The following is a 49,414-nucleotide window of genomic DNA, read 5'->3' as shown; positions in this document are numbered from 1 at the left end:
CCAGTTGGTGGAACAGAGTATGCTTTTAAGCAATTACAACTACCAATGCCAGGAATTAATATGTAGGCCATCTATTTTTGTTTAAACTTTAATATTTTCAAGAATTACGCCTTTTCTCGAGATTAATTTTCAAAGTTGCGTAAACACAGCTTACTTAAAATTTAAGTCTTTTATGCAACCAAAAATAATAATTGAAGATTTATAATTGAAGATTTACGACATATTCAATGTCTGGGTAAATTTCACTCTTCTTTTAAAAGGTTGTCCGTTTGTTACAGGAACCATGTCTTTTGTCCTTGGACTTATTTCTTGATTCTTATTATTTATGTTTTTTTCTTCTTGTAAATTATTAGTTGACTTTGCCACAATAAAAGGAGTTTCTGTCTGGGAATTAGAAAAAATGTCTACGTGCTTAAACTGGCTGTTTAAATCTTTTAAGCTTTGGCTATCACAGCTTAAGTCAGCTAAAAAATGTACCCCGCCTTGATTAGTACCACCAACAAGCAGTATTTTCTCTTCATACTCAATTAAATAAAGATTTTGACCAGGGACTAAAGGTAATATTTGTTTTAATTTTAATCCGGTGTTGTTTGCAAGTCCTGGAATAGTTGAAGTAATCTTTTGGGCTAAGTCATCAAGCAAATTTGTAGGGCTGCCAAATTTATTTCGCGACAAAATCTTCTTAGCTAAAAATAAAAGCCCAAACAACATAACTAAGATTAAAGATGTTCTAGCCACAAGATTTATAAAAGTAACATCTGGTAAAAAATAAGAATCACTCATTTAGTTTAAAAAGAAGTGTATGAACTTAAGAAGTTCCATAAGTCTTATTCTTCATCTTCTTCTAAGTATTTATGCCATATTCTTTGAGGTACAGTTGATAAAATTTCCTCTTCTTTCTCTAAATCATGCTCCTGACGTTTTAACAAATCATCTATCCAGTTTTCTTCTCTATTACTTTTTCTTTGTTTTACTTTATTGTCTTCATGCATAAGCTTCTCCATTTCATGTCAAATAGCATTAAAAGCGATAGCCATTTATTTGGCCATCGCTTTTAACTTTTACTAATTAGCAATTCACTAATTGTCACTACTTGCTGTGTCTTAACTGGTTTATTAACTACAACCTATTCATCATATTTCTACCCAAAATCTTATAAAAGCTAACAACTAAGGGATATTTATAGCTTTGCAAATTATAGTTATCATTTAGTTAAAACATTTGTTTATGGATTAAAATTAAAGAAACTCATTATGGACTTTCCAAAAGAGCTAAAATACTCAAAAAGTCACGAATACTTAAAGATTTTAAGTAGTTCAAATCAAGCCATTGTAGGGATTACATCATATGCAGGTAAAGAACTAGGAGATGTAGTATATGTTGAACTCCCTGAAGTAGGAAAAACTTATAAACAAGGAGACAAATTTGGCGTAGTAGAATCAGTTAAATCTGTTTCAGATTTATATATCCCAATCGAAGGAAAAGTTATTGAAATTAACAAAGAATTAAATGATCATCCAGAGTATGTTAATCAAGATCCTTATGGAAAAGGGTGGATGATAAAAATTGGACTTACTTCAGATTTACATCAAAATAAAAATTTAATTTCTGCTGATGAATATGCAAAGTTTGTTTTAGCAGAAGCACATTAGAAAAACTAATTATCGTCTTATTACACAACCAACAAGTTCACTCAAGCTTGGCTCATATAAATTTGAAAGTGAGATAGGATAAATTCCCCATACAACTACAAGTGCTAAAAGTGAACCTAGGACAACTACTTCTTGTGTTCTTAAGTCAGTTAACTTTGACCATTTTGGATTTTCTGGCCCCATAAAAATTTTTTGTAAAAGCCAAAGCATATAACCAGCAGTTAATATTACTCCAAGTGCAGAAAATAAAACACAAATTTGTCCAAAGTTAAAATGTAATGTTGTTGGAAAGTTAGAAAAATATTTTGAACTAAATGCACCATAAAAAACTAAACTTTCACCAACAAAACCAGAAAGCGCTGGTAAAGCAAGATTTGCTAATGCTGCTAATGTAAATAAATAAAAACATCTTGGCATGTATTTTGTCATTCCACCATAATCTGCAATAAGCCTTGTATGTGTTCTTTCATATAGAGTTCCTACTAGCATAAAAAGAGCAGCACTTATTAACCCATGACTAAACATCTGGAATATTCCACCGCTAAATCCTGCCTGTGTAAGTGATGCTACTCCAAGCAAAACAAAACCCATATGTGAAACAGATGAATAAGCAATTATTCTTTTCATATCATCTTGAGCAAGGCATGCAACTGCTGCACCAACAATATTTACACTAGCAAGTATTGTAATCCATAAACCATATTCAGCTAAAATGTCCGGGAAGAAACCTACACAAATACGATAAATCCCATATCCACCCATTTTTAAAAGTATTCCTGCAAGTAGCATGGACACTGGTGTTGGTGCTTCAACATGTGCATCTGGAAGCCATGTATGAAAAGGAAAAGACGGAAGCTTAATAATAAAGCATAAGAAAAATAAAAGAAAACACATAAGCTGAAAAATATGAGGTAAAGTTTTTCCGTACCTAGATAAAACTTCCATATCAAAAGTGTTTGCCCCACTTGCAAAAAATAAAAGTAGTACAGCAGCAAACATACATACACCAGCAATAAAGGTATAAATTAAAAATTTCATTGCTGCATAATTTTTATTTGGTCCACCCCAAACTGCAATTAAAAAATACATGGGTATAAGCTCTAATTCCCAAAGCAAGAAAAATAAAAATAAATCCTGAGCTACAAAAACTCCAAACACACTTGTACTAAGCAACATTAACATTGAATAGTAAAGTTTTGGCCTGTCTTTTGCAATTGGTTCACTTGCAATAATTGTTACTGGAAGTAATATTGCCATAAGGAGTACCATTGCAATACTTAAACCATCAACCCCAAGCTTAATTCTTATCGTATCTCCAAACCATCTGTAATTTTCAACATATTGAAGTGCTGTTAAATAAGGATCAAATTTTGAAAAAATAACAACTAAAACATTTAATAAAATATCTAATGAAAATATTAAGGACAAAAGTCTACAGAGAGATTCTTTACTTGGCAAAAAAGCAATAATAACTACTGCAATTAAAGGAAGAATAACGATGGTAGTTAATGCATGCTGTAAAAATATTTGAGTTAGTTTTTCCATTTCAATCAACTTACCTCAGCTTAGTTAACATAAACAAAAGTGAAAACAAAACAGAGCCAAAAATTACTAAAGCATATAACTGTCCACGACCTGTTTCCATATAACGTAACCCACTACCAATTAATGAGGTTACACTACAAAAGCCACTTACAAAAACCCCATCAACAATTGTCTTATCAATTACACCCCACAAGACACGATAAGAAGGCATTATAATTTTGCCTAAGATCCAAAAATATACTTCATCTACATACCACTTGTTAAAAGAAGTATTATAAATAAAACTTAAATTCTTTTTAATAAACTCATTAACTAAAACACCTTTTCTATAAACTAGCCATGCAAAAAAACTACCAACTATAAACGCAATAAAAGGTAACAAGTCTTGTATAGTTAAAAACTCTTTTAAAAATATTTGAAGACCCCACTCATGATGGATATGAGAAACTCCATAAGATATAAAAGATGAAAACTTGTCTCCACCTGGAATCAAAGGTGAACCAACTAGACCAATAAGTACAGAAGGAATAGCCAGGCCTATTAATGGAATAGTTATAGATGGAGTAGTTTCATGTGGATGAGCATGACCTTTATACTCACCACTAAAAGTCATGAAATATAGTCTAAACATATAAAATGCAGTTAACACTGCAGTAAGTAAACCAATTGTAAAAAGTATTTTGTCATGTTCCCATGCACTTGCAAGAATCATATCTTTTGACCAAAACCCACTCATAAACGGGAATCCAGAAATTGCAAGTACACCAATCAAACAAGTCAAGGACGTAATTGGCATAAACTTTTTTAAACCACCCATGTACCTCATATCTTGCTCATGATGGCATGCAATTATTACTGAACCTGAACATAAAAAAAGCATTGCTTTAAAAAATGCATGTGTCATGAGGTGGAATAATCCTGCTGAATATGCACCTAATCCTAATGCCATTACCATGTATCCAAGCTGGGAACAGGTAGAATATGCTAATGTTCTTTTTATATCATACTGACTTAAAGCAATGGTTGCTGAAAATATTGCAGTGATTCCACCAACCCATGCAACAGTATCCATTGCAAGTGGTGCTGCTATATAAAGTGGGTAAGCTCTAGCTATTAAATAAACACCAGCAGCAACCATTGTTGCAGCATGGATTAAAGCTGAAATTGGGGTAGGACCTTCCATAGCATCAGGCAACCAAACATGTAAAGGAAATTGTGCAGATTTTGCTATTGGTCCCATTAAAACAAATAACGCAATTGTAGTAACACTAATAACTCCAACTACAGGCAAAATATTTAAATGAACTGCAAAATCAATTGCATTTTTTAATTCACTAAATGATAAGGTTACTTTATCCTGCCAAAAAGTTTGAGTAGAAAAATAAAGCATAATTAATCCAATAAGCAAACCTGCATCACCAATACGATTTACAATAAAAGCTTTTGTACAGGCACTTGCTGCTTTTGGCCTAGCCCACCAGAATCCAATAAGTAAATAACTACACACTCCAACTAACTCCCAAAAAATATAACTTTGAAAAAGATTTGTTGAAAGCACTAAACCTAGCATTGAAAAAGTAAACAAGGAAAGATATGCATAAAACTTACTATAGCCAGGATCATCTTTCATATATCCATGTGTATAAACTTGTACAAAAAAGCTAACTACACAAACAAGTACAAGCATCATTGCACAAAGTGGATCAATTAAATAACCAACAAAAAGTTTAAACTCACCAGCACTAATCCATGGGAAATTTATTTCCAAAGTTCTCTCTGGATTTAAATAAACAAAATATAAAACAAAAAGTGAATGAATTAATCCATATGCTACAGCACCAATTGAAAGAGCTGCACTAACTTTTCTTGAGAAATAAAAAAACAACATTATAAGCAATGAGCTTACAAGTGGAACTGTTGCTATTAGCCATGAATATTTTAAAATTTGATGGGCCACAGAAATTGATTATATCTTTACTAAAAATTCTTTGTACTTTTTTCAACTCTAATTAAATTTATTTTTTATGTCTGATAAAAGGATCTAAGTCTTTTAGTGGACTGATCATGTATCTTATAAATAGCTATTTAAGAAAAAAATAATACATCCTACGTAATTTAATTAACTTCTATTTGTTAAATTATTAAAAAAAAATTATATTTTTTCTCTTTCATAAATTAAGTAATAGTCTTATTTTAGGCACGTTTAAAAATAAATCAAGTACAGTATTGACGATTATAAGGAAACAAAATGGGCATCGAAAGATTAGACAGAGGAAGATTGAATCATAGTCTCCCTCCCAAAGTAAGAAGAGTTTTGGACAAACAGTCTGGTGATGAAATTCAAATACCAGAAGAATGGAGAATAGTACAACCTGATGATGAGACTAATGTAGCTAACCGAAATGTTTTAGAAGCAAGGGAAGCACTAAATAATGAAGACAATATACCACAACCAAGTGCTCAAGCATTAACACAACATATACAACCTCCTGAAAGAGTCAACAGTAACACCAACGATGCAAGAAATGATCGCCCTGCATCACCACCACCAACAGGCCCAAGTGATCCTACACAACCAAACGATCCAACTTTTAGTCTACCCAGTACTGAAGTAGTTGAAGGACCTTCACAGCCTCAAAAAAGATTAAACCCATATTGGGTTTTGGGACCCTTGCTAATTATTTCAGGATTTTTAACATATCTTACACATGTAAAAGAAAGTATTCTAGGTATCTCAACAGAGCTAATGAAAGCACCTGCTACAGTATCTGCACTTATAGTAGGTTCAGCAACCGCAGCTGCAGCTTTTGCAGATACAGGTAGTTCTTCACCTAAATCAAAAATATTCAATTCAAACGAACCCAACAATAATAATGGACACAAAAATGGAAGCCACAATAGAGTTACTGGTTCTGGTGAGTAATTTAAATCAGTTATCTTTTTAATAAAGAAGTTATTGTAGCTGTTGGTATAGCACCTTTTTTAATCCAGTCTTGGATTTTTTCTTTGTCTGCTTTAAGTTCTTTAGTAAATGGATTGTATGTTCCTACTTCTTCAACAGGAGCACCATCTCTCTTATTTCTTTTATCAATTATAACAATCCTGTAAAAGGGAGATTTCTTTTTACCTTTTCTTGAAAGTCTTACTCGTAGCATTTTTGAATATACCTCAATCTAATATTAGAAAAGTTATTATAGCATCATTTCATCTTCCTTAAAAAACAAGCTTATTTCTCTTTTCGCACTACTTTCACTATCTGAACCATGCACTATATTCATTCCTGTATCAATTCCAAAGTCTCCTCTAATAGTACCTGCTTCAGCCTCAAGAGGATTAGTCTTACCCATCATTTTTCTTACTGTATTAATAACATCTTTCCCTTCCCATATCATTGCAACAATTGGGCCAGAAGTTATAAAACTTACAAGATCACTAAAAAATGGTTTGTCTTTATGTTCACCATAATGCTTTTTTGCAAGGTCATCACTAAGATGCATAAATTTCATTGCAACTAATTTAAAACCTTTATCTTCAAGCCTACCTATAACTTTGCCTATTAATCTTCTTTGAACTCCATCAGGCTTTATTGCTAAAAATGTTCTTTGCATAAAATTTACCTTATCATAAGTTAAAATATTATGGTAAATTTGCCTGATATCTTTTTGTTATACTAAAAACTTAACAGAGAAAACGGAGAAAACGGAGAAAAGAGGAGAAAAGAAAAAATGAAATTAAGATCTAAAAGAAATTCTTATGGTTTTACGTTAATTGAACTTTTAGTTGTTGTTGTAATTATAGGTATACTAATTACACTTGCAGTTCCAAACTTAATTGGTGCTCAAGACAGAGCAAAAAATGCAAGCGTAAATGCAAGTGTGCAAGCTCTTAGAGCAAATATTGCAATTGCAACAGTAGATATGGGTGGAGTTGTACCAAAAGATGCAAATGAAATTATTGAACTTGGTATAGCAAAAAGTTTAACAAACCCTTTTACAAATGAACCAGTTAGAGTATTAGATGGTACAGAAGGCGAAAAAGCTGGTGATATTTGTTACTTATCAGATTCAACTTTACAAGAACCATTTATATTAGGAAAAAGTACTGAAGTAAAGACACAAGAAACTTTAGGTGGTTTTGTACTAACTGGGTATGGTGTTGTAATGAGCATGCCAGATGTTATTATTTCACTTGATAATGGAGGAGCACAATAAAAAGACCATAGACTACAATTATTAATTAAATTTATGCCAAGATTAAAATCAGCAATTAAAAGAGTAAAAACTTCTGAAAGAAATAGACTTAGGAACCAAACAAAAATATCAGAGATAAAAACTTTGATTAAAAAAGTTAACCACTTTGTATCAAAAAATGATGAGAGTTCAGCAAAAGCTACTGCAAATAAAGCTTTTGCAGTAATTGACAGAGCTACTTCTAAAGGTATACTTCATCTTAAAAATGCTGCTCACAAAAAGTCAAGAATCTCTAAGTGGTTAAAAATGCTTGAATCGAAAAACGTTAAATCATAATCTTAAAAATAAAAAAATCCACTTTATTGGAATAGGCGGCATTGGAATGAGTGCCCTTGCAAGATATTCCTTTAAAGAAGTTTCAACTTTAATATCTGGTTCTGACAGAGAATACTCAGAGCTAATTTCAACCCTCATAACAGAAGGCATTAAAGATATTTGGAGCCCTCATAGTAAAGAAAACATAAAAAAAATAAATCCAGATATTGTGATTTACTCTACAGCTATAGAAAATATAAACGAAGAACTTAAATGGGCAAAAGAAAACAACAAGCTTATTCTCCACAGAGCAGATTTACTTGAATACTTTACTTCTTCAAAAAAATTAATTTCAATTTCAGGCACACATGGAAAAACTACAACAACTGCAATGGTTGCAGAAGTACTTTTAAAAAACAATTTTTCCCCATCTGTAGTTTTAGGAGGAATACTCCTTGCCAAAAATACAAATATAATTACAGATAGTGGAGAATATTTTGTTATTGAAGCTGATGAAAGTGATAAAAGCCTTCTTAAAGGGAATCCTGAAATTGGAGTCATTACAAATATTGAACCTGATCATTTAGAGAATTTTCCTCATGGTTTTGAAGAAATAAAAAATTCATTTCTTGAATTTGCAAAAAAATCAGTTTTAAATAAAGGATTGGTTTTTTGCTTGTCTGACAAAACCACAAAAGAACTTATTACAAACAATTTTGACTTAGATAATCCAAAATTAATTTCATATGGCTTTTGTTCTGAAAACAATGCACCAAAAATAAGTACAAAATACAATGCCACAACTAAAAGCTGGGATATTTACTTAAAAGAGAATTTCTTAACATCAATGCAGCTTAAATATCCAGGTGAACACTATATTCTAAATGCTCTTGCTACATTTTCAGTTTGTTATTTAATAGGTATAAGTCCTGAAAAAATAAAAGAGTCACTTGAAAATTACAAAGGTGTTAAAAGAAGATTTCAAATCATATCTAATAAAGAAATTACAATTATTGATGATTATGCTCATCACCCCACTGAAATTCACGAGACAATAAAAGCAGCAAAATCATTGAATCCTAAAAGACTTATCATTGTTTTACAACCCCATCAGCCAAGAAGATTAAAAGATTTATGGAATGAGTTCATAAAGATATTAAAAAGTGAAGAGAGCATTACCTTTGTAACAGATATATATATAGCAAGGGGTAAGAACATTAATAACATATCAAGTGAAAAATTAATCCAAGAAATCAATAAACCAAATATTAACTATTTGCCAGGAAATATTAATGAAATCACAGACTCTCTAAAAAAAATTATTAAACCAAATGATTTAATTCTTATAATGGGAGCTGGTAATATTACAGAGATTGGTCAAAAATTACTAGGATTACATAAAAGGGAACAAGTAGCACAAAATAAATACTAAAGATACAAACAAATAAAAGTGAAAACATTAGAAAATATTGAATTATCAAACTTTACTACAATGAAAGTTGGTGGTGTTGTTAAAAGAATTTGTTTCCCAACAACTACCCATGAATTAATTGAATTTATAAATTCACTTTTTAATAATAATGAACCATGGATATTGTTAGGAGCTGGTTCAAATGTTCTTGCTTCTTCTTTAGATATTCCAGCAACTGTGATTTGTACCACTGGACTAAACTTTATAGAAAAGCTTGGTACAGATTTAATACTATGTGGAGCTGGTACACGATTACCAAGATTAGCAGCTTATGCAGCAAAACTAGGGCTTTCTGGCATGGAATTCTTTGAAGGCATACCAGGATCAGTAGGCGGTGCAGTAGTAATGAATGCAGGAGCACATGGTTTTAGCACAAATCAAATACTAGAAACAGTTACAATATTAAATTTAAAAAACTGGAAAATAGAAATTCTTACTCCTAAAGATATAAAGTTTGGTTATAGAACATCTACAATCAATACAAATGAACAAATTGTACTTTGTGCAAAATTTAGAATGACACAAGATACTGAAGCTGCAATCAGATCAAGAATGAAAGAAAATAACATTGCGAGACAAAAATCACAACCAATAAAAGAACCAAGTGCAGGATGTATTTTTAGAAACCCAATTGAATTAAACATGTCTGCAGGAAAAATTCTAGACTCAATTGGTGCAAAGGACTGGAAGGTTGGCTCTGCTCAGGTTTCTTCTATTCATGCAAACTTTATAATTAATTTGGGTGATGCTAGATCACAAGATATTTGCAAGTTGATTAGTAAAATGCAGGAAAAAGTACTTGAAAAATATAATGTATTATTAAAACCAGAAATAAAACCACTTGGAGTTTTTAGTGAACAAGAAGCATCTATTTGGACAATTTCAGATAGTTCTTCTAGTAATTCATTTATTATTACAAATAACATGTAATCATTTTTTAAACATATGTTAATCCTTGATATGTTATTTTATTTTAGTTATGAGGAATAAGGTTTTAGAAAAGTAAAACAAAAAATGAAATCACAAGATAAATTAAATAAATCACTTATAATTGTAGAATCACCAGGTAAAGTAAAAACCTTTAATAAGTTTTTAGGTAAAGATTACTTAGTAAAAGCAAGTATAGGACACATAAGAGATCTTCCAGAAAGAGGATTAGGGGTAGACATTAAAAACAATTTTGAACCTATTTATGAAATACTAGAAATAAAATCTAAAGTAGTTAAAGAATTAAAAGAATTAGCAAAAAAAGCAATTAAGATTTATCTTGCTCCAGATCCTGATCGGGAAGGAGAAGCAATTGCTTGGCATCTTTCTGAAATTTTAGGCAAGCCAGATAAGACTGTAAGAATTGAATGTAATGAAATTACAAAAGATGCAGTAAAAAATGCAATTAAGCACCCCAGAAAAATAAATATGGATTTAGTTGAAGCACAACAAGCAAGAAGGATTTTAGACAGGCTTGTTGGCTATAAGATAAGTCCACTTCTCTGGAGAAAAGTTGGTGCAAAATCAGCAGGAAGAGTACAAAGCGTAGCACTAAGACTTGTAGTAGAAAGAGAAAAAGAAATAAATGCATTTAAAAAAGAAGAATACTGGTCTATTCATGCAGAAATTGAAAAAGACAAAATCTTACTTTCGGCAAATCTTTATAAATGGGATGGAAAAACTATATCAACTCCTAAGAGCAAAGAAATAAAATCATCACTAATCATAAAATCAGAAAAAGATGTAAATGAAATTGTTTATGAGTTAAAAAAAGCAGATTTTGTAGTCAGCAATATTGAAACAAAAATTTATAAAAAAACTCCTCTCCCTCCCTTTATTACCAGTACTTTACAAAGAGCTTGTGCAAATATATTTGATTTTACAGTAAAAAAAACTATGAAAATTTCTCAAGAACTTTATGAAGGTATTGAAATTGGAGATGAAGGACCTGTTGGATTAATTACTTATATGAGAACAGATAGTACTAGGATTTCAAATGAATCAAGGGAAGAAGCAAAAAAATTTATATTAGAAAAATATAACAATAAATACTATCCAGAAGAACCAAGAATGTATAAACAAAAAAAACAAAACATACAAGATGCTCACGAAGCCATAAGACCTACTAGTATTTTTAGAACTCCTGAAACATTAAAAAAATATTTAAATTCTGATCAAATAAAAGCTTACAAAATAATTTGGGAAAGATTTCTTTCAAGTCAAATGGCACAAGCAGAACTTTTAACAACAGTAGTTAAAATTAAAGCAGGAAAGGGATTATTTCATGTAACAGCAACTGAAATAATATTTGATGGATTCTTAAGGGCATTCGAATCAAATTATGGAGATGAAGAGGAAGAAGAAAACAAAAAAGATCTGCTTTTAGATGAAGAGATTACTCAATTACCTGATTTAAAAGCAGGTGATAAACTTATTCCAAAGTCTATTAACCCAAAGCAACATTTTACAGAACCTCCAAGTAGATTTAATGAAGCAAGTTTAGTAAAAAAACTTGAAGAACTTGGCATAGGAAGGCCAAGTACTTTTGCTAATACCATAAGTACAATTTTAGACAGGAAATATGTTCACAAGCTGGATAAAAAAGCACTAGCTCCTACAAAACTAGGACTTATAGTTACTGAGTTACTAATCAATCATTTCCCTAAATATGTTGACTATGACTTTACTGCAGAAATGGAATTAAGCCTGGATAAAATTGAAGAAGCTAAGCAAAAGTGGAATAAAATGATTTCAGATTTTTATGTAGGTTTTAGTGAAACATTAAAAAAAGCACAATCTGAGCTTTTAAAGGTTGAAATTAAATCAGAATACAATTGTCCTAAATGTGGAAAACCAATGCTCTTACGAGGGGGACGTTTTGGACCATTTTTAGGATGTTCAGATTATCCAGAGTGTAAAACAGTAATTAATTTGAATAAAGATGGAGTACCATACAAAGAGGACAGAGAATCCAATGAAAAATGTTCAAAATGCAAAAGTACAATGATCATTAAACATGGTCCTTATGGTGAATACTTACAATGTACAAACGAAGAATGTAAGCACAGAGCAACTTTCCTTAAAACAATAGGGATCAAATGTCTAAGAGAAGGATGTGGAGGAGAGCTAATTGAAAAGAGATCCAGAGCTGGAAAAATATTTTATGGTTGTTCAATGTGGTCAAAGACTAAATGCAATTCTGCTTTTTGGTTCAGGCCAATATCATCATACTGCCCTGAATGTAACTCAATACTTACCTTTAAAGAGACTTCAAGAATTACACAAATAATTTGCTCAAACAAAGAATGCAAATATCAAAAAGACCCGTCACAAGAAGAACTTACAAAATATGGAAGTCAAAGGAAGAAATCTACTGAACAGGTTCAGGTTCAATAATTTCTTCTTTTACTTCTTGAGGCTCAATTGGAAAAGGAGCAATTGGTTCTCTTCTTTTTTTTCTTTTACTTTTAAGCAAGCCTTTAATAATTTCATTTAATCCCTCATTATCCAGTTCTCCAACATGCATTTTATAAACTGAACCATCTGGTCTTATAAAAGCAGTAGTTGGTATACCTTTAACATGAAACCTGCTGGATATTAAAGAACCATTTTGATCTTCTACATCAATATTAAAAAAAGCAACATTGTTAGTAGTTTCTTCATAATTTTTTTTAACTTCAAAAAATACTGGCTTATATTGCCTGCAATGTGGACACCATTCTGCTGTAAATGAAACAACTAAAGGCATCTTGTTTTCAAGTGTGGTTTTAATTTCAGTAAGAAGAGCTGACTCAGGTAAGTCATCAATAACTGTAGTAAGTTTTTTTCCTTTACATCCAGATAAAAATAGTGCAAGGATTACACAAGATAAAATGTACAATTTTTTTTTATAGGATTTCATTTGCTTCATTAGATTTATTACTTAAAAAGTATAGCAAGATATGGAAGTAGTAATATTTTTACATATATGACATCATATGACATGTGCCATACAGACTACTAAAAAAAGGGATTGAAGTTGAATTATTTGCTGGAACTAAGGATGGAAATGTTCTTCCGTTGTCTTCTAAATTAAAAGATAAGTTTAGCTATATCTCACAAGAGCCTGACGAGAGAAATTTTGAATATATTACAAAGCCATGTACAGATTACAATGATTTATTTAAAGAGATCATTACACCAAGAATTAAAGTGAGAAATTATTTAAACAAATTAGATAATTTAATATTAATCCCTGGAAGTGCCATACCACTTCATTTTGATAAATGTTTTTATTCTTCCAATTTAAATGAACCGTATTATAAATTTATTTTTAATACATATAAACACAGAATTATTACTACAAGCCTTCATATAAATATAGGAATTGAAAATTATGATACTCTTTTTAAATTGTTATGTGCTTTAAGATTAGATACTCCTCTTTTTCTTGCTTTAAGTGCATCATCTTGTTTCCATGATGGGAAACTAACTGGTTTTCAATCTTACAGATGGCATAGTTTTCCAAAAACACCAACATTTGTCCCATTTTTTACAAACCACAAAAGTTATATAAGCTGGATAAATAAACAACTTGCTAACAAAGAGATGTATAACATTAGACATCTTTGGACAAGCATAAGACCAAATGGACCTAACAGACCTTATAAGTTAAATAGAATAGAAATAAGAATTTGTGATTTAGTAAGTGATACAAAAAAAATTTTAGCAATAGTTAGTTTCATTGAATCTATAATTCAAAGATATTTAATTAAAGAAACATGGCCTAAGGTTTTAAATAAAACAAAATCAGAGTTAAACAAGCTTGTTGAAATTCTTGATAAGCAAGAAGAGCTAGTTGCTAAAGACGGGCTTAAAGCAAAAATCTGGGATTGGCGCAATGAACGTAGTAATGAAGCTTCTAAAATAATTGAGTCTTTATATAAAGAAAATAAAGATATAGCAAAAAAAATTGATGTTTTAAAACATTATAATTTAATAACTAATATCTTAGAAAAAGGAAATGAATCTACAGAATTTTTAGTAACTTATAAAAATAAAAAATCAATTGATACAACAATGCAATATTTTATCCAACAATTTAAAAATATGGATTTAAGGTACTACAATAAAATTAAATGAAACAAGCTTTAGAAAAAACAACACCAGACTTTGTAAATAATATTGAGAATGAACTTAATATCATAGAAGAAAACTTATCTAAAAAACTTCCAGCTAAAAGTAAAACTCTCTTAGAAATTATCCAGTATATTTTCCAAGCAGGTGGAAAAAGAATAAGACCTGCATTGTGTTTATTGATTGCAAAAGCAACAGGTTATATTACAAATAAACATTTAATCTTAGCAGAGTTAACTGAACTAATTCATACAGCAAGCCTTATTCATGACGACATAATAGACTCTGCGAGATTACGAAGAGGCAGGGAAACAATAAACAACATCTGGAATGATAAACTTTCAGTCATTACTGGAGATTTTTTATTTGCTCAAGCTTCAATAAGACTAGGAGTATTAGAAAATACAGAAATTGTAAAAATTTATGCGAAAGTATTAAGTGATCTTTGCGATGGTGAAATCGAGCAATATTCATATTTATTTAATCCTAATATTTCTTGGGAAAAGTACATAGAAAAATCTACTACTAAAACAGCCAGCTTATTTGCAGCAGCATGTACATCTTCAGCTATTTTAAACAATCAAACATCTAAAATAATTAAAGAGGCTGAAAGCTTTGGAAAGAACTTTGGAATTGCATTTCAAATAGTAGATGATATTTTAGATTTTACTAGTTCAAGTAAAAAAATAGGAAAAGAAGTTGGAACTGATTTAAAGCAAGGGATAATTACAGCTCCTACACTATTTGCATTAAACAGTACAAATGAAAGAGCAAAACAAATTAAGCTCTTAATAGAAAATAGATTTAGCTCTGGTAGTGATTTTGATAAAGCAATTAAACTAATTTTTGAACTTGGTGGATGCGAAAAAGCAAAAGAAGCAGCCATTGAATATATTGACAAAGCAAAAGAAAATCTTTCTTTTGTAACTGATATAAACATAAAAACTCATTTAATAAAGGCAGCTGATTGTATTACAGCTTTGTCAGAATAAATCTTTAATGATTTCAGCATTTCATGAAATGTTATTATTTATACGTGTTGGGTATAATCGATGTCTAATATAGTTTTATGTCTACTATAATCGATACAATCAAATATTGGTCTGAAGATGAGAATTGAGAATTAAAAACTACTCTATTCCTACCACTGGTCTAAGCATTATCTCATCAGCTTTTGGTGCAGTAGGAATGTCTACTAATTTAGGCATTTGAGGTTTTGAGGTTACAAGGTTTCGAGGTTTTGAGGTTACAAGGTTTCGAGGTTTTGAGGTTACAAGGTTTCGAGGTTTTGAGGTTACAAGGTTTCGAGGTTTTGAGGTTACAAGGTTTCGAGGTTTTGAGATTGAAGGGCTGACTGCTGATTGCTGATTGCTGAGAGCTAATTGCTGACTGTCATCTTGTACCCACTGTTCAATATCTTCCATCTTTATTCTGCCTACTTCTTCATCTAATTTGTCAGCCTCAATATCACCATTATTATTTTCAAGAACAAAAGAGTTAACTAGCGATGAACTTGCTTCCTTATTTTTAAATGTTTGAAAAATAAATATCAATATTGCTACAAATAAACATACTCCTAAAAAATAATAAAAATGATATACCTTTATATAATCTTCATTTCTAGTTCTGTTACTGTTTTCAAAAAGTAAGTCAAAATCATCGCCATGTAGGGGCGAGGTAACCTCATATCTTATTTTATTTATGCTATCTCTAGGGTATGTAGGCATGTTTATTTTTTCACAGGGCTGACAGGACTGATAGTTATAATAAATGCTTATGAGCCTTCCTGTCTATGTGCTTAAAAGAATTTTATCAAGTATTCCTTTGCTTCTTGTAATTTCAGTAATAAGTTTTTCAATCATACGATTAAATATAACTATTAGAAATATTAATTTATCATTATTAAGTCTTATTTTGATTTCATTTTTTTTGTTTTATCTCTTAACAAAGATAAAAAACTGGTACTTTCTTGGATTTATTAGTTTAATTAGTTTAATTAGTTTTTCTTATTATTTATCTTCTTTTGAAATACTTCCATTTCCATTTATATTAAGTTTTATACTTCTTAGCTTATTTTTATTCTTGTACTGGGTCCAATCATTTGTAAGCAAATCATTTTACTTGCCTTATATTGTAATGTTTATATCTCTTATCGTGGTGTCGTCTAACTTTGGTTTTAAATATCCAGTAAATATTCCAATAAAATCAGTAGTATTAAAATCTGGAGATCCATTAGCTGAACTTAGATTTAATCCTGCAATAAGTACAGAAGTTCTTAAATTAGAAGAAAAAAGATTAGGATTAAATGAACCTTGGCATATTCAATATTTACTCTGGTTAAAAGGATTATTTCATGGGGATTTAGGAGTTACCCAACAAAATCAATCCGTAAGCAAGGTAATTCAAAAACCAGTAATCAATACTCTTTTACTTAGTTTATGTACTCTTTTTTCAACATGGTTTATTGCAATTCCTCTTGGAATATGGGCTGCACTTAACAGAAATAAATTTATAGATAAATTTTTAGCAATTCTCACTTCATGCAGCATGTCTACCCCAACATTTATTCTTGCTGTTTTAGGATTGCTTTTTGCATTAAATAGTCAAGTCCTTCCTATAGGTGGACTTACAAGTGTTAGTTTTTATGAGATGAACTTATTTGAAAAAATATTTGATCTAATTAAACACTTAATTTTACCTACAACTATACTTACACTGGTTTCTATTAGTGGTCTACAAAGACAAATGAGGGCTAATTTACTTGATGTACTTAGACAAGAATATATTAAAACAGCAATTGCAAAAGGCTTGCCTCAAAATATGGTTATCTATAAACATGCTCTGAGAAATGCTATAAATCCATTAATTACAATTTTTGGTTTTGAATTTGGAGCTTTACTTAGTGGTGCAGCTTTAACTGAAACAATACTTGCATATCCAGGTCTTGGAGCACTTACCCTTGAAGCTGCAAGAAAAATGGATATAAATCTAACTATGGTTACTTTAATGATGGGAGCTACGATGCTTATAGCTGGTAATTTAATTGCAGACTTGCTTTTAAAATTTGCTGATCCAAGAATTAAGTTTGAGAATTAAAAACAAATGATCATATTAGAAAAAATTTTAAAAGATAAAATTGCAAAAATAAGTTTAATTGTAATAACAACTCTATATTTGTTAATAATCTTGTCTGATTTTATTTCTCCTTATAATCCAAATACAAGAAATCCAAAAGGAAGTTATTTGCCTCCTTCAAAAATATATTTTCTTGAAAGTGGGATGATATTTTCTCCTTTTATATATAAAACAACTTCTACATTTAATGAAGAAACTTTTACAAAAAAAATTATTGAAGATAAAAATACAAAATATTTTATTAAGTTTTTTGTAAAAGGAGAAGAATATAAAATTCTTAATTTAATTCCTTGTTCAGTTCACTTGTTTGGAACAAACGGTGAACAAAGAATATATCTTTTTGGAACAGACAGAAATGGGAGAGATATTTTTTCTAGAATTCTTCATGGTGGCAAACCAAGCTTGACAATTGGCTTTGTGGGGCTTTTAATTGTTTTCCCGCTTGGTCTTTTATATGGCGGGGTATCAGGTTATTTTGGTGGTGCGATTGACAACTTTATGATGAGAATTGCAGAAGCAATAATGAGCCTTCCTTATTTTTATTTAATAGTTGTTTTAGCAAGCATCCTGCCAACAAATATTTCTAACTCACAAAGATTTTTATTAATTACAATTATTTTATCTTTTGTAAGCTGGGCAGGGCTTAGTAGAGTAATACGTGGACAGGTTTTGTCAATTAAAGAAGAAGAATACATCCTGGCTGCAAAAGCAATAGGAATAAATGATTTAAAGATTATAATTAAACATATTATTCCACAAACAACAAGTTACATAATAATTGCAGCAACATTATCAATTCCTGGATTTATTATTGGTGAAAGTGCATTAAGTTTTTTAGGTATGGGAATAACTCAGCCAGATCCAAGTTGGGGAAATATTTTAGCTGAAGGAAAAGAACTTTCTAACATGTTACTTCGCCCATGGATATTACTTTTACCAGCAGCTTGTATTTTTGTTTCTGTGCTTTGTTTTAACTTAGTTGGGGATAAACTTAGAGATATTTTAGATCCTAGGAGTTAATTTGGCTTCCTCCCATAATACTTTGCAAGAGGCCAATAAATTGAATAAAACATTCCAAGTAAAATAATTAAATAACACAAAAGTCTTGTTTGGTTAAAAAATAAGAATAAAGAAATTAATAAATATTGCTCGCCGATGTGAAACTGGAGTATTGGAATTGATTTGTAGATTCTTTCGCCTAAAGAGAAAATCTTGTTTAAGACCATAGACCATAGACTATAGACTATAGACCTTTTTCTGGTCTCTGGTCTCTGGTCTCTGGTCTGTAGTCTAGATTCTAGTTTTATATCCTGATTCACATAGTAATCAAACAAATAAACAAAAAACAAGCTAGCCATTGCAAGAGGCCATATTTTCCAGTCTTCATAAACTCTATAATGTCCCCATGCAATTGAAAAATAAATTAAAAAATCTTTTACTCTGTCTGTTACTCTGTCGTACCACGCTCCAAAATTGCTTGATTCATTTCTATATCTAGCTAATTGACCATCTAAACAATCTAAAATAAAAACTAATTGAATTAACACAGCACCAATAATTAAAAAGACTGGGATTCCTGTTGCAATAAAAGCACATGTAATTAAACATAAAAACAAAGAAGAAGTAGTAACACAGTTAGGAGTAATCCACTTTATATCACTTATAAAAATAAGAAGAATATTTGCAAGTTGTCCGCTAAAAATTGATGCCCACCAGCCGTCTTTTTGCTTTATTGCAGATTTTATTTTTTGTTTATCTATCTTTTTAACTTTTCACTTTCATATTCATTCATAAAGAAAGTTTCATTTATACCAGGATATTTCCCATGTTGAACATCATAAACAAAATTTTTAACTGCGTTTTCAATTTCTTTTCCAACTTCAGCATATCGTCTTACAAAGCTTGGTTTAAAATCTGTATACTTACCAATTAAATCATCTGTTACTAAAATTTGACCATCACATCTTGAACCAGCTCCAATGCCTATTGTAGGAATACTTAAAGCTTCTGTAATTATTTCTGTAGTTTCAGATGACATTAATTCCAACACAATTGCAAAACAACCAATATCTTGTAAATCTTTAGCTTGCTTTAAAAGATCTTTTGCAGAGTCAGCATTTTTCCCTTGAACTTTATTTCCACCTAAAGTATTAATTGATTGTGGAGTAAATCCTATATGTCCTAAAACTGGTATACCAATGGAAATCATTTTTTCTATGGTTTGTAAAATTCCTTTTGATGCACCTTCTAACTTAACAGCATTAGCTCCAACTTGCAGACATCTTCCTGCGTTTATAACTGCTTCTTTCCTACTAACTTGATAACTTAAAAAAGGCATGTCAACAACAACAAGTGCATTTTCAACACCTCTAGTTACAGCTTTAGCATGATGTAACATTTCATCCATTGTTACTGAAAGTGTCTTTTTGTGACCAAGAGCTACTTGAGCCAAGCTATCTCCAACAAGAATAATATCTACTCCTGCTTTATCTAAAGCCTTTGCAGTACTGTAGTCATAAGCAGTTAAAGCTACTATTTTTTTATTTTGTTTTTTATATTCTTTAATTGTATGAATTGTAGTAGGCATGGGCAGTATTAATTTTACATGATAAGTGTAAATTAGTTAACAATGCTTTTTCGTCATGCTTGTAAACTTTTCTGTAAATGATTCATTTAAGGAAAGGTCAAACTCTCTTAACCATCTTGAAATATAATTCTTATCAAAATTTGAATTTTTCAAAATTATATTACTTATATCTTCAATATCTCTTTCTCTTCCTGCTATAACTTTGTGAATAATTAGATCTTCTATTGACGCAAAGTTGACAGACGTGCCTGATATATTAATTTTATTTGCTCTTTTAATTGCTTCTTGTTCATATGGTGAGAATGAAAAAATCAAATCAATTCTAATTCCACTTGTTCCATCTATTACTGGCAAGACCATTAGCTCTTCTACAAATTTTCTAGGATTATCAGGAAGTATTTTTAATTCCAGGCTGCTTGCAATTTTAATTATGCTATCTAATTTTTCAACACTCACTCCAAGTGTAATGTCTATGTCTTTTGTAAATCTAGGCTCCCCATACAGGAGAACTGCTTGTCCACCAATAACCATGTAAGGGATATTAGATTTTTCAAACTCAGTAGCTAGCTTTTTTAGGAGGTTTTGAAACACTATTTAAAAGTTTTGCAATTCTTATATCTGTATCTATTCCTTCAAGAGGATTTTTTAGAGGGATTACCTTTAACTGAACTGCTTCATTATACATCCATTCATATAATTTTTGATTTTTCTCAAAATCTGCTTTCTCATTTGCTATTAATGAATCTTCAAACTCCTTATATTTTTTATAGTTTCTAATCATATATTCAGTTTCTAAGTTTCTGTTCTTCTTAATGTAAATATACCACACTGCAATTCTCCGCAAGCCGGTCTTACTCTCCACCACATTGAACTAAGCCAATTTGAAATAGTGTTATATGCTTCTCCTGTTTTTCCACCAATAACTGAAGCAAGAGGTACTGCAATTGGATTTACTTTTGTTTCATAAGCACATGCAAGCTGATCTACGTTTCCTGCAATTGGTCTATTTCTTTTATCAAAATCTAAATCATCATCATCTCTTTTATAGAGTAAATATTGTTCAAGATTTCTAAGTGCGTCTAGTGTTTTTTGTCCAATATCAAGAATCCAATTTAAAGAAGAATCTTTTTCAGTAAAAGTTTTTACACAACTAATAGCAGTAGAACCAAGAGCACAAGCAGTTGCATTAAATCCTTTTTTCTTATTTGCAATGGCCCAGCTCTTATTATTTTGATATGCAGGTTCTACCCGATTCATGAATTTGATATACCCAAGTTTGTAAAAAATCATATACAAAAACGAGTATTAATGTGATTAATTTTTTTTCATAGAGCTAAAGTTAGTTAAGGCACTTAATTGCAATACAGTAAAAGTAGGTAATGTAATTAAGTTAAGTTAACAAATGACACTAAGAATTTCAGAAAAAGTACCACCACATTTACAAAGATTGGCCCAAAGGTTAGATGTTCAAATAAAAACCCTCGAAGCAGGGGGTGATACAAAGTCTGTGTTTGACCAAGATGAACAAAGGGCATTACAAACTTTAGGTACTGAAAAATATCTTGCTTATTTAACAAGAACCAGAAAAGGGTTAGGTCAACTAGAAAGTCTTAGTGAAGAGTAAGATTGAAATTATATAACTCTCACAAACTCTGACTTGCAAGTAATGCAGCACCTAATAAGCCTGCATCATTGTTGAAAAGGATTTCTAAGACCTCATTCTTGCTGACATTATGTTTTAAATTTAAAAAAATCTATCTGCTGAAACTATAAATGCCCTATCACTTATCTTTTTAAGCAGGTTTTTTTCTAATACTATTTGCACAATTGGTATGTTCCCAAGATTTTTAACAAGATTAAAATGGTGGTTTTCTATTTCCTGTGAGGACAACTTTACTTCGAAAAGAATCCAAGGTTTATTGTCTTTTATAATAAGAAAGTCACTTTCTTTCCCATCTTTTGTTCTTACAAAAAAAATATCTGCTTTCCCATATCCTGCATCAGACCATAGTGTGACTAAAGCTTTTAATTCACATGCAACATAATTTTCAAACCTTACACCAGGGCTATTAACCCTAGTCCAGTCAAAAAAATAAACTTTACTTTCTTTCTTTATTGTTCTTGATATTTTTTTTGTGTATGGCTTAATAAAAAACAAAACATAAATAAGTTCAAGTGCTCTTAAATGGTTCTTTACTGTTTCAAAACTTATTTCCAAATCCTCTTTTAAAGAATTTATAGATAAAAGACTTCCTACTTTACTTGGTAGAGTTAAAATCAGTTCAGCTATTTTATCTAAATCTTTTATTTGTGAAATTTCCCTTAAATCTTCATATATAAGTTTTTCTATATAGTCATCTTTCCATTTATTATGAAATGTTTCTTTTCCACTAATCAAAGGCTCTGGAAACCCACTAAATTTAAACAGTGTTTCAAATTCATCTTGATTTGAATCTCGCTCCAGCCATTTTTTAATAAAATCTTCTGCTGTTAAGTTTAAGTCATTAACTATACTTTTCCTCTTTGATACCTCAGAAAGTATTAATGGATACAAATGAAACAGAAAATATCTGCCTGCTAAACTATCACCAGCTTTTCTAAAAAGATCTAGCCTTGCACTTCCAGTAACAATTGTTTTTATATTCTTGTCTTCATTTTTATCAAAATGCTCTTTTAAAATGTTTTTCCATTTTTTAACTTTATGAATCTCATCAAAGCAAATCCAAATATTTTTTTTGCCTCTATTAATATCATTAAGATAAAAATCTTGATCTTTAATATATTTTTGTCTTATGTTTTTTATATCCCAGTTATAGTATAAATTCTCACAATTAACTGTATTCAAGAAATGCTTAGCTATAAATGTCTTACCAGAACGCCTAGGCCCAGCAAGAAATCTCATTTGTTTGCTGAAATCTTTTGAAGTAAAGATATTCTTAACGAATCTTTCTATCATGGCTAATTTATAGTATACCTTAAAAAAGCCATGGCTAGTTTAGATATCTGTCTAAATTAGCCATTCTTAATATAAAGATGCCACTAAAAGCATTAACTCTCACAAGCTCTGACTTGCAAGTAATGCAGCACCTAATAAGCCTGCATCATTGCCTAATATACTTTTTTCAACATGAATAGATTTTACAAGAGCTGGCAAAACTTGTTTGCTAATTTCTTTAGTTAGATATTTAAGATTTATTTTACTAGACAATCCTCCGGACAAAATTATTTTTTCAGGATCAAATACCTGAAATAAATTACATATTCCAAGAGAAATATAAAAATGCCAGTCTTCGATTATCCTAATTGCTAAAATACTATTCTTGTTTTTTGCTGTGGCTAATTTAAATAAATCTCTTGTACTAATTTTTTTGTAACTATCTGGAAAATAATGTTTTATAAGTGCAAGGAGTCCATTTCCAGATGCATATGCTTCTAAACAATCATATCTTCCACATGTGCAAAGTCTTTGTTTTGTATAACTTAGTTTTATGTGCCCAATCTCGCCACCTGCAAAATGAGCTCCTCTTACTAATCTTCCATTTACTACAACTCCTCCACCAACTCCAGTTCCTAAAGTAATCATAAGAAGAGGATTTGCACCACGTGCTGAACCAATTTGATATTCTGCATAAGCGGCTGCATTTGCATCATTTTCAACAACTACAGGTAGTCTGTATTTTTGTTGAAGAAATTCTTTTACTTTTGTACCTTGCCAGCCAGGAATATTTCCAGTTGAACCAACTATTCTTCCATTATCACTTACCATGCCGGCTGTTGAAATTCCAATTCCAGCTAAAAGATATTTTTTAGAAAACTTTTTATAAAAATTACTAATTACGTTTAATATTTTTATCCCGTGAGGTGTGCTTACACTATAAACAGGAGTTACTAACTTTCCACTAGAAACTAATGCCGAGGCTATTTTTGTCCCGCCAATATCTACACCCATAATTGTTTTTTTTAATTCTGATTTTTTCATATATACCAAATTAAAACTGCTGGAATATGACAATTATAAGATCCATTAATTATTAAATGTTTATTAATTTTGATCAATGTAACCTACGGTTACATGGTTTTGAAAGGTCAGTATAATATCAATGTGTATAGGGTATAAGTTTATTGAGGAGAAGAAATAAATGAACTATGAATTTATGGGAGTAATGACCTTTGTAATATTTATTTCATCTTTAATTATCATGTTTGGGTTTATGCTATATGACCAAAAAAAACAACAAGAAAAGCAAAAAAAGAAAAGCTAAATTACTTACTCCTTAATAAAAATACTAGAGCTAGAACAAGAACTAATACACTAACTACCTGCGCTACTGGAATATTACCAAAGATATAAAGGCTATCTACCCTCAAAAATTCCAGAAAAAATCTTATAACTGAATAACATAAAAGATATGTCCAAAAGATCTTTCCTGGTTTTTCTTTCCAGGTAAAATATTTATTGTATAAAAAAATAAAAATTAAAAGATCAAAAAATGATTCGTATAAAAAAGCAGGATGAAAATATTCTACATTTAAAAATTGTTCTGGTCTAAATTCAAAAGGAATATATAGTCTAATAATCCAATCATAGGCAGGTTTTCCAAATGCTTCATTATTAAAAAAGTTACCCCATCTGCCAATTGCTTGTCCTAAAGGAGCAGCTACAGCAATTATATCTATGTATTTGTAAAAAGATATTTTACTAATTTTAGAATAAATTAACGCTCCAATAACAGCACCTAAAATTCCGCCATGAATAGATTGTCCGCCTAGCCATATTTTTGGAATTTCATTAATGTGGGATTTAAAATAATCCCAACTTAAAAATACAAAATATAGTCTTGCAAAGATTATGCTAAAAATTAAAATAAAAAAAATTAAATTACTAAAACTATTTAAGTTTAAATTGTTTTTCTTTGCTAATGTTTCTGCTATAAAATAACCAATTAAAAAACCCAGAGCAATAAAAATACCATACCATCTTATTGATAAATTAAAAAACTGAAATGCAATCGGACCTGGAGAACTTAAAGTAATAACTGGTAAGTTATTTAACATCATATATACCTTCTTGCTTAAAGACAACAAAAATTGTCTTTAGTAAGATTTTTAAATCTAATAAGATATTCCAATTTTTTGCATACCATGAGTCAAGCTCTAAGCGCTTCTTATAAGGAATTGAATTCCTTCCATTTACTTGAGTCCAGCCTGTTAAACCAGGCTTTACTAGAAGCTTGTCATAATCATTTTTTTTAAACTCTCTAACTTGCGAAGGCAAAGATGGTCTTGGTCCTACTATTGCCATATCGCCTAATAAAACATTAACAAGTTGTACTGTTTCATCTAAACTTGTTTTTCTTAAGAAATAACCAACTTTTGTTACTCTACTATCTAGTTCATTATCAACTAATTTATGGGGATTAGAATTAACATGCATGGATCTAAACTTAATGCAATTAAATTCTTTTCCGCTTTTACCTATTCTTTTGTGTACATAAAATATCGGGCCTTTTGAATCAAGCTTAATAAAAGTAGAAATAATAATCCACACTGGCAAAAGAAATATAATTCCAATTAAACTTAATAAGATATCCATTATTCTTTTTAAAACCAAGTTCATACAGTAATCTTACTATTTGCTGCAAGCATATCTTTTAATCCATCTTGAATACTAAATTTGGGAAACCAATTAAGTAATTTGTTTAGCTTAGCAATATCTAGATATAAACCTTTTATTTCTTTATTTAAATATAAAGTACTTGTTTCTAATTTAAAGTTTGGAGCTTGTGGGAAGTAAGAATATAAAATTTCAAGAACTTGATTTAAAGTAGTAGGTGTTCCAGAACCAAGATTAAAAATTTTGTTTTTATTTTTTTCAAGAAAATCATTTTCAAGGATCTTTACAAGCACACTTACGACATCATTTATATAAATAAAGTCAGAAAAAGAATCTGTGCTGTTATAGACAGTTGGACTTTGATTATTTTTTATTCTACTTACAAACTTTGCAATTACTCCGGATTTTAAGGGATTTTGATTTGCTCCATAAATGCTTGATGCTCTAAATATTAAATACTTCAGCTTACTTTGAGAAATAATATTTTCAGTTTCTAATTTGTACTTTCCGTAAATAGTAGTTGGGCAAGTTAGATGAGTTTCAAGGACTGGCAAAGCTTTAGGGATGCCATATACAGCTTGGCTTGAAAGATATACAAAGAAAGGATTTGACTTTAGTTTAGATAAAGCTTCAACTAAGTATTCTGTACTTAGAACTGTATCATTAAATTCTTTTTCTTTATTTTCATCTGCTCTTGAAATATTTGAACCACTTGCAAGATGAAACACTACATCAGGAGAAAATTTTTCTATTACATTTTGTAGAGTTGGGGTAACCTCAACCCTACAAAAATCAACCTGAATATCTTCGTTTGTATTTCTTCCAATACTTAAAACCTGAAAATCATTATCTATTAAACTTTTTTTTAAATGAGATCCTATAAAACCTGCGCCACCTGTGATTAGTATTTTTTGCCTCATGTGTTATTTTTCTAATTCTCTAATCTCTTGTATTCGTCTTTGATGCCTGCCACCTTCAAATTTTGTTTCTAGCCAGATTTTTACAATCTCTTTTGCAAGTTCATGATCAGTTATTCTTCCGCCTAAAGTTAGAATGTTTGAATTGTTGTGTTCTCTTGAAAGCTTAGCAGTCTCTAAATCATAACAATGTGTTGCAATTATTCCCTTTATTTTATTTGCAGCAATTGACATGCCTATGCCTGTACCACAAACAAGTATTCCTCTGTTTTGGTTTTTATTTGATACAGAAGTAGCAAGTGCTTTAGCAATTAATGGGTAATCAACTGCGTCAGTAGAATTAGTACCAAAATCAATAATTTGGTATTCCATTGATTCAAGTGTCTTTTTAATTTTTTCTTTTAATTCAAATCCTGCATGATCTGCGCCAATTGCAATTTTTTTATCTTCCATGTTTACATTTACCTCACAAAGTAGGAACCAGTCTTATTTTATCTCAAATAAAAAACGAGGTATCTTTACTTAAAATACCTCGCTTTTTTATTTTGCAAATTAACTTTATCTGCCTCTCTTCTTACTTGACTTCTTGGATTTTGTAGACCATGATTTTGATCTTCCAGAAGCCATTACTGAAGGAGCTTTTGCTACTAAAGTTAATTTTGGTAATCTTCCTGTAGCAACAGCTGACTTTAATTCAGAACCTGGTGAAAAAGCTGGAGCTTTCTTTGCAGGAATTTGAATTTTTTGTGTTGGATCTTGTGGATTAACTCCCATGCGAGCTTTTCTGTTCCTTCTTTCAAAAGTTCCAAAACCAACAAACGTTACCTTTTCACCTCGGGCAAGAGCAGCAGAAATATTATAGATAGTACCTTTTAAAGCACGATCAACATCTGCTTTTGATAAACCAGTTGCTCTTGATACTGCATCAACTAATTCCGATTTGTTCATTAGATCCTCCTTATTTGACATTTATTTTGGTAGGCCATTATCAAGGCTACTTAAAAGTATCTTAGTAAGCCTTTTTCTGGCCTCCCTTATTAATAAAAACTTTACAAAGCCTTTATTTATCAGGGTTTAATTGGGACATCCAATTACCAACATTGAAGTATGTCAAAGAAAACCTGCTTCGTCAAGAGCACTTGTCAACATTTGTGCATATTAGTATTAAATCTGTTACACTATTTGTTTATGGTCACCATGTCTTCAAAAGTACTTGCAGACCCTATTGGCGAGGTTATTTCTTCAAGCAATGAACTAGTTATAGCCCAATGCTATAAAGGAATTATAACCAGTAAAAATCAAAAGCATGCTATAAGCCTCTCCCAGGGCTCTACTGTAAAGGTCGTTAGTTCGTATGACAATTCTCACATTGCGTTCGGGCTTATAACTAAAATCAACAATACTAGCCTGGATAACATACACAGACCATCTGCACTAGGTTTAAGCTCTAAAGAACTAGAAGAGTTACAACCCCAGGTCTATGACTTATTAAAAAAAGAACTCGAAATTTACTTATTTTCATATAAAAGTAAAGAAGCAGGTTCAATGATGATACATGACTTTGTCTATAAGACTTCAGAAGATGAGGTTTTAAGCCTAACTGAAAGTTTTACCAGTCTGATTAACACCATAAAGAAAAATCAAATAAAGCCAGATATCTTGGTAAATCTAATTCAAGAGGGTTATAGGCTGAGAAACAATGACTATGGCTATCTTCTTAATATTGGTAAGGAAATTACCCTGGCATTTTCTCTTGAAATTGATTCTTTATTTCTCTTACTTAAGAGAATCTCACCATCTGAGTAATTACCATATATGAAAAACTTGTTTAGCCTGGTTACTGACTTATTGTATGAAAATGCTTGTTTAATTTGTAATGAATCAGCAAAAAATCTAAATGTGTGCTACTCATGTGAAACCAGTATTTTAAAGAGAGAAGAAAACTACTTAAAACATTTCAACGAAATCTTAGTTTTTAGCTGGGCATACTATGAAGGAAAACTAAGAGATGGAATTATAAACCTTAAAACAGGCAAGAAGAAACTTGCAAAATATTTTGCAGAAAAGCTTTCAGATTTTTGGAATAACATTCAACAAGACAAAAATAACTGTCTTGTAATTCCAGTTCCATCACATAAAAAAAGAATTAAAGAAAGAGGATATTGTCAGGCAAGTTTAATTGGAAAATATTTTTCAGCAAGACAAGGTTTCCCTTTTTCAGACAATCTAATAGCAAGAGAGAAAGAAACATCTTTTATGAATAGCATGACCAATCTTCATCAAAGAAAAGAAAATATAAAAAATGCATTTGAAGTTACTGAAGAACTTACAGATATAAATAAAATAATAATTATTGATGATATCCTTACCTCAGGCAGCACAATGTGTGAAATTGCTAGAACAATTCACAGTAAATATCCAAACGTAAATTTAACTGGGCTAACAGTTGCTTCTGGAGACACTTATAACTAACTAGGCTTTAATGACTGTCATTGGTCCTTGTACAGTACCTTCTCTAAATTGTTTAGCAAAAGGATTGTTACTTTCAAACAATTCAGATGATAAACCTTCCCAGGCAATTTTAGAATCATACAAAAGTATTACCCTACCTTGAATCCTCTTTACAATGTTTAAATTATGTGTAACTAAAACACTAGAAGTATTTAACTCTTTTTGAAGCTTTAAAATATAGTCAACTATTACAGTTGAAGCAACTGGATCTAATCCACCTGTTGGTTCATCATAAAGGATAATTTCTGGATCATTAATTATTGCCCTTGCAAAACTTACTCTTTTTTTCATTCCACCTGACAATTCATCAGGTCTTAAATGTTCAGCTCCAGCCAAACCAACTAGCTTTAATTTTTCAAGAACTTTACTTTTTACTAAATCCCCAGGTAGCTTTTTTCTCTTGTTTGCAAGTGGAAAAGCTACATTATCAAACACAGTCATAGAATCAAACAAGGCAGCTTGCTGAAAAACCATTCCTAAATGAGTTGTTTTAAGAACAATACTTCCTGAATCTGATTCTTCAAGCCCACAAATTAATCTCAACAAAGTAGATTTTCCAGTTCCAGAAAACCCAATTATTAACAAAATTTCATTTTGATAAACATTAAAACTAATATTGTCTAAAACATTTTTCTTACCAAAATATTTAGTTAAATTCTTTACTTCAACTATTGATTCAGATGACAACACAGCTATTCTTAATTATTGCTTCTCTAATTCTTAAAGCTTCTTTAAGTAAATCCTCAACCTTATCCAAGGGTACCATGTTTGGTCCATCACTCAATGCCATATCAGGCTCTGGATGTGTTTCCATAAAAATCCCATCACAACCAGCAGCTACAGCAGCCCGCAAAAGAACTGGTACAAATTCTCTTTGCCCTGAAGATTCAGTACCAGCACCACCTGGTAACTGAACAGAGTGAGTAGAATCAAAAATTACAGGAACACCATACTTATGAATAATTTCAAAGCTTCTCATATCTACAACTAAATTATGATAACCAAAAGAAGTACCTCTTTCAGTAATTAAAATATTTTCATTATGAGCAGCATATGCTTTTTTTACAATGTTTAAGACATCATCAGGTGCTAAAAATTGTCCCTTTTTTATGTTTATGACTTTTCCTGTTTTTGCAGCTTCAACTATTAAATTGGTTTGACGGCTTAAGAATGCAGGTATTTGGATAATGTCAAGAACATCTTTTACTAAATTAATTTCACTGATTTCATGAACATCAGATAAAACAAAAATATCAAACTCTTTTTTTACTTCTTTTAAAATCTCAAGGCCTTTTTCAATACCACGACCTCGAAAACTATCTATTGAAGTACGATTTGCTTTATCATAAGAAGATTTAAATATAAAAGGGAGCTTAAGTTTTTCACATATTGTTTTTAATTTTTCAGCAGTTTTAAAAACAACTTCTTTACTTTCAATAACACAAGGACCCGCAATAAGTGGTAATGACTCTCCACTACCCCATGAAATATTTTTTAATTTCACAATTTTCATGATATTAATGATACCTTACAATTCTGTCCTACTTTCCAATGCTCTTGCTAAAGTAAGTTCATCAGCATATTCAAGTTCAGATCCTGCAGGTAATCCAAAACCAAGTCTTGTAATTTTTTTACAAACTGGTGCAAGAATTCTATGTAAATATAAAGTAGTAGCTTCACCTTCTGTACTTGTATCCAAAGCTAGAATCACTTCGTGAAAATTATCCTTACTAACGCGAGACAAAAGTTCTTTAATAGATAAATCTTCAGGTCCTATACCATCAATAGGAGAAATTAGTCCTCCAAGAACATGATACAAACCTTTATAAACATTAGTTCTCTCTATAGCTATTAAATCTTTAGGTTCAGGAATCACACAAATTATTGTTTTATCTCTTGTTTCACTCTTACATATTTCACATGGATCACTTGAACTTAAATTTTGACAATTGCTGCATTTTTTAATTTGAGTTTTTGCTTCTAAAATTGCTTTTGACAATTCCTCAATTTCATTAATACCTCTATTTAAAACATGGAAAGCCATTCTCTCAGCAGACTTTGGTCCTATGCTTGGAAATTTCTGAAATTCTTCAATCAATTTTAATAAGGGTTTTGAGTATTTCATCTTATCAAATCTTACCCTACTATTATAAGGTAAAAGAAAGATATTTTTTATTCATTACTTTGCTTCACAACAACAAATTGATTCAATCACTTGAAAACCATCCTTACATGAACCATCTAAAGTTGAATAACCTGTTTCTTTTTTAAGGTTATTTGCTTCGCATCTGTCTTTGCACTGATTATCTTCTTCTTCACCTGCATATAAAGGTAAAAAGCTAAAAGACAAAGTTGCCAGTAAAAAGAGTAAAAAAAACATTTTATTATAATTCATAGTTTACCTTTTAAGCCTTTTTAGGTTTACAACAACAAATAGTTTCTACAACATCTTCATCATCATTACAAACACCATCTCCATCAGGACTTGTTTTACACTCATCATAACTATATCTAGACCCATATTGCTTGCATGGATCTTCTTCTTGAGCAAGTGATGGCAAAAAGCTAAATATAATAATGACTAAAATAAGCAAATGATTTAGAATCTTCATATTCACAAGCCCTCATAAATAGAAAGTTTCATACAAGATATGCACTTAAATAAGGTTCATGCCTCAGGGAGAACCCTATAAGAAATAAGAAATTGGATAATGTTAGGCAATTCATTCTCTTGTCCTACTGCCATAACATGAATCCCACCAGCATTTGTTTTTTTGAGTTCATAAACAATTTCTTTTGCAATTTCTAGTCCTTCCTGACGCTGGTCTTTTGCTTTTTCTAACCTTTCCATAACCTTAAGTGGAACTGTAACTCCAGAAATATTTCTATTCATAAAGTCAGCCATCTTTAAATTTTTTAATGGTGTAATACCAATGATTGTTTTTTTTGCAAGCTCACCTAATGAATCAAGAAACCTTCTAATCTGATCAATTTCATAACAAATTTGTGTTTGAATAAAACTTACACCAATTTTAAATCTTTGATCAAGAATTTCTTTTTGTTTTTTTAAATCAGTAGCATTTGGATGTGCTGTACAACCAATTAAAAAATTGGTTTTACCTTTTAATTCATTACTTGCCATATCAGAACCTTGATTAAGATTTTTCAACATCTTAATCAACTCAGTAGTGTCAAGATCAAAAACAGGTTTTGCATCTGGATTGTCACCTGATTGGGGATCATCACCACGCATTGGCAAAACATTTTTAATACCAATAGCACTGGCACCAAGACAATCTGCCTGTAGTGCAATTCTATTTCTGTCCCTACAAGTTATTTGCCAAATAACATCTAAGTTTTCTTTAAGTAAAAAAGATGCAGCTATTAAAGGGCACATTCTCATATTGCCACCTTGCCCATCAGTTAAGTTAACTGCATCTACCTTATCTTTTAAAGAAAGAACTAAATTAACCAAGCTGGATACGTCTGTACCCTTTGGTGGTGCTAATTCACAGGTAACAATAAACTTTTTTTTGATAATTGCTTCAGTTAGTGTCATGGATTTAATTTTTTACAAGGTTTTTATTTGCTCACTTAATAAAAATCAATTACACTAGATTATATCTTACAAGAAAAAGTTGAGATAAGATTATGATTAAAGCTTTGAACAACGGAGCATTTAAAAAAATGTTTTGGAAGAGGTTATCGCGAGACATAGGAATTGACTTAGGGACAGCAAACACATTGGTTTGTACTTCAGAACGTGGGATTGTTCTTAGAGAACCATCTGTTGTTGCAGTAAATAATGAAACAAAAGAAGTTTTAGCTGTAGGTGAAGAAGCTAGAGCAATGATTGGCCGTACACCATCACATATTGTTGCAACAAGACCACTTAGAGATGGTGTAATAGCAGACTTTCGTCATGCTGAAATGATGCTTAGATACTTCATTGATAAAGTTAATGGGAAAAGTAATTTTGGAAGACCACTTGGTAAACCAAGAGTTGCAATTGGCATACCATCAGGAATTACAGAAGTAGAAAGAAGAGCAGTAAGAGAAGCAGCTGAAAATGCAGGTGCAGGGCCTGTTTATTTAATTGAAGAACCAATGGCTGCTGCTATAGGAGCAGGTCTGCCAGTAGCTGAACCAATAGGAAGTATGATTGTAGATATTGGTGGCGGAACCACTGAAGTAGCTGTAATATCTCTTTCAGGAATTGTTGTTAGTGAATCTATTAGAGTTGCAGGAGATGAATTAAACGAAGCAATAACCCAGTATATGAAAAAAGTTTATAACCTTGCAGTAGGTGAAAGAACTGCTGAAGAAATTAAGTTTAGACTTGGTTCAGCATTTAAAGCAAGTGACGACAATGACAAGCTTGAAGTAAGAGGGCTAAATCTTATAAATGGATTGCCACGAACTGTTGTAGTTGGAAGGCCAGAAGTAAGAGAATCAATGCAAGATCCACTTGCAGTAATTGTTGAAGCAGTTAAAAGAACATTAGAAAAAACACCCCCTGAACTTGCAGCAGATATTTATGACAGGGGAATAGTTATTGCTGGAGGTGGAGCATTATTAAGTGGTTTAGATGAACTTATATCTCATGAGACAGAAGTTCCTGTACATGTAGCAGAAGATCCTCTTTCATGTGTTGTTGTTGGAACAGGGAAAGTTCTAATTGATAAAACACTTCGTAGAATTTTAGAGGCAGGAACACAATACGACTAAGCTAACAATTTACAATTAAAGGTATGGTTTCATTTAAAAAGCCTTTATTTATTCAAAATATTACCCCTCGCTTAATTTTTACATTCGTAATTTCATTGATTGTTGTATGGGTCTTAGCAAGGCCATTAAAAGCAATTGGTGAAGAGATATATTTTCTACTTGGCTCACTTACTAATAATGTTTTGCACAATATTTCAAGTACAAAATCTATTGCAGGAGAATTAATTACTTCTAAAGAGCTCGTAAAAAAACAAGCAAAACTTATCTTACTTTTTGAAATTAAAATCAAACATCTAGAATCTCAAGTAAAGGAAATAGAAAATTTAAGAAACTTACTTAACTTAAAAAAAAGGTTAAAATATAAAACAATACCTACAACTGTTATAGGAAGAAGTGCTGATAACTGGCATAAACAAATTATTTTAGACAAAGGGGGCATTCACAATGTTATGACTGGAGATTCTGTTATAAGCCCACAAGGGGTAATTGGGCAAGTTGTTGAAGCAAATACTTACTACTCAATAGTCCAGTTAATATCAGATCCAGGTTATCAGTTAGGATGTAAGGTTGCAAAGAAAAACATATTAGGCATACTTTCAGGAAAAACTAACTCTATCAGTCTTCTTGAATTTATACCTATAGATACCAATATTGCGGTTGGAGATTTGGTAGTAACTTCAGGGATCTCTACAAAATCACTTTCACCAACATATCCTCCAGGCCACCCAGTAGGTAAAGTAATAAGAATTAGTAAAAAGAAAAAAAAGGCATCTGATTTATATATTGAGGTACAACTTTCTGAAAATTTAAATTCGTTAAATAATGTTCTTGTCTTTTCACCAGATTAAAAAGCAACAGCAGAATTGGGTTTATCCCTAAATAATGAATAATTTTTAAAACTCAAGGGAACACTATATTTATACTAAGTGATTTTCTGTGTAATATAGGATATAGTTGCATAATATAAACAATGGCACACAAAAAATATTTACTCGGTGAAATTTTAATAAGTCTTGGTGTCCTAACTGAAGAACAGTTAAGCATTGCATTAAAAGAACAAGAAACTATAGATTTACAAGGAAAAGAACATAAGCCAGTAGGGCAAATATTACTTGAACATGGTTTTATCTCTCCAAATGATTTAATTGAAGCTATTAAAATACAGACAAAACAAAGAGAGCCGATATAATTATTAATCCTTAATTAGTACTTAACGTTTGATAGTTAGATTAAATTCAATTATGAAGAAAATATTTTATTTTATTTTATTTTTACTAGTACTTTTTAGCTATACTCAGGCTTTTGCTATAGATGAACAAGAACTTAAAGCGCCTCTTTTTCATAACAATTCAGAAAAAGAACAAAGCATTAAATTAAAAGGTAATATCCGAGAAGATGTTGCAAAAGTAAAACCATTAACTGGCATTGGGGTAATAGGACTACGATTTATACATCAAGTAGGTTTTCCTTCCTATATTGAGGAGGTTTATGCTAATTCACCAGCTAGTAGGGCCGGTTTAAGGCCAAGAGATTTAATATTTTCAATTGATGGAATTAGAACTGAGAACTTAAATTCTGACAGTGTATACCAGCTACTTTCAGGGGAACCAGGTACAAAAGTAAAAGTTTTTATTACAAGGGGTACTTCAATGCTCAACTTAGAATTAATAAGGGAAGATTTAGCAAACTTTTCTCCTGAAATACAAAACAGGTATTTATCTGGACCTATTACTGTCCCGGTTAATCCTCAAGATTTTTTTCCATACCATTAAACAACCAAAAACTTTTAACTGCTATTGCGAGCACAGTGAAGCAATTTCATGCATGGTAAAATATTCAAGCCGATAATGAAAAAATATATTGATCTAGGGTTTTTGAATTTTAAGTACTGTCAAAATTATTCATTTTCTAACTTAATTTACTAGCCTATTGATGTTTGATACACAAAACTATAAAATCAACCCTTAGATAATTTGCAAATACTATTCAATATGAAAAAAACAATAACAAAGTTAATTCTAAGCGACTGTAGGGAAGTTTTAAAAAAGCTAGAGAAAAATTCTATTGATCTCGTCGTTACCTCACCACCATATGCAGATAGTAGGTTAAACACCTATGGAGGAATTGGCCCAGATGAGTATGTTGAATGGTTCTTGCCTATCTCATATGAACTACTTAGAATTCTAAAGCCAAGTGGTACCTTTATACTAAACATAAAAGAAAAAGTGGTAAGCAGTGAAAGACATACCTACGTAATCAATTTAATTTTAGAGATGAGAAAACAAGGGTGGTTATGGACTGAAGAATTTATCTGGCATAAAAAAAACTGTTATCCAGGAAAATGGCCAAATAGATTTAGAGATGCCTGGGAAAGGCTACTACAATTCAACAAAACTAAAAAGTTCAACATGTTTCAAGGTGAAGTTATGGTAGCTACCGGTGAATGGGCAAAAGCTAGGCTTAAAAGACTCAGTGAAAGAGATAAAATACGAGACGAATCAAGAGTAGGAAGTGGGTTTGGAAAGCGAATTGAAAATTGGCTAGGAAGAGAAATGGTTTATCCTAATAATGTTCTTCACCTTGCTACTGAGTGTTCTAATAAAAATCATAGTGCAGCATTTCCTGAAGCTTTGCCACAATGGTTTATTAAGCTCTTTACTAGAGAAGGTGACTGGGTATTAGATCCCTTTATGGGATCGGGGACAACAATAATAGCCGCAAAAAAAATGAATAGAAACTCAATAGGAATAGAAGTCATGAAACAATATTATGATATGGCAAAAGAGGATATAGATGATGCTGATTGTACTCCTTATCAACTAAAACTTATGCCAGCAGTATGAGGAAACTAAATACTAAAGACATTAGAAGTTATGTTGAAGAGAATATTAGCTCTTTTCACGAAAATAGAATAAAAAAACTTAAAGAATTAAAACTTAAAGAGGTTCTCAAAAGAAAGAACCCATATCTCTTTAAAGCAAAAAACATATTGCAAGCACAAGAATTGGTGAAAAAATTACTAGAGGCATATTTATCATCGCAAGAAGAAACCGTTTTTGGTGAATTTTTGGAGGGACTAGCAATATTTATATGTTCAAAAGTTTACTCTGGGTACAAATCATCAGCTGAAGGTATAGATTTAGAGTTCAGAAAAGATGGATTACACTACATAGTGTCAATTAAATCAGGTCCAAACTGGGGTAATAGCCAACAAGTTAAAAAAATGATTGATAATTTCAACAAAGCTAAAAAGATACTAAAGACTAGTAATCGCAAAATTAACATACAAGCTATTAATGGCTGCTGTTATGGAATTGAGGACAGCTCAGATAAAAAAGAAGATTACAAAAAGCTATGTGGTCAAAGATTTTGGGAATTTATATCAGATGACACTAATTTATATACTGAAATTATTGAGCCAATTGGATATAAAGCCAAAGAAAAAAACGATTATTTTTATAAAGTTTACAGCCAAATTATAAATGACTTTACACAAAAGTTCATGAAAGATTTTTGCATAAATGGGGTGATCAACTGGAAAAAGCTGGTTGAGTTTAATTCTGCAAAAAATTAGACCTAGAACTTGGCATAGTGCTTCATTTTAATCAAAACAGGTATTTATCTGGACCTATTTTAGTACCAGCTGATTTAAAAGAGATGTTTCCATATCATTAATCATGGTAAAATGTCCAAGCTATATTTGTTAAAAGAAATATAAAATATATCTAATGGGAGAAGTTCAAATTAAAGAGTTACTAGAAGCAGGTGCACATCTAGGTCACCAAAGAAAAAAATGGAATCCAAAGATGCAGCCATATATTTATGGTGATAAGAATGGTATTTGCATAATAAATTTAGTTAAAACATCAGAGCTTTTGGAAAAAGCTTGTCAGTTTTTAAAAGAATCAGCCTTACAAAAGAAAAATATTGTTTTCGTAGGAACAAAAAGGCACATTTCAGAAATTGTAAAAGAAGAAGCTATAAAATGTGGAGCATTCTTTATAAACAGAAGATGGTTAGGAGGTTTACTTACAAACTTTGACACTATAAGGCAGCGATTAAACAGATTAAGAGAGCTTGAAGAAATGCAAGAATCAGGAACACTTGCACACTCAAACAAAAAAGAATTAGCTGTGTTTAATAAAGAATTAGAAAAGCTGCAAAGAACTCTTGGCGGAATTAAAAACATGCGAGGGAAACTAGATATTTTAGTAGTCATTGACGGGCAAGAAGAACAAATTGCAATTAAAGAAGCTCAAAAAACAAATGTTACAGTAGTAGCAGTTATAGATACAAATTGCGATCCTAAAGGAATTGATTATCCTATTCCAGCAAATGATGATTCAATTAGATCAGTAAAATTAATCTTAAGTACAATTGCAAATTCAATTATTGAAGGACGTGAAGGACAAATACCTGATGTTCACAAAACAAGCACTCCTAAAAACAGTTTTTCAAAAAGAGCCCTGAACATAAAGCAATCTCTAAAACAATCAGCAGACTTAACTCAGGAAGCTCCTGTTACAACTCAAGTACAAGAAATTACAATACCACAGGAAGTACAACAATGATATTTACTGCTAAAGATGTAGCTTGCTTAAGGCAAAAAACTGGTGCTGGAATGATGGAGTGTAAAAACGCGCTTAAAGAAGCAGATGGAAATCTTGAAAGAGCAAGCGAAATTTTAAGACAAAAAGGATTAATTCAAGCAGCAAAAAAAGCTGAAAAAACTGCACTTGAAGGTATTGTTATAAGTAAAATTTCTAATGACAAAAAAAATGGAGTGATAATTGAAATAAACACCCAAACTGATTTTGTTGCAAAAAATGATTTATTTTTAAGTTTAGCAAAAACAGTTGCAGATATAACTTTAAACAATAGACCTAAATCTATTGATGGTTTGTTAAAATCTACACTTAATGGAACTACAATCTCAGAATTAATCTCAAACAAGATTGCAATAATTGGTGAAAATATACAAATAAGAAGATTTGAGGTCTGTGAATTAGGCAACACAAGTGGAATCATTGGAACCTACATACATCCAATTGGAAATAAAATTGGAGTTCTCGTTAAATTAATTACAAATGGAGACGCTGTAGTTTGTGCAGTAGAGCTTGAACAGCTTGCAAAAGATATTGCAATGCACATTGCTGCAGCCCAACCACAGCCTGAATTTATAGACAAAACAAAAATACCTCTAGAAATCATTGAAAATGAAAGAAGGATTGAGCTTGGTAAAGAAGATTTAGCACAAAAACCAAAAGAAATTGCTGAAAAAATTGTAAAAGGAAGATTAGATAAAATACTTTCACAAAGATGCTTGCTTGATCAACCTTTTATAAAAGACCAAAGCATTACAATTGAAAAATTAATTAAAGACAAAAGTAAACTATTAAACATTGACATTCAAGTTGCACAATTTGTACGATACAATGTTGGAGAAAGCACAGAAAAGACAAAAGAAGTGCAGCTTAATGTAACATGTCAAAGTTAGCATATAAAAGAATCTTACTTAAATTATCAGGCGAAGCCTTAATGGGTTCCGAGCCAAATGGGATTGATACAAAAATAGTAAATCAAATAGCAGAGGAAGTAAAAAGTGCTCATGAGCTTGGAGTTCAAATAGCAGTAGTAGTTGGAGGTGGAAATATTTTTAGGGGTGTTCAAGCAAGTGCAGCTTTAGGCATGGATAGAGCTGCAGCAGATTATGTAGGTATGTTAGCTACTATAATGAACAGCCTTATCTTACAAGGTGTCTTAGAGTCAATTGGTGTAAACACAAGGGTTCAATCAGCAATAGAAATGAGAGCAATTGCTGAGCCTTATATTAGAAGAAGAGCAATCAGGCATCTTGAAAAAGAAAGAGTAGTTATCTTTGCAGCAGGAACTGGGAATCCATTTTTTACTACAGACACTACAGCAGTATTAAGAGCAGCAGAAGTAGATGCAGATATTTTGCTTATGGCAAAACATGGTACTGATGGTGTTTATGATAGCGACCCGAAAAGAAACTCAGCTGCAAAAAAATATAATCACCTAACTTACAATGAAGTTTTAAGTAAAGAACTAAAAGTAATTGATGCAGCAGCAGTAGCACTTGCTCAAGAGAGCAACATCCCTATAATTGTTTTTGATTTTAGTTCAAAAGGATTAATTAACCAAATAGTCCAAGGTGAAAAAATAGGTACGTATATTGGCAATAGACTTCAAGTTCAAAAGCGTTAATGGTAATTGAAAATCGGAAAGCAAGGTATGATTATAATATTGAAGATTCAATTATCTGTGGTTTAGTTTTAACTGGTACAGAAATTAAATCAATAAGATCTGGAAAAGCACAACTTAAAGACAGTTTTGCAAGAATAGAAAAAGGAGAAGCATGGCTTTACAACTGCCATATTTCTCCTTACCAGTTTGGAAACAGGTTTAATCACAATCCACTTAGAAAAAGAAAACTTCTTTTACACAAAAAAGAAATCTTAAGGCTTTATGGAAAAACAAGAGAAAAAAACTTAGTATTAATTCCACTTAAAATTTTCTTTTCAAATAACTTTGCAAAATTAGAATTAGCTCTTGCAAAAAGTAAAAAGATGTATGACAAAAGGGAAGCTATTAAAAAGAAAGAATTGCAAAGGACTATAAAAGAAGCTAAGTCGAGAAGTTAAGAAGTTATGTTAAAATGTCAAAGCTATGTATGCAGTAATAGAAACAGGTGGAAAACAATTAAAAGTCAAAGCTGGCCAAAATATCCTTGTTGAAAAGCTTCCACACAACACAGATGAAAAGGTTTCCTTAAGTAATGTATTAATGTTAGTTTCAGGAAAAGAATCTAAGATTGGAAGCCCGTTTATTAAAGGTGCAGTTGTAAATGGAAAAATAATTGAGCAAGGTAAAAATGATAAAGTTGTAGTTTATAAAATGAGACCTAAAAAAGGTACTCGTAAAAAACAAGGGCATAGGCAACTGCATACTAAAGTCTTCGTTGACAATATAGAGCTTGATGGAAAAGTTCTTGAAAAAGCAGAAATAAGAAATAAAAAAGGATAAACCAATGGCATCTAAAAAAGGTGTGGGTTCAACAAGAAATGGAAGAGACAGTAATCCTAAATACTTAGGAGTTAAATGCTTTGGTGGAGAAAAGGTTCTTTCAGGAAATATAATCATTAGACAAAGAGGAACTAAGTTTCATCCAGGAAGAAACACAGGACTTGGCAAAGATCATACAATATTTGCCCTTACAAACGGAACTATAAAATTTGAACGAAGAAGAGGCAGACAACTAGTTAGTGTTATACCTGCAACATCATGAACCTTAGTAAAATTTCTCTACTACTCCTTAGACTTTCAATAAGCTATGTTTGGCTTACAGCTGGTTTAAGTAAACTTTTTAATCCACAGTTTATTAATACTTTCCCTGCCACAATAAAAAACCTTTCACAATCTAGTCATTTTGATTTTTACAGTAATTATTTAACTCAGTATGTGTTACCTCATTCATATATTTTTGCTCAATTGACAATTTGGGGAGAAATCCTTACAGGAGTTACATTTCTTTTAGGATTCCCAATGGTTATTGGGACCCTTGTTGGAATATTTATGAATATAAATTACTACCTGGTTGCAACATCAGTACCTTCTCAATTTATAAATATCATATTAATTTTTTCACAATTTGCTGCTTATGCAAATAAAGCAGGAAGTCTCTGGGGACTTGAAGCTAAGGTAGTTAAAAAATAACTTAGCTATAGCTTACAACTGAGTGTTAAAATTTTTCTATGCAAGTCGAAACAAAAGATATCCCCCAACATGTACCTCTTCATCTTCATACAGAATATAGTTTGCTTGATGGTGCAAGCAGAATAAAAGATATTGTAAAAAAAGCAAAATTAAACAATATGCCTGCTATTGCTGTTACTGATCATGGTGTTGTGTATGGAGCTTTGGAACTTTATAAGACAGCAACAAGCGAAGGTATTAAACCTATTATCGGCTGTGAAGTATACATTGTAAATGGAGATCATCATGACAGGTCTGTACGAAGTCCTCTTTACCATTTAATCCTTCTTGCAAAAAATGATAAAGGTTATATAAATCTCTCAAAAATAGTTACTGAAAGTAACTTAAAAGGCTTTTACTACAAACCAAGAATAAATAAAGAGTTTTTAAAAAAACATTCTTCAGATTTAATAGCTCTTACAGCATGTCTTGGTGGTGAAGTACCTAACATAATTTTAAGTGGACAATATGAACGTGCAAGAGAAATAGCAGAGTTCTACAAGAGTATTTTTAAAGATGATTTTTATTTAGAAATTCAGGATCACAAAATCCCTGAAGAAAAATATGTAAACCCATTAATGGTAAATTTATCCAAAGAATTAAAAATAAAAATTGTAGCAACAAACGACAGTCATTTTACAAATAAAGAAGATGCTATCTCACATGATGCACTACTATGTCTTCAAACAAATAAATTTGTAAAAGATTATCCAAGATTGCATTTCACAGGTACTGAATATTTAAAAAACGGTTTTGAAATGTCCTTGTTATTTTCAGATCACTTAGATGAAGAAACAATTAAGCAAGCTGTTTTAATTACTCCTCTTGAAATTGCTGAAAAAATAAAAGATTATAAAATTTTATCCAACACTTATACTAGGCTGCCAGAATACCCAATTAACCCTAATCATACAAAAGAATCATTTTTATCTGAACTGGTTTGGAAAGGAATTAAACAAAGATATGGTGAGATTAATTCTGAAATAAAAGAAAGAACAGAACATGAGTTAGAAGTAATTTTTAATCTTGGATTTGCTAATTATTTTTTAATTGTTTGGGATTTTATAAAATTTGCAAAAGACAATAAAATTGCTGTAGGGCCAGGAAGAGGTTCTGCAGCAGGTTCAATTGTTGCATATGCACTAAATATTACTGATATTGATCCACTAAGATACGATCTACTGTTTGAAAGATTTTTAAATCCTGAAAGAAAAGCACTTCCTGATATTGATACAGATTTTTGTATTGAAAGAAGAGATGAGGTCTTAGAATATGTAAGAAAAAAATATGGTAATGATAGGGTTGCACAAATAATTACATTTAATAAGCTAGCTTCAAGAGCAGTAATTAAAGATATGGCAAGAGTCCTTGATTATCCTTACAGTGAGTCAGAAAAGATTGCAAAACTAATTCCTGTTGTAAGAGGTAAACCAAGAGAACTTGCCTGGATGAAAGAAAATCACTCAGAGTTTACTCACCAATACAAATCCAGTGCAGATTTTAAAGAAATCATAACACTTGCAGAAAAATTAGAAGGAATAAATAAGACATTTGGTGTACATGCTGCAGGTGTTGTTATATCAGATAAACCGTTAGATGAAATTGTCCCTCTTTCAAAAAATAATGAAGGTACAACAATCACACAATACAGCATGGATGATCTAGCTTATTTAGGCCTTTTAAAAATGGATTTCTTAGGCTTAAGAAATTTAACCATGTTAAATAAAGCAATTGAAATAATTAAACAAACAAGGAACATATCTATAGATTTAAATTCCATTCCACTAAATGACGAAAAAGTTTTTAAGATGATTTCTGATGGACACTTAGCTGGAGTATTTCAGTTAGAAACATCATCAGGCATGAGACAAGTAGCTAGAGATATGAAACCTTCAACCATAGAAGACTTATCAGCTCTCATTGCTTTGTTTAGACCAGGACCATTAGATACAGGAATGATAAATGAGTTCATTGACAGAAAAAATGGTAGAAAAGAAATTCGTTACTTGTTGCCTGAATTAGAACCTATTTTAAAAGATACATATGGATCTATTGTTTACCAAGAACAAATAATGCAAATTGCACAAAAGCTTGCTGGATTTACACTTGGTGAAGCAGATTTACTAAGACAAGCTATGGGAAAGAAAAAACCAAAAGAGATGGCAAAATACCGTTTGAAATTTATAGATGGCTTTAAAAGAAACAAACACGATTCAAGACATGCTGAAGAAATCTATGACATGATGGTAAGTTTTGCAGAGTATTGTTTCAATAAGTCACACAGTGCTGCATACGGAATGCTTACTTACCAAACAGCTTATTTAAAAACAAATTATCCCATTGAGTATATGACAGCACTATTGTCCAGTGTAAAAGATGACCAAGATAAATTGAAATATTACATGGCTGAATGTAAAAAAATGAGTATTTTAATTATGCCTCCTGATATAAATTTATCTGGAGTAAATTTTACTTCTGACACAAAAAATAATTCCATAAGATTCGGGCTCACTGCTATTAAAAATATTGGCGAAGGCGCAGTAAATGAAATTATAAAAGCAAGAGCAGAAAATGGTAGTTTTAATTCCTTAAATGAATTTTGTAATCTTGTAGATTTAAGAGTTATAAACAAGAAAGCTTTAGAATCTTTAATTAAGTCAGGTGCTTTTGATTCATTAAAAGAAACTAGAAAGCACATGGTTGAATCAATTGATGAAATTATTAGTCTAGCTCAAAAAAGAAAAGAAACAATATTAAGTGGACAGTTAAATTTATTTGGTTCTTCAATTGATACATCTTTTTTGTTAAATGGAAGTTCTAAAAGTACAAGAAGTAAACATGAGGAATATACAAAAAAAGAATTATTACTCATGGAAAAAGAATTAACTGGCTTTTACATTACAAGTCATCCATTGGATAATATCCCTGATTACTTAATAAAATCTACAACCTGCAATATAGCTGAACTACAAGAAATTCCTGACAACAGCGAGATTATTTTAATAGCAGTTATTAGTAACGTTAATAAAAAACTTACCAAAGCAAATAAAATAATTGGCATAGTACAGCTAGAAGATATATATGGAAAAATAGAAGCTGTAATATTTTCAAGTGAGTTAATGCAATATGGAGAGTTTTTAGTTCCTGAAACGCCTGTAATTATTTTAGGCAGGGTCCAGCAAAAAAGTGAAGGCGATATAAGTCTACAAATAAAAGCAATGCAACCTCTAGAAAATGTAAAAGTTTTATCAATTGAAATTACTTCAGACACAACAAAAAATTCTGATGCTTACACCACAATTCATTCTTTAAGAAGTACCCTTCAAAAAGAAAAACCAAACCCTCTTTATCCAGTGTTAATTAAAATAAAAGAAAACAATAAAACTTTTGTACTTGACCACAAATTTTGGACTCAACCACAAGAAAGCTTAACAACGAGTATAACGAAACTGTTCCCCAAGACTAATGTTGAAATACTAGAACCATTTAATAACAATCTACTAAAAAGCACCTTTAAAGAGCAACTTTCTAGTGTTAGCTAGTAATCTTAAGAGCTAGTAAAGGGAATAAAATGCTTATCCTAGGGAATATATTATTAAAAGATAAAGTAATTATGTAGAATTAAAGTAACACTGACTGAAAGGCACCTCAAGCATAAAAATAAATAAAATAAAAAAGTAAGTAAAGGATATTTTAATAATGATTGAAATGTTTGTAACAGGAATAGCATTAGATGTAAGGAATAATCATCCTTTAGTCATATTAAATGATTCTACAAAAAAAAGAGCTTTGCCTATCTGGATTGGACATGCAGAAGCACAAGCTATAGCTAGAGCACTAGAAGGATTTAAACCTGAAAGACCTTTAACACATGATTTAATGATCCAAATTATTGAGGGGACAGGGCATAAAGTACACCACATAGAAATCAATGACTTAACTGAAAACACATATTTCTCATCCATAGTTTTACAAAACTCAATTAGCGAGCTCGTCCCTATTGACTCACGTCCAAGTGATGCAATTGCTATCTCATTAAGAGTTGATTGCCCAATACTAATTTCTGAAAAAGTATTTTCTACTGGTACAATTCCAACTGAGTTTGAATCAGATGAAGATGATACAGAAGCATTTAAAGACTTCTTACAAAATGTAAAAGCCTCTGACTTTAAATTAACAACCTCAGATGATTAATACACTTGATTTAATTCTTGCCCTTAAAAGATATCTAATCTCTGAAAACAAAACCTGTAACTCATATGGTTTTGGTAAATAAAGATCACATCCACATTCAAGTGCTTTACTATAATCTGAACTTTTAGTACTCATTACAAGCCATATACTTGCTAAGTTAGGATCTTGTTTAATCTTTCTTGCTAAGTCCCAACCACTTGTATCACTAGAAACAATTTCAGTTTCCAATAAAATTAGTTCTGGACGCCAATTATTAATTAAATACCATGCTTCATTAGTACTATGAGCAACTTCTACAACATAACCTTCTAGCTCTAAGGTATCTCTTAAAAGCAAGGACATAGAAGCATCAGGTTCAATAACTAAAATTTTTATTCTTTTTTCGGTTTGTATTTGTTCACTTACAGGCAACCTAAGCCTATCACTTACCCAATCTGATCCATTTTTACTTTTTGCTAAATACCTCATGTCTCTAGCAGCTTGAAGGACTTCTAAAGCACTTAAAAAATTACGACGACCTTTAGCTGTAACACCAATACTGATTGATACTAATGGTATTCTTCTTCTTATTCCTTTAGGACCTACACCAATTACATAGCCTCTTTGTGCATCTTCTTTTGTATAAAATCTTGGTGCAATAAAATCAAACCTTCTACAAATTTCTTCAGCAATTGCTTCAGCATTTTTGTTTCTTACTACAAGTAAGAAGTCATCACTATCACGATGAGCCAGAAAATCATCACCACTTAGCACTGATTTTAAAACTGCTGCTAAAGCTTTAATCATTTGATCTCCACGTGCTTCTCCATAAGCCTCGTTATAAACTCTTAAATTATCTAAATCAATTGATAGAACAGCCCAATTGTCTATTTCAGCTAAACAATGCTCTAATATATTGCCTATAATCACTGCATCTGGCAATCCCGTAAGTAAATTAACATGTGTCTCATGTCTTCTTCTTATATGCGCCATTACTCGGAATGCAATTTCTTTTCCAGAAATTGGATAAGAAATCACATCATCTGCACCTGCTCTAAGGACTTCTACTCTTTCATCAGGATTATTTTCATGAACTAGAAAAACAATAACTGGACGAGGAGTAATTTCAATAGTTTTTACAAATCCACAAAAATTTAATCCATGATCACCTGTCATCTCACTATATATGAGAATGAGATCAGGTTTAAGCATCTTAAGACTACTTTCTGCACTGCTAATTTCATTAACTACTTCAATTTTAAAACCAGCTTGCTTTAGTGCAGATGTAATATTCTTATTGTCTTCATTGCTTATTAAAAGTATTCTAGGTGTAAGTTGAATAGAAGTCATTGCTTGTTATTCTTTAACCTCCTTTATTTGAAATTACTTCTGAAGTTAAAGGTATTCCTTGGTTAGGGATTACAGCAGGCAAAATTACTGTAAATGTTGTTTCACCTGGTTTACTTGTTACAAATATTTCCCCTTTCAAAGTCAAAACTAATGATTTAGTAATAAACAATCCCAAGCCAGTACCTTGTGTCTGCCTAGTTAAAGGATTATCCAATCTACCAAACTTACTGAAAATTTTAGGTAGATCATGTGCACTTATTCCAATGCCTTGATCAGTAATTTCAATCTTTAATTTATTTTTTACATTCTTTTCACTTAAAATAGAAGATACTGATATTGAAACCCTTGAACCTTTAGGTGAATATTTAATAGCATTATCTATAAGATTTGTTAGTATCTGTTCTAGCTTGTCTGCATCTGCCCAAACAAGCGGTATATCTTTTTCTACTTTTTTAACTATTTTATGTTCAGTGGATTTTGAAGCTAATGAGTCATAAACTTTATTTATGCATTTAACTATATTCAATGCTCTTATTGTAAGCTCAAAATTTTGAGATTCTAATCTTGATACTGCAAGCAAATCTTCTACCAATCTAGTAAGTCTTTCAGCTTGTTCTTTAACTATTGTTATATATTTCTTCTTATTTTCTTCTGTTAATTTATCTCCAGATCTTAATAACGTTTCTGCAAAGCCTTTAATACTTGTTAGTGGTGTCCTAAGTTCATGACTAACAGTACTTATAAACTCAATTTGTGCTTGATCTATATTCGAATCTAAAGAATCGTCAATATGAAAAATTGTCAGGTATCCTTTAAATTTATTTTTATTTTGGTTATTTGACTTGGATTTAATTTCAATTTGTCTAGCTTTTAAGATTAATTTTTTACCGTCATGCCTAAATAAAGTAGCTGCCTGCTGTTCTCTACTTAACTCACCAGTGCTTATTTTTACTGATAAGCTTTCAGGCAATGCATACACCTTTCGAGTATCCATCCCTAATAACTCTTCTAAACTCCATCCTGTAATTCGCTCAATTGTTTCATTTACAAAAGTAATTTTCCCAAACTCATCAGATGATATATAACCATCTGGAGAACATGAAACAATAGCGTCTAACAATTCTTCTGCTTTAATTCTCATTTCTTAATATTTTTCTTAAAACACATAGATAAAATACTTTATTTGACAAGAAACTAGTAAAACATAGTAGTATTTTACTTTGCATGCATATGAAATGTTTCTAATAATTATTTTAATCTATATAAAATAGAGTCCTTGAAAGGAATTGGCCATAAATGCCTACAATAAATCAGCTAGTTAGAAAAGAACGAAAAAAAACAAAAGTAAAAACAAAATCACCTGCCCTGCAATCATGTCCCTTAAAGAGGGGGGTTTGTACCCAAGTAAAAACAACTACACCTAAAAAACCAAATTCAGCTTTAAGAAAAATAGCAAGGGTAAAGCTTACAAACGGTGCAGAAATTACAGCTTACATTCCTGGAATAGGCCACAATCTTCAAGAACACTCAGTTGTTTTAGTAAGAGGTGGGAGAGTTAAGGATTTACCAGGTGTTAGGTACCACATTGTTAGGGGTGCACTTGATGCACAAGGTGTAAAAGACAGAAAACAAGGTAGATCTAAATATGGTGCAAAAGAAGGTCAAGCCCCTCCAGTTACAACTGCCACAACACCTACAGGAGGAAAAGTAGCTTAAAACATGCCACGTAAAGGAAAAGTAGATAAAAGAAAAGTCTCTGCAGACACAAGATATAAATCTATTCACATACAAAGATTTATAAACCGCATAATGCAAAGAGGTAAAAAATCAATAGCACAAAAAATTGTTTACAACTCACTGGATTTAATAAAACAAAAAAGCGATCAAGAACCTGTGGAAACTTTTAAAAAAGCAATTAAAAATGTTACACCGCTTGTAAAAGTAAAAGCACGTAGAATTGGTGGAAGCACTTATCAAGTTCCTATTGAAGTAGGACAATTTGAAGGTGAGTCTCTAGGTTCAAGATGGTTAATTACAGCTGCAAGAAAAAGGCCAGGAAAATCCATGATGGAAAAATTAACCAATGAATTAATTGATGCAGCAAATGGCCAAGGTACTGCTGTTAAAAAACGGGAAGACACACATAAAATGGCAGAAGCAAACAAAGCATTTGCTCACTATAGATATTAACTTTTGACAAGCTCTCGCGCAAGTTTAAAACTTAACAATTAATTTTTTTCGTAGAATGCAGAATTGGGATCAAATAAAGCATTTTAGGTCTGAAAAATAGATTTTTCTGTAGGCCATTTGAAATAACCATATTGAGGAATTACTGGAAAATAAAGAT

59 protein-coding genes are annotated in these 49,414 nt (G+C 31.1%); 31 read left to right on the top strand and 28 right to left on the bottom strand.

Going from position 1 to position 49,414, the window contains the following annotated elements:
• Nucleotides 1-213 precede the first annotated feature (213 nt).
• Both HYY52_05180 and HYY52_05175 read right to left on the bottom strand, forming a co-directional pair.
• The gene (locus HYY52_05180) at nucleotides 214-783 is read right to left on the bottom strand and encodes a hypothetical protein (protein MBI2996081.1); all 570 of its coding nucleotides are present in this window, start codon (nucleotides 781-783) and stop codon (nucleotides 214-216) included.
• Nucleotides 784-827: 44 nt separating this feature from the next.
• The gene (locus HYY52_05175) at nucleotides 828-992 is read right to left on the bottom strand and encodes a hypothetical protein (protein MBI2996080.1); all 165 of its coding nucleotides are present in this window, start codon (nucleotides 990-992) and stop codon (nucleotides 828-830) included.
• A gap of 261 nt (nucleotides 993-1,253) precedes the next feature.
• Here HYY52_05175 and gcvH point away from each other — a divergent pair, with 261 nt between their 5' ends.
• Nucleotides 1,254-1,652, top strand: a complete 399-nt coding sequence (gcvH, locus tag HYY52_05170; GenBank protein MBI2996079.1) for a glycine cleavage system protein GcvH — start codon at nucleotides 1,254-1,256, stop codon at nucleotides 1,650-1,652.
• A 9-nt stretch (nucleotides 1,653-1,661) separates the two neighbouring features.
• On the opposite strand, the gene HYY52_05165 is transcribed toward gcvH, so the two are convergent.
• The gene (locus tag HYY52_05165) at nucleotides 1,662-3,197 is read right to left on the bottom strand and encodes a NuoM family protein (protein ID MBI2996078.1); all 1,536 of its coding nucleotides are present in this window, start codon (nucleotides 3,195-3,197) and stop codon (nucleotides 1,662-1,664) included.
• Between the two features lie 10 nt (nucleotides 3,198-3,207).
• Nucleotides 3,208-5,160, bottom strand: coding sequence for an NADH-quinone oxidoreductase subunit L (gene nuoL, locus HYY52_05160; protein MBI2996077.1), 1,953 nt, complete (start codon nucleotides 5,158-5,160; stop codon nucleotides 3,208-3,210).
• 285 nt (nucleotides 5,161-5,445) lie between these two features.
• On the opposite strand from nuoL, the gene HYY52_05155 reads away from it, so the two are divergent.
• The gene (locus HYY52_05155) at nucleotides 5,446-6,120 is read left to right on the top strand and encodes a hypothetical protein (GenBank protein MBI2996076.1); all 675 of its coding nucleotides are present in this window, start codon (nucleotides 5,446-5,448) and stop codon (nucleotides 6,118-6,120) included.
• A gap of 10 nt (nucleotides 6,121-6,130) precedes the next feature.
• On the opposite strand, the gene rpsP is transcribed toward HYY52_05155, so the two are convergent.
• Both rpsP and ndk read right to left on the bottom strand, forming a co-directional pair.
• Entirely contained in the window at nucleotides 6,131-6,352 is a 222-nt protein-coding gene (rpsP, locus tag HYY52_05150) for a 30S ribosomal protein S16 (GenBank protein ID MBI2996075.1), read from the bottom strand.
• Between the two features lie 36 nt (nucleotides 6,353-6,388).
• A complete protein-coding gene (gene ndk / locus HYY52_05145) occupies nucleotides 6,389-6,805 on the bottom strand; it encodes a nucleoside-diphosphate kinase (GenBank protein ID MBI2996074.1) in 417 nt (138 codons plus the stop codon).
• Nucleotides 6,806-6,922: 117 nt separating this feature from the next.
• Between ndk and HYY52_05140 the strand changes: the two genes are divergently transcribed.
• The 5 genes from HYY52_05140 (at nucleotide 6,923) to topA (ending at nucleotide 12,557) form a co-directional block, all read left to right on the top strand.
• On the top strand, nucleotides 6,923-7,408 hold the full coding sequence (locus HYY52_05140) for a prepilin-type N-terminal cleavage/methylation domain-containing protein (GenBank protein MBI2996073.1): 486 nt from the start codon (nucleotides 6,923-6,925) through the stop codon (nucleotides 7,406-7,408).
• A gap of 33 nt (nucleotides 7,409-7,441) precedes the next feature.
• Entirely contained in the window at nucleotides 7,442-7,723 is a 282-nt protein-coding gene (gene rpsT, locus HYY52_05135; protein ID MBI2996072.1) for a 30S ribosomal protein S20, read from the top strand.
• On the top strand, nucleotides 7,698-9,134 hold the full coding sequence (gene murC, locus HYY52_05130; protein ID MBI2996071.1) for a UDP-N-acetylmuramate--L-alanine ligase: 1,437 nt from the start codon (nucleotides 7,698-7,700) through the stop codon (nucleotides 9,132-9,134). The genes rpsT and murC overlap by 26 nt, the downstream gene beginning before the upstream one ends.
• Before the next feature lie 18 nt (nucleotides 9,135-9,152).
• Nucleotides 9,153-10,103 (top strand): UDP-N-acetylmuramate dehydrogenase, encoded by a 951-nt coding sequence (gene murB, locus HYY52_05125; GenBank protein MBI2996070.1) that lies wholly within the window; start codon nucleotides 9,153-9,155, stop codon nucleotides 10,101-10,103.
• Between the two features lie 84 nt (nucleotides 10,104-10,187).
• Complete coding sequence (gene topA / locus HYY52_05120) at nucleotides 10,188-12,557, top strand: type I DNA topoisomerase (GenBank protein MBI2996069.1); 2,370 nt, start codon at nucleotides 10,188-10,190, stop codon at nucleotides 12,555-12,557.
• Here topA and HYY52_05115 read toward each other — a convergent pair.
• Nucleotides 12,532-13,071: a thioredoxin family protein gene (locus HYY52_05115; protein MBI2996068.1), complete on the bottom strand. Its 540-nt coding sequence runs from the start codon at nucleotides 13,069-13,071 to the stop codon at nucleotides 12,532-12,534. The genes topA and HYY52_05115 overlap by 26 nt on opposite strands.
• 74 nt (nucleotides 13,072-13,145) lie before the next feature.
• Here HYY52_05115 and gshA point away from each other — a divergent pair, with 74 nt between their 5' ends.
• Entirely contained in the window at nucleotides 13,146-14,282 is a 1,137-nt protein-coding gene (gene gshA, locus HYY52_05110; protein MBI2996067.1) for a glutamate--cysteine ligase, read from the top strand.
• Complete coding sequence (locus HYY52_05105) at nucleotides 14,279-15,268, top strand: polyprenyl synthetase family protein (protein MBI2996066.1); 990 nt, start codon at nucleotides 14,279-14,281, stop codon at nucleotides 15,266-15,268. The genes gshA and HYY52_05105 overlap by 4 nt, the downstream gene beginning before the upstream one ends.
• Nucleotides 15,269-15,476: 208 nt before the next feature.
• Here HYY52_05105 and HYY52_05100 read toward each other — a convergent pair whose 3' ends face one another.
• Nucleotides 15,477-15,659 carry a hypothetical protein gene (locus tag HYY52_05100; GenBank protein ID MBI2996065.1) on the bottom strand — a complete coding sequence of 61 codons (183 nt, stop codon included), beginning with the start codon at nucleotides 15,657-15,659 and terminating at the stop codon, nucleotides 15,477-15,479.
• A gap of 393 nt (nucleotides 15,660-16,052) precedes the next feature.
• Between HYY52_05100 and HYY52_05095 the strand changes: the two genes are divergently transcribed.
• Both HYY52_05095 and HYY52_05090 read left to right on the top strand, forming a co-directional pair.
• A complete protein-coding gene (locus HYY52_05095; GenBank protein MBI2996064.1) occupies nucleotides 16,053-17,372 on the top strand; it encodes an ABC transporter permease in 1,320 nt (439 codons plus the stop codon).
• A 6-nt stretch (nucleotides 17,373-17,378) separates the two neighbouring features.
• Nucleotides 17,379-18,431 (top strand): ABC transporter permease, encoded by a 1,053-nt coding sequence (locus tag HYY52_05090; GenBank protein ID MBI2996063.1) that lies wholly within the window; start codon nucleotides 17,379-17,381, stop codon nucleotides 18,429-18,431.
• Here HYY52_05090 and HYY52_05085 read toward each other — a convergent pair.
• From HYY52_05085 to HYY52_05065, 5 genes are all read right to left on the bottom strand, one after another.
• Nucleotides 18,428-19,027 carry a CDP-alcohol phosphatidyltransferase family protein gene (locus HYY52_05085; GenBank protein MBI2996062.1) on the bottom strand — a complete coding sequence of 200 codons (600 nt, stop codon included), beginning with the start codon at nucleotides 19,025-19,027 and terminating at the stop codon, nucleotides 18,428-18,430. The genes HYY52_05090 and HYY52_05085 overlap by 4 nt on opposite strands.
• A 140-nt stretch (nucleotides 19,028-19,167) precedes the next feature.
• Entirely contained in the window at nucleotides 19,168-19,998 is an 831-nt protein-coding gene (gene panB / locus HYY52_05080; protein MBI2996061.1) for a 3-methyl-2-oxobutanoate hydroxymethyltransferase, read from the bottom strand.
• Between the two features lie 36 nt (nucleotides 19,999-20,034).
• Entirely contained in the window at nucleotides 20,035-20,589 is a 555-nt protein-coding gene (locus HYY52_05075; GenBank protein MBI2996060.1) for a nucleotidyltransferase, read from the bottom strand.
• Nucleotides 20,555-20,779 (bottom strand): hypothetical protein, encoded by a 225-nt coding sequence (locus HYY52_05070; protein ID MBI2996059.1) that lies wholly within the window; start codon nucleotides 20,777-20,779, stop codon nucleotides 20,555-20,557. The genes HYY52_05075 and HYY52_05070 overlap by 35 nt, the downstream gene beginning before the upstream one ends.
• Before the next feature lie 11 nt (nucleotides 20,780-20,790).
• Complete coding sequence (locus tag HYY52_05065; GenBank protein MBI2996058.1) at nucleotides 20,791-21,255, bottom strand: hypothetical protein; 465 nt, start codon at nucleotides 21,253-21,255, stop codon at nucleotides 20,791-20,793.
• A 145-nt stretch (nucleotides 21,256-21,400) separates the two neighbouring features.
• Here HYY52_05065 and HYY52_05060 point away from each other — a divergent pair, with 145 nt between their 5' ends.
• Nucleotides 21,401-21,622: a hypothetical protein gene (locus tag HYY52_05060; GenBank protein ID MBI2996057.1), complete on the top strand. Its 222-nt coding sequence runs from the start codon at nucleotides 21,401-21,403 to the stop codon at nucleotides 21,620-21,622.
• A gap of 120 nt (nucleotides 21,623-21,742) precedes the next feature.
• Here HYY52_05060 and HYY52_05055 read toward each other — a convergent pair whose 3' ends face one another.
• The 7 genes from HYY52_05055 to HYY52_05025 form a co-directional block, all read right to left on the bottom strand.
• Nucleotides 21,743-22,954: an ATP-binding protein gene (locus HYY52_05055; GenBank protein MBI2996056.1), complete on the bottom strand. Its 1,212-nt coding sequence runs from the start codon at nucleotides 22,952-22,954 to the stop codon at nucleotides 21,743-21,745.
• Nucleotides 22,955-23,053: 99 nt separating this feature from the next.
• Complete coding sequence (locus HYY52_05050; GenBank protein ID MBI2996055.1) at nucleotides 23,054-23,977, bottom strand: ROK family protein; 924 nt, start codon at nucleotides 23,975-23,977, stop codon at nucleotides 23,054-23,056.
• Nucleotides 23,978-24,261: 284 nt separating this feature from the next.
• Nucleotides 24,262-25,053, bottom strand: coding sequence for a prolipoprotein diacylglyceryl transferase (gene lgt, locus HYY52_05045; protein ID MBI2996054.1), 792 nt, complete (start codon nucleotides 25,051-25,053; stop codon nucleotides 24,262-24,264).
• Complete coding sequence (locus tag HYY52_05040) at nucleotides 25,043-25,615, bottom strand: sugar transferase (protein ID MBI2996053.1); 573 nt, start codon at nucleotides 25,613-25,615, stop codon at nucleotides 25,043-25,045. Before HYY52_05040 ends, lgt begins: the two co-directional genes overlap by 11 nt.
• Entirely contained in the window at nucleotides 25,612-26,532 is a 921-nt protein-coding gene (locus HYY52_05035) for an NAD-dependent epimerase/dehydratase family protein (protein ID MBI2996052.1), read from the bottom strand. Before HYY52_05035 ends, HYY52_05040 begins: the two co-directional genes overlap by 4 nt.
• 3 nt (nucleotides 26,533-26,535) lie before the next feature.
• Nucleotides 26,536-26,982 (bottom strand): ribose 5-phosphate isomerase B, encoded by a 447-nt coding sequence (gene rpiB, locus HYY52_05030; protein MBI2996051.1) that lies wholly within the window; start codon nucleotides 26,980-26,982, stop codon nucleotides 26,536-26,538.
• Nucleotides 26,983-27,087: 105 nt separating this feature from the next.
• Nucleotides 27,088-27,477 carry an HU family DNA-binding protein gene (locus HYY52_05025; protein MBI2996050.1) on the bottom strand — a complete coding sequence of 130 codons (390 nt, stop codon included), beginning with the start codon at nucleotides 27,475-27,477 and terminating at the stop codon, nucleotides 27,088-27,090.
• A 249-nt stretch (nucleotides 27,478-27,726) separates the two neighbouring features.
• Between HYY52_05025 and HYY52_05020 the strand changes: the two genes are divergently transcribed.
• A complete protein-coding gene (locus tag HYY52_05020) occupies nucleotides 27,727-28,335 on the top strand; it encodes a hypothetical protein (protein ID MBI2996049.1) in 609 nt (202 codons plus the stop codon).
• Nucleotides 28,336-28,344: 9 nt separating this feature from the next.
• Nucleotides 28,345-29,001 carry a ComF family protein gene (locus HYY52_05015; protein MBI2996048.1) on the top strand — a complete coding sequence of 219 codons (657 nt, stop codon included), beginning with the start codon at nucleotides 28,345-28,347 and terminating at the stop codon, nucleotides 28,999-29,001.
• Here HYY52_05015 and HYY52_05010 read toward each other — a convergent pair whose 3' ends face one another.
• The 6 genes from HYY52_05010 to HYY52_04985 are packed head-to-tail and all read right to left on the bottom strand — an operon-like array spanning nucleotide 29,002 to nucleotide 32,599.
• Nucleotides 29,002-29,736 (bottom strand): ATP-binding cassette domain-containing protein, encoded by a 735-nt coding sequence (locus tag HYY52_05010; protein ID MBI2996047.1) that lies wholly within the window; start codon nucleotides 29,734-29,736, stop codon nucleotides 29,002-29,004.
• Nucleotides 29,717-30,553: a 3-deoxy-8-phosphooctulonate synthase gene (gene kdsA, locus HYY52_05005; protein MBI2996046.1), complete on the bottom strand. Its 837-nt coding sequence runs from the start codon at nucleotides 30,551-30,553 to the stop codon at nucleotides 29,717-29,719. The genes HYY52_05010 and kdsA overlap by 20 nt, the downstream gene beginning before the upstream one ends.
• 15 nt (nucleotides 30,554-30,568) lie before the next feature.
• Entirely contained in the window at nucleotides 30,569-31,165 is a 597-nt protein-coding gene (recR, locus tag HYY52_05000) for a recombination protein RecR (protein MBI2996045.1), read from the bottom strand.
• Nucleotides 31,166-31,219: 54 nt separating this feature from the next.
• On the bottom strand, nucleotides 31,220-31,435 hold the full coding sequence (locus tag HYY52_04995; GenBank protein MBI2996044.1) for a hypothetical protein: 216 nt from the start codon (nucleotides 31,433-31,435) through the stop codon (nucleotides 31,220-31,222).
• A 10-nt stretch (nucleotides 31,436-31,445) separates the two neighbouring features.
• A complete protein-coding gene (locus tag HYY52_04990) occupies nucleotides 31,446-31,652 on the bottom strand; it encodes a hypothetical protein (protein ID MBI2996043.1) in 207 nt (68 codons plus the stop codon).
• 56 nt (nucleotides 31,653-31,708) lie between these two features.
• The gene (locus tag HYY52_04985; protein ID MBI2996042.1) at nucleotides 31,709-32,599 is read right to left on the bottom strand and encodes a methylenetetrahydrofolate reductase; all 891 of its coding nucleotides are present in this window, start codon (nucleotides 32,597-32,599) and stop codon (nucleotides 31,709-31,711) included.
• A 128-nt stretch (nucleotides 32,600-32,727) separates the two neighbouring features.
• Between HYY52_04985 and HYY52_04980 the strand changes: the two genes are divergently transcribed.
• From HYY52_04980 to HYY52_04910, 15 genes are all read left to right on the top strand, one after another.
• Nucleotides 32,728-33,768: a rod shape-determining protein gene (locus tag HYY52_04980; protein MBI2996041.1), complete on the top strand. Its 1,041-nt coding sequence runs from the start codon at nucleotides 32,728-32,730 to the stop codon at nucleotides 33,766-33,768.
• Between the two features lie 23 nt (nucleotides 33,769-33,791).
• Nucleotides 33,792-34,616 carry a rod shape-determining protein MreC gene (gene mreC, locus HYY52_04975; protein ID MBI2996040.1) on the top strand — a complete coding sequence of 275 codons (825 nt, stop codon included), beginning with the start codon at nucleotides 33,792-33,794 and terminating at the stop codon, nucleotides 34,614-34,616.
• 122 nt (nucleotides 34,617-34,738) lie between these two features.
• Nucleotides 34,739-34,957 (top strand): hypothetical protein, encoded by a 219-nt coding sequence (locus HYY52_04970; GenBank protein MBI2996039.1) that lies wholly within the window; start codon nucleotides 34,739-34,741, stop codon nucleotides 34,955-34,957.
• A gap of 52 nt (nucleotides 34,958-35,009) precedes the next feature.
• Nucleotides 35,010-35,540, top strand: coding sequence for a PDZ domain-containing protein (locus HYY52_04965; protein MBI2996038.1), 531 nt, complete (start codon nucleotides 35,010-35,012; stop codon nucleotides 35,538-35,540).
• Nucleotides 35,541-35,759: 219 nt separating this feature from the next.
• Nucleotides 35,760-36,611 carry a site-specific DNA-methyltransferase gene (locus HYY52_04960; GenBank protein ID MBI2996037.1) on the top strand — a complete coding sequence of 284 codons (852 nt, stop codon included), beginning with the start codon at nucleotides 35,760-35,762 and terminating at the stop codon, nucleotides 36,609-36,611.
• Complete coding sequence (locus tag HYY52_04955; GenBank protein ID MBI2996036.1) at nucleotides 36,608-37,342, top strand: cytosolic protein; 735 nt, start codon at nucleotides 36,608-36,610, stop codon at nucleotides 37,340-37,342. Before HYY52_04960 ends, HYY52_04955 begins: the two co-directional genes overlap by 4 nt.
• A 154-nt stretch (nucleotides 37,343-37,496) precedes the next feature.
• Entirely contained in the window at nucleotides 37,497-38,339 is an 843-nt protein-coding gene (gene rpsB, locus HYY52_04950) for a 30S ribosomal protein S2 (GenBank protein ID MBI2996035.1), read from the top strand.
• Nucleotides 38,336-39,265: an elongation factor Ts gene (locus HYY52_04945; GenBank protein ID MBI2996034.1), complete on the top strand. Its 930-nt coding sequence runs from the start codon at nucleotides 38,336-38,338 to the stop codon at nucleotides 39,263-39,265. The genes rpsB and HYY52_04945 overlap by 4 nt, the downstream gene beginning before the upstream one ends.
• Nucleotides 39,253-39,996 carry a UMP kinase gene (locus HYY52_04940; protein MBI2996033.1) on the top strand — a complete coding sequence of 248 codons (744 nt, stop codon included), beginning with the start codon at nucleotides 39,253-39,255 and terminating at the stop codon, nucleotides 39,994-39,996. The genes HYY52_04945 and HYY52_04940 overlap by 13 nt, the downstream gene beginning before the upstream one ends.
• Nucleotides 39,996-40,433 (top strand): SsrA-binding protein SmpB, encoded by a 438-nt coding sequence (gene smpB / locus HYY52_04935; GenBank protein MBI2996032.1) that lies wholly within the window; start codon nucleotides 39,996-39,998, stop codon nucleotides 40,431-40,433. The genes HYY52_04940 and smpB overlap by 1 nt, the downstream gene beginning before the upstream one ends.
• A 25-nt stretch (nucleotides 40,434-40,458) precedes the next feature.
• Entirely contained in the window at nucleotides 40,459-40,815 is a 357-nt protein-coding gene (gene rplU / locus HYY52_04930) for a 50S ribosomal protein L21 (GenBank protein ID MBI2996031.1), read from the top strand.
• A gap of 4 nt (nucleotides 40,816-40,819) precedes the next feature.
• Nucleotides 40,820-41,077, top strand: a complete 258-nt coding sequence (gene rpmA / locus HYY52_04925; GenBank protein ID MBI2996030.1) for a 50S ribosomal protein L27 — start codon at nucleotides 40,820-40,822, stop codon at nucleotides 41,075-41,077.
• On the top strand, nucleotides 41,074-41,505 hold the full coding sequence (locus HYY52_04920; protein ID MBI2996029.1) for a DoxX family membrane protein: 432 nt from the start codon (nucleotides 41,074-41,076) through the stop codon (nucleotides 41,503-41,505). Before rpmA ends, HYY52_04920 begins: the two co-directional genes overlap by 4 nt.
• Before the next feature lie 38 nt (nucleotides 41,506-41,543).
• Nucleotides 41,544-45,086 carry a DNA polymerase III subunit alpha gene (locus HYY52_04915; GenBank protein MBI2996028.1) on the top strand — a complete coding sequence of 1,181 codons (3,543 nt, stop codon included), beginning with the start codon at nucleotides 41,544-41,546 and terminating at the stop codon, nucleotides 45,084-45,086.
• A gap of 157 nt (nucleotides 45,087-45,243) precedes the next feature.
• Nucleotides 45,244-45,738 (top strand): bifunctional nuclease family protein, encoded by a 495-nt coding sequence (locus tag HYY52_04910; GenBank protein MBI2996027.1) that lies wholly within the window; start codon nucleotides 45,244-45,246, stop codon nucleotides 45,736-45,738.
• On the opposite strand, the gene HYY52_04905 is transcribed toward HYY52_04910, so the two are convergent.
• Entirely contained in the window at nucleotides 45,727-47,067 is a 1,341-nt protein-coding gene (locus HYY52_04905) for a response regulator (protein ID MBI2996026.1), read from the bottom strand. The genes HYY52_04910 and HYY52_04905 overlap by 12 nt on opposite strands.
• A 13-nt stretch (nucleotides 47,068-47,080) precedes the next feature.
• Nucleotides 47,081-48,208 (bottom strand): PAS domain S-box protein, encoded by a 1,128-nt coding sequence (locus HYY52_04900; protein ID MBI2996025.1) that lies wholly within the window; start codon nucleotides 48,206-48,208, stop codon nucleotides 47,081-47,083.
• A gap of 155 nt (nucleotides 48,209-48,363) precedes the next feature.
• Between HYY52_04900 and HYY52_04895 the strand changes: the two genes are divergently transcribed.
• Both HYY52_04895 and rpsG read left to right on the top strand, forming a co-directional pair.
• Nucleotides 48,364-48,783 (top strand): 30S ribosomal protein S12, encoded by a 420-nt coding sequence (locus tag HYY52_04895; protein MBI2996024.1) that lies wholly within the window; start codon nucleotides 48,364-48,366, stop codon nucleotides 48,781-48,783.
• 3 nt (nucleotides 48,784-48,786) lie between these two features.
• Complete coding sequence (rpsG, locus tag HYY52_04890) at nucleotides 48,787-49,257, top strand: 30S ribosomal protein S7 (GenBank protein MBI2996023.1); 471 nt, start codon at nucleotides 48,787-48,789, stop codon at nucleotides 49,255-49,257.
• Nucleotides 49,258-49,414: the final 157 nt, after the last annotated feature.

Source organism: Candidatus Melainabacteria bacterium, from assembly GCA_016193285.1.
Taxonomy (GTDB): domain Bacteria; phylum Cyanobacteriota; class Vampirovibrionia; order 2-02-FULL-35-15; family 2-02-FULL-35-15; genus JACPSL01.
Note: the sequence above shows the minus strand (reverse complement) of the source record. Positions and strands in the feature narration are given on the sequence as shown.

Bases quoted from the DNA above. Each gene is read 5' to 3' on its own strand.
- HYY52_05020 (MBI2996049.1), top strand. From the start codon at position 27,727: ATGTCTTCAAAAGTACTTGCAGACCCTATTGGCGAGGTTATTTCTTCA.
- rpmA (MBI2996030.1), top strand. From the start codon at position 40,820: ATGGCATCTAAAAAAGGTGTGGGTTCAACAAGAAATGGAAGAGACAGT.
- rpsP (MBI2996075.1), bottom strand. From the start codon at position 6,352: ATGCTACGAGTAAGACTTTCAAGAAAAGGTAAAAAGAAATCTCCCTTT.
- mreC (MBI2996040.1), top strand. From the start codon at position 33,792: ATGGTTTCATTTAAAAAGCCTTTATTTATTCAAAATATTACCCCTCGC.
- HYY52_04895 (MBI2996024.1), top strand. From the start codon at position 48,364: ATGCCTACAATAAATCAGCTAGTTAGAAAAGAACGAAAAAAAACAAAA.
- kdsA (MBI2996046.1), bottom strand. From the start codon at position 30,553: ATGAAAATTGTGAAATTAAAAAATATTTCATGGGGTAGTGGAGAGTCA.
- ndk (MBI2996074.1), bottom strand. From the start codon at position 6,805: ATGCAAAGAACATTTTTAGCAATAAAGCCTGATGGAGTTCAAAGAAGA.
- HYY52_04955 (MBI2996036.1), top strand. From the start codon at position 36,608: ATGAGGAAACTAAATACTAAAGACATTAGAAGTTATGTTGAAGAGAAT.
- rplU (MBI2996031.1), top strand. From the start codon at position 40,459: ATGTATGCAGTAATAGAAACAGGTGGAAAACAATTAAAAGTCAAAGCT.
- topA (MBI2996069.1), top strand. From the start codon at position 10,188: ATGAAATCACAAGATAAATTAAATAAATCACTTATAATTGTAGAATCA.
- HYY52_05140 (MBI2996073.1), top strand. From the start codon at position 6,923: ATGAAATTAAGATCTAAAAGAAATTCTTATGGTTTTACGTTAATTGAA.
- HYY52_05035 (MBI2996052.1), bottom strand. From the start codon at position 26,532: ATGAGGCAAAAAATACTAATCACAGGTGGCGCAGGTTTTATAGGATCT.
- panB (MBI2996061.1), bottom strand. From the start codon at position 19,998: ATGCCTACTACAATTCATACAATTAAAGAATATAAAAAACAAAATAAA.
- rpiB (MBI2996051.1), bottom strand. From the start codon at position 26,982: ATGGAAGATAAAAAAATTGCAATTGGCGCAGATCATGCAGGATTTGAA.
- HYY52_05165 (MBI2996078.1), bottom strand. From the start codon at position 3,197: ATGGAAAAACTAACTCAAATATTTTTACAGCATGCATTAACTACCATC.
- HYY52_05095 (MBI2996064.1), top strand. From the start codon at position 16,053: ATGAGCCTTCCTGTCTATGTGCTTAAAAGAATTTTATCAAGTATTCCT.
- HYY52_04980 (MBI2996041.1), top strand. From the start codon at position 32,728: ATGTTTTGGAAGAGGTTATCGCGAGACATAGGAATTGACTTAGGGACA.
- HYY52_04915 (MBI2996028.1), top strand. From the start codon at position 41,544: ATGCAAGTCGAAACAAAAGATATCCCCCAACATGTACCTCTTCATCTT.
- HYY52_04920 (MBI2996029.1), top strand. From the start codon at position 41,074: ATGAACCTTAGTAAAATTTCTCTACTACTCCTTAGACTTTCAATAAGC.
- HYY52_04900 (MBI2996025.1), bottom strand. From the start codon at position 48,208: ATGAGAATTAAAGCAGAAGAATTGTTAGACGCTATTGTTTCATGTTCT.
- HYY52_05070 (MBI2996059.1), bottom strand. From the start codon at position 20,779: ATGATTAGAAACTATAAAAAATATAAGGAGTTTGAAGATTCATTAATA.
- HYY52_05065 (MBI2996058.1), bottom strand. From the start codon at position 21,255: ATGAATCGGGTAGAACCTGCATATCAAAATAATAAGAGCTGGGCCATT.
- HYY52_05050 (MBI2996055.1), bottom strand. From the start codon at position 23,977: ATGAAAAAATCAGAATTAAAAAAAACAATTATGGGTGTAGATATTGGC.
- HYY52_05180 (MBI2996081.1), bottom strand. From the start codon at position 783: ATGAGTGATTCTTATTTTTTACCAGATGTTACTTTTATAAATCTTGTG.
- HYY52_04960 (MBI2996037.1), top strand. From the start codon at position 35,760: ATGAAAAAAACAATAACAAAGTTAATTCTAAGCGACTGTAGGGAAGTT.
- HYY52_04965 (MBI2996038.1), top strand. From the start codon at position 35,010: ATGAAGAAAATATTTTATTTTATTTTATTTTTACTAGTACTTTTTAGC.
- HYY52_05040 (MBI2996053.1), bottom strand. From the start codon at position 25,615: ATGAACTTGGTTTTAAAAAGAATAATGGATATCTTATTAAGTTTAATT.
- HYY52_04995 (MBI2996044.1), bottom strand. From the start codon at position 31,435: ATGAATTATAATAAAATGTTTTTTTTACTCTTTTTACTGGCAACTTTG.
- recR (MBI2996045.1), bottom strand. From the start codon at position 31,165: ATGAAATACTCAAAACCCTTATTAAAATTGATTGAAGAATTTCAGAAA.
- rpsB (MBI2996035.1), top strand. From the start codon at position 37,497: ATGGGAGAAGTTCAAATTAAAGAGTTACTAGAAGCAGGTGCACATCTA.
- gcvH (MBI2996079.1), top strand. From the start codon at position 1,254: ATGGACTTTCCAAAAGAGCTAAAATACTCAAAAAGTCACGAATACTTA.
- HYY52_05060 (MBI2996057.1), top strand. From the start codon at position 21,401: ATGACACTAAGAATTTCAGAAAAAGTACCACCACATTTACAAAGATTG.
- HYY52_05015 (MBI2996048.1), top strand. From the start codon at position 28,345: ATGAAAAACTTGTTTAGCCTGGTTACTGACTTATTGTATGAAAATGCT.
- HYY52_05115 (MBI2996068.1), bottom strand. From the start codon at position 13,071: ATGAAGCAAATGAAATCCTATAAAAAAAAATTGTACATTTTATCTTGT.
- HYY52_04940 (MBI2996033.1), top strand. From the start codon at position 39,253: ATGTCAAAGTTAGCATATAAAAGAATCTTACTTAAATTATCAGGCGAA.
- HYY52_04945 (MBI2996034.1), top strand. From the start codon at position 38,336: ATGATATTTACTGCTAAAGATGTAGCTTGCTTAAGGCAAAAAACTGGT.
- HYY52_04905 (MBI2996026.1), bottom strand. From the start codon at position 47,067: ATGACTTCTATTCAACTTACACCTAGAATACTTTTAATAAGCAATGAA.
- HYY52_04970 (MBI2996039.1), top strand. From the start codon at position 34,739: ATGGCACACAAAAAATATTTACTCGGTGAAATTTTAATAAGTCTTGGT.
- HYY52_04910 (MBI2996027.1), top strand. From the start codon at position 45,244: ATGATTGAAATGTTTGTAACAGGAATAGCATTAGATGTAAGGAATAAT.
- HYY52_05155 (MBI2996076.1), top strand. From the start codon at position 5,446: ATGGGCATCGAAAGATTAGACAGAGGAAGATTGAATCATAGTCTCCCT.
- smpB (MBI2996032.1), top strand. From the start codon at position 39,996: ATGGTAATTGAAAATCGGAAAGCAAGGTATGATTATAATATTGAAGAT.
- rpsG (MBI2996023.1), top strand. From the start codon at position 48,787: ATGCCACGTAAAGGAAAAGTAGATAAAAGAAAAGTCTCTGCAGACACA.
- rpsT (MBI2996072.1), top strand. From the start codon at position 7,442: ATGCCAAGATTAAAATCAGCAATTAAAAGAGTAAAAACTTCTGAAAGA.
- HYY52_05105 (MBI2996066.1), top strand. From the start codon at position 14,279: ATGAAACAAGCTTTAGAAAAAACAACACCAGACTTTGTAAATAATATT.
- HYY52_04990 (MBI2996043.1), bottom strand. From the start codon at position 31,652: ATGAAGATTCTAAATCATTTGCTTATTTTAGTCATTATTATATTTAGC.
- HYY52_04985 (MBI2996042.1), bottom strand. From the start codon at position 32,599: ATGACACTAACTGAAGCAATTATCAAAAAAAAGTTTATTGTTACCTGT.
- HYY52_05055 (MBI2996056.1), bottom strand. From the start codon at position 22,954: ATGATAGAAAGATTCGTTAAGAATATCTTTACTTCAAAAGATTTCAGC.
- lgt (MBI2996054.1), bottom strand. From the start codon at position 25,053: ATGTTAAATAACTTACCAGTTATTACTTTAAGTTCTCCAGGTCCGATT.
- HYY52_05025 (MBI2996050.1), bottom strand. From the start codon at position 27,477: ATGAACAAATCGGAATTAGTTGATGCAGTATCAAGAGCAACTGGTTTA.
- HYY52_05175 (MBI2996080.1), bottom strand. From the start codon at position 992: ATGCATGAAGACAATAAAGTAAAACAAAGAAAAAGTAATAGAGAAGAA.
- HYY52_05090 (MBI2996063.1), top strand. From the start codon at position 17,379: ATGATCATATTAGAAAAAATTTTAAAAGATAAAATTGCAAAAATAAGT.